Source organism: Anaerotalea alkaliphila (assembly GCF_010179735.1).
Lineage (GTDB): Bacteria > Bacillota > Clostridia > Lachnospirales > Vallitaleaceae > Anaerotalea > Anaerotalea alkaliphila.
Map to the genome: position 1 here is coordinate 1 of NZ_JAAEEH010000006.1, position 57,671 is coordinate 57,671.

General features: G+C 59.2%; 49 protein-coding genes (1 of these 49 running past the window's edge). 45 read left to right on the forward strand and 4 right to left on the reverse strand.

The window, feature by feature from the left end:
- Positions 1 to 189 precede the first annotated feature (189 nt).
- From GXN74_RS03340 to rsmH, 9 genes are all read left to right on the forward strand, one after another.
- Entirely contained in the window at positions 190 to 858 is a 669-nt protein-coding gene (locus GXN74_RS03340) for a rubredoxin (RefSeq protein ID WP_162369508.1), read from the forward strand.
- A gap of 518 nt (positions 859 to 1,376) precedes the next feature.
- Positions 1,377 to 1,874: a ferritin family protein gene (locus tag GXN74_RS14830; RefSeq protein ID WP_162369590.1), complete on the forward strand. Its 498-nt coding sequence runs from the start codon at positions 1,377 to 1,379 to the stop codon at positions 1,872 to 1,874.
- 186 nt (positions 1,875 to 2,060) lie between these two features.
- Positions 2,061 to 2,540, forward strand: a complete 480-nt coding sequence (locus GXN74_RS03355) for a DUF2975 domain-containing protein (RefSeq protein ID WP_162369509.1) — start codon at positions 2,061 to 2,063, stop codon at positions 2,538 to 2,540.
- 10 nt (positions 2,541 to 2,550) lie between these two features.
- Positions 2,551 to 2,757, forward strand: a complete 207-nt coding sequence (locus tag GXN74_RS03360) for a helix-turn-helix domain-containing protein (protein WP_162369510.1) — start codon at positions 2,551 to 2,553, stop codon at positions 2,755 to 2,757.
- Between the two features lie 109 nt (positions 2,758 to 2,866).
- The gene (locus GXN74_RS03365) at positions 2,867 to 4,735 is read left to right on the forward strand and encodes a hypothetical protein (RefSeq protein WP_162369511.1); all 1,869 of its coding nucleotides are present in this window, start codon (positions 2,867 to 2,869) and stop codon (positions 4,733 to 4,735) included.
- Positions 4,736 to 4,750: 15 nt separating this feature from the next.
- The gene (locus tag GXN74_RS03370) at positions 4,751 to 8,164 is read left to right on the forward strand and encodes a hypothetical protein (protein ID WP_162369512.1); all 3,414 of its coding nucleotides are present in this window, start codon (positions 4,751 to 4,753) and stop codon (positions 8,162 to 8,164) included.
- Positions 8,165 to 8,192: 28 nt separating this feature from the next.
- Positions 8,193 to 9,215 (forward strand): zinc ribbon domain-containing protein, encoded by a 1,023-nt coding sequence (locus tag GXN74_RS03375; protein ID WP_162369513.1) that lies wholly within the window; start codon positions 8,193 to 8,195, stop codon positions 9,213 to 9,215.
- A gap of 149 nt (positions 9,216 to 9,364) precedes the next feature.
- Positions 9,365 to 11,314 carry an LTA synthase family protein gene (locus GXN74_RS03380; RefSeq protein WP_162369514.1) on the forward strand — a complete coding sequence of 650 codons (1,950 nt, stop codon included), beginning with the start codon at positions 9,365 to 9,367 and terminating at the stop codon, positions 11,312 to 11,314.
- A 35-nt stretch (positions 11,315 to 11,349) separates the two neighbouring features.
- Complete coding sequence (gene rsmH, locus GXN74_RS03385) at positions 11,350 to 12,399, forward strand: 16S rRNA (cytosine(1402)-N(4))-methyltransferase RsmH (protein ID WP_162369515.1); 1,050 nt, start codon at positions 11,350 to 11,352, stop codon at positions 12,397 to 12,399.
- Between the two features lie 145 nt (positions 12,400 to 12,544).
- Here rsmH and katG read toward each other — a convergent pair whose 3' ends face one another.
- Positions 12,545 to 14,740: a catalase/peroxidase HPI gene (gene katG, locus GXN74_RS03390; protein ID WP_162369516.1), complete on the reverse strand. Its 2,196-nt coding sequence runs from the start codon at positions 14,738 to 14,740 to the stop codon at positions 12,545 to 12,547.
- A gap of 226 nt (positions 14,741 to 14,966) precedes the next feature.
- On the opposite strand from katG, the gene GXN74_RS03395 reads away from it, so the two are divergent.
- The 13 genes from GXN74_RS03395 to GXN74_RS03450 all read left to right on the forward strand — a co-directional run bounded on the left by GXN74_RS03395 (position 14,967) and on the right by GXN74_RS03450 (position 34,236).
- Entirely contained in the window at positions 14,967 to 16,445 is a 1,479-nt protein-coding gene (locus tag GXN74_RS03395) for a TIGR02677 family protein (protein WP_162369517.1), read from the forward strand.
- Between the two features lie 3 nt (positions 16,446 to 16,448).
- On the forward strand, positions 16,449 to 17,600 hold the full coding sequence (locus GXN74_RS03400) for a TIGR02678 family protein (RefSeq protein WP_162369518.1): 1,152 nt from the start codon (positions 16,449 to 16,451) through the stop codon (positions 17,598 to 17,600).
- Positions 17,597 to 21,715: a TIGR02680 family protein gene (locus tag GXN74_RS03405; RefSeq protein WP_162369519.1), complete on the forward strand. Its 4,119-nt coding sequence runs from the start codon at positions 17,597 to 17,599 to the stop codon at positions 21,713 to 21,715. Before GXN74_RS03400 ends, GXN74_RS03405 begins: the two co-directional genes overlap by 4 nt.
- A complete protein-coding gene (locus GXN74_RS03410; RefSeq protein ID WP_162369520.1) occupies positions 21,699 to 22,952 on the forward strand; it encodes a TIGR02679 domain-containing protein in 1,254 nt (417 codons plus the stop codon). Before GXN74_RS03405 ends, GXN74_RS03410 begins: the two co-directional genes overlap by 17 nt.
- 15 nt (positions 22,953 to 22,967) lie before the next feature.
- Positions 22,968 to 25,247, forward strand: a complete 2,280-nt coding sequence (locus tag GXN74_RS03415; protein WP_162369521.1) for an ATP-binding cassette domain-containing protein — start codon at positions 22,968 to 22,970, stop codon at positions 25,245 to 25,247.
- 68 nt (positions 25,248 to 25,315) lie between these two features.
- On the forward strand, positions 25,316 to 25,450 hold the full coding sequence (locus GXN74_RS14685) for a hypothetical protein (protein WP_281355202.1): 135 nt from the start codon (positions 25,316 to 25,318) through the stop codon (positions 25,448 to 25,450).
- A gap of 102 nt (positions 25,451 to 25,552) precedes the next feature.
- A complete protein-coding gene (gene rbsK, locus GXN74_RS03420) occupies positions 25,553 to 26,443 on the forward strand; it encodes a ribokinase (RefSeq protein WP_162369522.1) in 891 nt (296 codons plus the stop codon).
- A gap of 3 nt (positions 26,444 to 26,446) precedes the next feature.
- Entirely contained in the window at positions 26,447 to 27,676 is a 1,230-nt protein-coding gene (locus GXN74_RS03425; RefSeq protein WP_162369523.1) for an NAD(P)-binding domain-containing protein, read from the forward strand.
- A gap of 377 nt (positions 27,677 to 28,053) precedes the next feature.
- Positions 28,054 to 29,079 carry a TAXI family TRAP transporter solute-binding subunit gene (locus GXN74_RS03430; protein WP_162369524.1) on the forward strand — a complete coding sequence of 342 codons (1,026 nt, stop codon included), beginning with the start codon at positions 28,054 to 28,056 and terminating at the stop codon, positions 29,077 to 29,079.
- Complete coding sequence (locus tag GXN74_RS03435; RefSeq protein WP_162369525.1) at positions 29,076 to 30,956, forward strand: TRAP transporter permease; 1,881 nt, start codon at positions 29,076 to 29,078, stop codon at positions 30,954 to 30,956. The genes GXN74_RS03430 and GXN74_RS03435 overlap by 4 nt, the downstream gene beginning before the upstream one ends.
- 108 nt (positions 30,957 to 31,064) lie before the next feature.
- Positions 31,065 to 32,015 (forward strand): dihydrodipicolinate synthase family protein, encoded by a 951-nt coding sequence (locus tag GXN74_RS03440; RefSeq protein WP_162369526.1) that lies wholly within the window; start codon positions 31,065 to 31,067, stop codon positions 32,013 to 32,015.
- Between the two features lie 77 nt (positions 32,016 to 32,092).
- The gene (locus tag GXN74_RS03445) at positions 32,093 to 33,043 is read left to right on the forward strand and encodes a dihydrodipicolinate synthase family protein (protein WP_162369527.1); all 951 of its coding nucleotides are present in this window, start codon (positions 32,093 to 32,095) and stop codon (positions 33,041 to 33,043) included.
- A 194-nt stretch (positions 33,044 to 33,237) separates the two neighbouring features.
- Positions 33,238 to 34,236 (forward strand): LacI family DNA-binding transcriptional regulator, encoded by a 999-nt coding sequence (locus GXN74_RS03450; protein ID WP_162369528.1) that lies wholly within the window; start codon positions 33,238 to 33,240, stop codon positions 34,234 to 34,236.
- 8 nt (positions 34,237 to 34,244) lie between these two features.
- On the opposite strand, the gene GXN74_RS03455 is transcribed toward GXN74_RS03450, so the two are convergent.
- Genes GXN74_RS03455 through modA form a run of 3 tightly spaced genes read right to left on the reverse strand, consistent with a single transcriptional unit; the run spans position 34,245 to position 36,815 of the window.
- Positions 34,245 to 35,315, reverse strand: a complete 1,071-nt coding sequence (locus tag GXN74_RS03455) for a sulfate/molybdate ABC transporter ATP-binding protein (RefSeq protein WP_162369529.1) — start codon at positions 35,313 to 35,315, stop codon at positions 34,245 to 34,247.
- A 6-nt stretch (positions 35,316 to 35,321) separates the two neighbouring features.
- A complete protein-coding gene (gene modB / locus GXN74_RS03460; protein ID WP_162369530.1) occupies positions 35,322 to 35,993 on the reverse strand; it encodes a molybdate ABC transporter permease subunit in 672 nt (223 codons plus the stop codon).
- A gap of 3 nt (positions 35,994 to 35,996) precedes the next feature.
- Positions 35,997 to 36,815, reverse strand: coding sequence for a molybdate ABC transporter substrate-binding protein (gene modA, locus GXN74_RS03465; RefSeq protein WP_162369531.1), 819 nt, complete (start codon positions 36,813 to 36,815; stop codon positions 35,997 to 35,999).
- A gap of 211 nt (positions 36,816 to 37,026) precedes the next feature.
- Between modA and GXN74_RS03470 the strand changes: the two genes are divergently transcribed.
- The 23 genes from GXN74_RS03470 to GXN74_RS03580 all read left to right on the forward strand — a co-directional run.
- Entirely contained in the window at positions 37,027 to 38,019 is a 993-nt protein-coding gene (locus GXN74_RS03470; protein ID WP_162369532.1) for a helix-turn-helix transcriptional regulator, read from the forward strand.
- A 45-nt stretch (positions 38,020 to 38,064) separates the two neighbouring features.
- The gene (locus tag GXN74_RS03475; protein ID WP_162369533.1) at positions 38,065 to 38,502 is read left to right on the forward strand and encodes a flavodoxin domain-containing protein; all 438 of its coding nucleotides are present in this window, start codon (positions 38,065 to 38,067) and stop codon (positions 38,500 to 38,502) included.
- Positions 38,499 to 39,029, forward strand: a complete 531-nt coding sequence (locus GXN74_RS03480) for a TetR-like C-terminal domain-containing protein (protein WP_162369534.1) — start codon at positions 38,499 to 38,501, stop codon at positions 39,027 to 39,029. The genes GXN74_RS03475 and GXN74_RS03480 overlap by 4 nt, the downstream gene beginning before the upstream one ends.
- Before the next feature lie 96 nt (positions 39,030 to 39,125).
- On the forward strand, positions 39,126 to 40,358 hold the full coding sequence (gene tyrS / locus GXN74_RS03485) for a tyrosine--tRNA ligase (RefSeq protein ID WP_162369535.1): 1,233 nt from the start codon (positions 39,126 to 39,128) through the stop codon (positions 40,356 to 40,358).
- Between the two features lie 201 nt (positions 40,359 to 40,559).
- Positions 40,560 to 41,447 (forward strand): fructose bisphosphate aldolase, encoded by an 888-nt coding sequence (locus tag GXN74_RS03490; RefSeq protein WP_162369536.1) that lies wholly within the window; start codon positions 40,560 to 40,562, stop codon positions 41,445 to 41,447.
- Between the two features lie 81 nt (positions 41,448 to 41,528).
- Entirely contained in the window at positions 41,529 to 42,380 is an 852-nt protein-coding gene (locus tag GXN74_RS03495; protein ID WP_162369537.1) for a class I SAM-dependent methyltransferase, read from the forward strand.
- Positions 42,377 to 43,240, forward strand: a complete 864-nt coding sequence (locus GXN74_RS03500; RefSeq protein ID WP_162369538.1) for a helix-turn-helix domain-containing protein — start codon at positions 42,377 to 42,379, stop codon at positions 43,238 to 43,240. The genes GXN74_RS03495 and GXN74_RS03500 overlap by 4 nt, the downstream gene beginning before the upstream one ends.
- 273 nt (positions 43,241 to 43,513) lie before the next feature.
- Positions 43,514 to 44,434 carry a sugar phosphate isomerase/epimerase family protein gene (locus GXN74_RS03505; RefSeq protein WP_246208574.1) on the forward strand — a complete coding sequence of 307 codons (921 nt, stop codon included), beginning with the start codon at positions 43,514 to 43,516 and terminating at the stop codon, positions 44,432 to 44,434.
- An 18-nt stretch (positions 44,435 to 44,452) separates the two neighbouring features.
- Positions 44,453 to 45,616: a Gfo/Idh/MocA family protein gene (locus GXN74_RS03510; RefSeq protein ID WP_162369540.1), complete on the forward strand. Its 1,164-nt coding sequence runs from the start codon at positions 44,453 to 44,455 to the stop codon at positions 45,614 to 45,616.
- A gap of 39 nt (positions 45,617 to 45,655) precedes the next feature.
- A complete protein-coding gene (locus tag GXN74_RS03515) occupies positions 45,656 to 46,639 on the forward strand; it encodes a substrate-binding domain-containing protein (protein ID WP_162369541.1) in 984 nt (327 codons plus the stop codon).
- 67 nt (positions 46,640 to 46,706) lie between these two features.
- Positions 46,707 to 48,221, forward strand: a complete 1,515-nt coding sequence (locus GXN74_RS03520) for a sugar ABC transporter ATP-binding protein (protein ID WP_162369542.1) — start codon at positions 46,707 to 46,709, stop codon at positions 48,219 to 48,221.
- 32 nt (positions 48,222 to 48,253) lie between these two features.
- A complete protein-coding gene (locus GXN74_RS03525; RefSeq protein WP_162369543.1) occupies positions 48,254 to 49,234 on the forward strand; it encodes an ABC transporter permease in 981 nt (326 codons plus the stop codon).
- 217 nt (positions 49,235 to 49,451) lie between these two features.
- Positions 49,452 to 50,426 carry a glycine betaine ABC transporter substrate-binding protein gene (locus tag GXN74_RS03530; protein WP_162369544.1) on the forward strand — a complete coding sequence of 325 codons (975 nt, stop codon included), beginning with the start codon at positions 49,452 to 49,454 and terminating at the stop codon, positions 50,424 to 50,426.
- Positions 50,426 to 51,595: an ABC transporter permease gene (locus GXN74_RS03535; RefSeq protein WP_162369545.1), complete on the forward strand. Its 1,170-nt coding sequence runs from the start codon at positions 50,426 to 50,428 to the stop codon at positions 51,593 to 51,595. The genes GXN74_RS03530 and GXN74_RS03535 overlap by 1 nt, the downstream gene beginning before the upstream one ends.
- Positions 51,570 to 52,529 (forward strand): ABC transporter ATP-binding protein, encoded by a 960-nt coding sequence (locus tag GXN74_RS03540; protein ID WP_162369546.1) that lies wholly within the window; start codon positions 51,570 to 51,572, stop codon positions 52,527 to 52,529. The genes GXN74_RS03535 and GXN74_RS03540 overlap by 26 nt, the downstream gene beginning before the upstream one ends.
- Positions 52,526 to 53,248 (forward strand): ABC transporter permease, encoded by a 723-nt coding sequence (locus GXN74_RS03545; RefSeq protein ID WP_162369547.1) that lies wholly within the window; start codon positions 52,526 to 52,528, stop codon positions 53,246 to 53,248. Before GXN74_RS03540 ends, GXN74_RS03545 begins: the two co-directional genes overlap by 4 nt.
- Before the next feature lie 165 nt (positions 53,249 to 53,413).
- Complete coding sequence (locus GXN74_RS03550) at positions 53,414 to 53,785, forward strand: VOC family protein (RefSeq protein ID WP_162369548.1); 372 nt, start codon at positions 53,414 to 53,416, stop codon at positions 53,783 to 53,785.
- Positions 53,786 to 53,800: 15 nt separating this feature from the next.
- Complete coding sequence (locus tag GXN74_RS03555; RefSeq protein ID WP_162369549.1) at positions 53,801 to 54,022, forward strand: sulfurtransferase TusA family protein; 222 nt, start codon at positions 53,801 to 53,803, stop codon at positions 54,020 to 54,022.
- Positions 54,023 to 54,037: 15 nt separating this feature from the next.
- Positions 54,038 to 54,457, forward strand: a complete 420-nt coding sequence (locus GXN74_RS03560; protein WP_162369550.1) for a DsrE/DsrF/DrsH-like family protein — start codon at positions 54,038 to 54,040, stop codon at positions 54,455 to 54,457.
- 12 nt (positions 54,458 to 54,469) lie between these two features.
- Positions 54,470 to 55,663 carry a cysteine desulfurase family protein gene (locus tag GXN74_RS03565; protein ID WP_162369551.1) on the forward strand — a complete coding sequence of 398 codons (1,194 nt, stop codon included), beginning with the start codon at positions 54,470 to 54,472 and terminating at the stop codon, positions 55,661 to 55,663.
- Positions 55,647 to 56,282: an iron-sulfur cluster assembly scaffold protein gene (locus GXN74_RS14835; RefSeq protein ID WP_162369552.1), complete on the forward strand. Its 636-nt coding sequence runs from the start codon at positions 55,647 to 55,649 to the stop codon at positions 56,280 to 56,282. The genes GXN74_RS03565 and GXN74_RS14835 overlap by 17 nt, the downstream gene beginning before the upstream one ends.
- A 35-nt stretch (positions 56,283 to 56,317) precedes the next feature.
- A complete protein-coding gene (locus tag GXN74_RS03575) occupies positions 56,318 to 57,190 on the forward strand; it encodes a GGDEF domain-containing protein (protein WP_162369553.1) in 873 nt (290 codons plus the stop codon).
- 5 nt (positions 57,191 to 57,195) lie between these two features.
- Positions 57,196 to 57,671 carry the start of a DUF4153 domain-containing protein gene (locus tag GXN74_RS03580; RefSeq protein WP_162369554.1) on the forward strand. Its footprint extends 1,381 nt past the window's final position, so only the first 476 of its 1,857 coding nucleotides appear in the window; its start codon is at positions 57,196 to 57,198; the stop codon falls past the right edge of the window.

Below are 57,671 nucleotides of genomic sequence, written 5' to 3' on the forward strand. Positions count from 1 at the left end.
ATAACACATATTCAAAAGCAGCTACTACTTTTTTGTTCTAAATCAAAAAAACATGGCTACGGGAAAGACTAAAGGCTTGAAAAACGATGTGCCTTGCCTAGCCATCGCGCCAGCGATTTGGTACAATCAAAGGGAAACAACCTCGAAGTCGAGGGGTGACATCCAAAAGGACCGGAGGGAGGGTTTGCTTTGGCAAAATACACATGCACCGTTTGCGGTTATGTCTATGACGAAGCACTGGGCGATCCAGGCAACGGGATCGCACCGGGGACGAAATGGGAAGATGTTCCACAGGACTGGACCTGCCCGTTATGCGGAGCGGTGAAAGCCGATTTTGAAGGGGAGGAAGCCGCTGTCAAGCCTGTGGCACAGGAAGCGGCTGCCGCAGAAAGTGATGCCGGCGGCAGTGGGGAATTGTCCTATGGGGAAATCAGCGCATTGTTTTCCAACCTTTCAAAAGGCTGCGTGAAGCAGTACCGTGTGGAAGAGGCGGAATTGTTCGACCAATTGGCGGAATTCTACAAGGCGAAAAGCGGTGTTGCGAGTGAAGGCCAATTGAAGCTGATCGGCGCCCTTGTGGACCAGGACCTGGCGTCAGGCTATGGGCAGGCGAACCGGATTGCGGCGGATGCGGAGGACCGGGGAGCGCTTAGGGCGCTTGCGTGGGGGGAAAAGGTCACAAGGATCCTGAACTCCATCCTTGGCCGGTATGAGAAACAGCAGGACGCATTGCTGGAGAACACGCGCATCCATGTTTGCGACATCTGCGGATTCGTGTACATCGGGGATGACCTTCCCGACATCTGTCCTGTCTGCAAGGTTCCGAACAAAAAAATCACCGAGGTCATAAGGGGGTAGGGAGAATGCATGCGGTTAGAAACATAAGCCTTTGTACGAAAGATTGCCTTTGCCTGTACGTTTGCCCCACAGGGGCGACGGATACGGAGACGGGTCAGATCGACGCGGAGAAATGCCTGGACGGATGCCGCCTATGTGTGGATGCCTGCCCGTCCCATGCGATTTCCCTGGTCCCAGAGAAATTCCCGGCCCAGCAGGAAAAGACGGATGCCGTCAGGCAAGCGCTGCTGTCCTTGGCGGAGAGCAAAGTGAAGCAGGAAAAAATCGCCGCCGACATCGGGAAAAACACGGACAATCCGATCCTGCGCCAGCTTGCCAAGGCGTTGGCCCTGTCCAACAGGCTCATGGCGGAGGACCTGATCCGGGAATCGGGCTACATGCTTCCCCAGAGCAGGAACGTCCAGGATTTTCTCCAAACATTGCTGGCTGCGAATCAACCGGCAGGCTTTCCCAAGGAAGCTGCGGAAAGGTTGCTGGAGATCCTCAATAATAAAGATAAGAACAAGGAGGACAAAAAGATGAGTGGAAAGAACACGACATTGGACAACCTGATGGAAGCCTTCGCCGGCGAATCCCAAGCAAACAGGAAATACCTGGCCTATTCCAAGAAGGCTGAAAAGGACGGAAACCTGAATGCAGCCAAGCTCTTCAAGGCCGCTTCCGACGCCGAAACCCTGCATGCCCTGAAGCATTTCGAGGTCGCGGGAAAGATCGCCACCACAGCGGACAACCTGAAGGATGCAGTCGCGGGGGAGACCCACGAGTACAAGGAGATGTACCCGGATTTCGTGAAGTTGGCGGAAGAGGAAGGGAACAAGGCGGCACTCCTGTCCTTCACCTACGCCATGAAGGCGGAGGAAGTCCACGCGAGGCTTTACCAGGAGGCGCTGGATAACCTGGACCAGACGGAAGGGGTATTCTACTATCTGTGCCCCATATGCGGAAACATCGAAAAATTCCGTCCGGAGAAATGCAGCATCTGCGGCGTCCCGGGATCCAAGTTCATCGAATATTGATCCGAGGGGGGGCGCACCCCCCTCGTTTGTCGAATGCGCATTTGGGGACAGTCCCCAAATGCGCATTCGTTTTTTTGGCAGCTTTTCCTGCGAAAACCAAAACAATAAATATTTGTTGAATAACAATAAATTCCGTGCTAGAATCATGTTGAGAAATATGTTTGAAAAAAATGTGAGGTGCGGCCTATGAAACGAGAAACCATTTTTCTGAAGTTTGTTGTTGTTCTGATGGGACTCCCTGTCCTTGCCCTGTGCATATTCGTTTTGCCGGGAATCGCCGGATGGTTTGCGGAGTTGAATCCGGAATTGTCCTTTTTGCGGTATCCCTTTTTGACAGGGCTGTATGCAACGGCAATCGTATTCTTCGTTGCATTGCACCAGACGTTCCAGCTTCTGAGGCATATCGACAAGGGCCAGGCGTTCTCGGAGTTGTCCGTAAAGGCCTTGAAGACCATCAAATGCTGTGCGCTCACCATCAGCGCCTTTTATGTGTTGTTCATGCCGCTCATTTACCTCATGGCGGAGGTTGACGACGCACCGGGGATGATCCTGATCGGGATGGTCATCATTTTCGGATGCCTGGTGATTGCGGTCTTTGCGGCGATCCTGCAAAGGCTGCTGAAAAACGCCATAGATATCAAATCAGAAAACGACCTGACGGTTTGAGGGGGATGACATGGCGATAATCATCAATGTAGATGTGATGCTGGCAAGAAGGAAAATGAGCGTGACAGAACTTTCCGAAAGGGTCGGGATAACCATGGCCAACCTTTCCATATTGAAGAATGGAAAGGCAAAGGCGATCCGGTTTTCGACGCTGGAGGGGATCTGCAAGGCTTTGGAATGTCAGCCGGGCGACATTCTGGAATACCGGGGTGATTGAGAAGGTCAAATTCAATGCGCATTTGGGGACAGACCCCAAGTGCGCATTTTCTCTTGTGCAACCGGCGCGCATCGGTTAATATGGAAGCAACAATGCAGAGGGGGTATTCATGATGTTTCTATTCCAAAAGGTCAATGCAATAATATTTTTCGCCAGGGTCCTGATTCTGGCCCTGGCGGTTTCAAGCATGACGGGATGCGACAAGGCGGAGCGGAAGATGCTGCCGGAGGGGCCGGTCCAGGCCCAGGACGTGCCGGTGGACCTGGAGGCCGTCAAGGCGGACCTGCTGGAGGAGTATGTGTTCTACACCGGCGTGGCGACGGTGATGGAGGACCAGAGCTGGGTCGCCAAGTATCAGGACGGCACCCACGGGGAGGGGGACGCCCTGTTCACGTCGGTGGACTACCTGGTGCATGATCCCCGGACAGGCAATTGCCATCTTCTGGCCAGGGACCTGACCTACAGCAGCCAGCATGCAATCACAGTCAACGACATGCATGGGGCCTACATCTCGACGGCGCATGTGAACGCCGCCGGCGAGCTGAGCGAATATTACGGCACAGGACTGCTCACGACCAGGGAGGTGGCGGACGCCGACCCTTCGGGGACGCCGTCCTACCAGCTAGACTTTTCGGCGAACCCCGTGCGGATCGACGGCGGGGAGCAGCTTGTGCTCACCCTGCCCCCCACCCGGAACAGGCAGTGGGTGGCCTACACCTCCACGGCGGACACCGTGCGCCTGGGGGTCGAACGGGTCCTGCCCCCGGACGGGGCGCCGAACGCAAGCATAGGACAGATGCCTGGCCTGGACAATCTGTCCGACACCAAGACCTACGGCAACCGGGAGTCAAGGGCTTATGAAGCCACGAGCCGGATCTGGAACGTGAAGGGCACCTTCTCCTACACCTACCGGAAAATAGGCCATGGGGAGGCCATGGACGCAATCGATCGGATCAGGGAGGAGAACCTGGACAGGGAGCTCTACGAGGCGCTGGCCCAGGACCTGCCCCGGCCCTGGCGGGAAACGGCCGTCGTGGGGGACCATCTCCAGGGGCTAGCGGACGCCTCCGTCCAGGCGGGTTCCATCCTGGACGGGGTGGATTCCGCCTCCGGCTCCGGCCCTTCCAGCCCCAAGCGGGCCGTGGAGCTCACGGCACTGAATCCGGAATTCCAGGAGGCGCTGGACCGGATGAAGGTGGAGCTGGAGGGCGTACAGGGGGACCAGGGGGCCCTCAGGAGCCTGGAAGGCGCTGTCCTGGAGACATCTGGTGCAGACGGTGCCGGACCCCGGCAGAAGAAGATGGGGGAGAGCTATACGGGGACCGAACTCCTGCTGGCGAAAATCTTCGGGGAATATGAGGGGCTCCACCAGCGCATGGAGAAAAACCTGCAGGGGCTGCGGGAGCTTCTGCCCAAGGGGGACGCCCTGGAGGCCCGGGAAGTGGAGGTGCTCGTGGAAGGATGCAGGGCCCTTTTCCAGGAGATGGAGCTCCTGAACCGGAAGGTGGAGGCGCTGCTGGAGGACCTGAACGCCACCCTCGCCGACCTGGAGGACCCCTATGGGGACCTGGAGGAAATGTACGCCCGCTGGCCGGAAATCGCGGATGCGGCCGCATCCGCAGACGTATCCGTGGACGTGGAGGAAGGCACCGTTTTGCCGGAGGGATACCCTTCCCAGTTGGTGCCGGTCATCGGTAACGCGGTGGTCGCCGTCACCGAACGGGTGCCCGGGGAAGGGGGCGCGCCGGATGGCTACATGGTCACGCTGAAATCAGGGCAACCGGTCCAGGAGGTGCTTGCGTACTACCAGGAGGCGCTAAAGGGGCTGGAGGACCTGGAGACGGTGCAGGTGCCGGGGACGGACATGGTGGTGCTGTCGGGGACCGAAGGGTCCTACCTGGTTTCCGTCATGGTCACGGCCAACACGCTGGGAGGCCCGGAGGCCACGATGGTGCAGATCATGGTTTCGGCGGAATAGGGGAGGAGAGAGCGTATGGAAGCCTATCGATGGAAAAAGAAGAATCTGCTTCTCCTCCTTGTGTTGCCGCTTCTTCTGGCGGTCCTGACGGGAACCGTCCAGGGGGAGACCCGGCGCATCGTCCTGGACCCGCCGCCCACCTTGGTGGGGGGGATGGAGATCATCGAGTGCCCCACCTGCGGCACCATACTGGGTACCCAGGAACACTTCTGGACCGTAAGCGGAGACGGTTCCAACCCCCACACCCCGGACGGGTACACCTACACCTACGACTACACCCTACGAAGCGAAGAGCCCTGCCCCAAGTGTGCGGCAACGGCGGCGGTTGCGGGTGGGGCCTGGGTGCTGCAGGAGACGGAAACCTTTTGGAAGCGGGACGGGGAAGGGTGGATCGAACGTCCGGAGGGGGACGTCCTGGAGACCGCCTATAATGGGGGGACCCATGGCACCGGCTACAGGGACACCCACCGGGTTTCTTATGAAAACAACCGGCTTGCCGTGGAAGGCCACTACATCGTGCTGACGGCGCCGGGGCGGCTGGGGGAACGGCAGGTGCTTGTCTACGACGCTTCCTTGAGCGTTTCGGCAGAGAATGCGCCTTCTTCCATCGCGCCGGGGGAACGGGTGGAAATCCAGGCAAGCGGAAGCCGGACCAGCCGGATTTTGGAGTCCGAGGAGGGCTATACGGACGGGGAGCCGGCAGGTAAGGTCACCATGTACTTCTCCAACGAGTCCAAGGGGAATTACATTGGCAGCCTGTTCGCCCCCTTGAACGAGCAGGTAGCGGACAATTACGACCATTCCATTCTGATCGGCAAGACAATTCCGGAGAATTCCGCCACATTCAGCGCAACGGCACCGGAATACAGGCCGGAGCTCAATGACCTGTACCTGACCGTACTGCAGGAAGTCCTGCCCTCCTACGGCTGGGTCCAGGTCTACAAGGAATACCATTACGTCTGGTCCCAGGACGGGATTGCGGCCATCCCGCCCGCCGCCCGGGATCCCCTGGATCCTGTGGAACAGGTCGAGGACAGGGGGCCATCGGACGTGTCGGGAGAGGACGTCACCGACATAAAGACCGCAGCGGTGGTGGGGGTTGCCGCCGCCGTTGCCGCCCTGGCGGGAGCCGGCGCTTCCCTGGGGGGAGGGGAGGCCGCCCCGAAAGAGGACCCCAGGCAAAAGAAGGGGGACTACCGGATGGTCGTCCACAAGACTTTCGGGGACACCATCGTCCATGGAAAAACGGACCAGTTCATTGCGGCGCGGATCGAAAGCAGGAACGGACAGACCGGAGCCTGGGCGTTCGACGCAGCCCGAACGGGCGCCCTGTCGGCGACGCTCACCCAGGCCCAGGGATTGGGGCTCTACCCACCTCCGTCGATCCCTCCCGCACCGGGAAAAGGGAATGTCATCATGCTTTCCAACGAGAGCCCGACGGAAACCCAGGCAACCATGACGTTCACCTTCGCCGCTCCCGACGGCGGTTTCTTCCAGCGGAAGATGACCTTCAAGCTGGAGGGGGCACCGGCCATTCAGCTGGAATCGGACAAGGTCTGGTTCCTGGAAGGGGATTACGCCCCCTTCGAGCTGAAATGCCGGCTGGTCGGGTACGACGCTTCAAAACACAACATCGTCCTGGATGGGATGGACCGGGACATCCGTCTGGAAATGGCCAAGGACGCCCAAGGGGAGGATGTGGTCAGGATAACCCCCGCATCTGGGGTGTTCGACCACTGGGACAAGCAGGCTTTCGTCTATCCCTACCCATGCTCCATCGCCTACGAGGACAAGACGACCTTCGAAAAGACAGCAAAAGCGGACTTTGTGGTGAACCTCTGCCATGAGGGCATCGGCCTGGCGACCAAGCATGTGGAAAAGGTGACGAAAATCGACGAGCTTCCGGAAAAACTGGAGCTTTATGCGTTCACAGAAGCGGAATCCTTCCGCCGCACGGAAAAGATGGTGCGCCTGCCCCTGACGGTCGCCAGATGGGACGATAAGGGAAGAAGGTTGGAGTACGACACGGATGCGGCAGGAACCCTGCAGCTGGAGTACACGGTGGACCTGCATTCCGACCAGCTGAAAACCACGGCTGCGCAAATGGAAGCCATCCGCGCAATGAAGGATGCCCGATTGAGGACCACCCCGGTCCATGAAAGGGACCTGCAATATCATGCAGAGATGAAACCAGCTGTCTTCGGTACGATCACCACCGGGGAAACCGAGCCGGGGATGGCGCCCTTCCCCATCTTGCTGACCATATCCCTGCCAGGAGGCAGGTATCCGGCCCTGGTGTTGAAAGGCAGCTTCAATCCCGTTTGCGACTGGGAGAAGATCGTGCGCTGGTTCTTCGACTACCCGTCCGGAACCTTTGCCGCCACCCAGATGAAGGTGGGGGATCCGGAGGTGTATGTGGAGGGCCTGCAGTTCATCGAAAACCGGGTGTTCTCCTTCAAGAATGTCCCCTTTGGGACGACCACCGACCAGAACCACTACGAAGACGGGGTCATCGCATCCACCACCCACAAGCGGGTCCGTTCCGTAGTGCTTCGGGACAGCGACATACCGACCGGAATCGGGGATTACATGAAGGCGCAAAGCCTGGTGCACGAACTGACCCATGCGGTGGAGCACAAGAAGATGGGGAGTGCCTGGACCATGGTGGCGGGAAAGGCGGGACATGAGCGCCACGCCTATTTCCTGCAGTATGCGTCCGACGCAATGCGTGAATTGGCCTTGGCGGAGCGGGGCGTGGATGTGGAGGACAATGTGAGCACGGCCATCGCAAGCATGCATAGGGTGTACAACACCCCCAACAATACGGAGGAACCGAGAAAACTATCCTGGTTTGGCTCCCGGATCCCCACCCAGCACGAACTCTTCCAGACGTATGTGGAGGAATGGCTGCAGATGGGGAGCGGGATGGCTGCCGGCAGGGTGGGGGAAGTCCTTTCCAGAATGTACTATCCGGGAGCGTTGAAGAACAGCACCAGGAATTATCCTGCCGCCTTTGAAGTGCAAACCGGTCCGCTGAAGGGAAGCAAATTCCTCCTGTCCTGGGGCAATGGAAGTCTTGGTAAATTTACTGTCCTGCACAAGGACTACCAGTTCAACGTAATCCGTCCCCTGCGCTGGACGGGAGGACTTTCCCTGCAGGCGACGCTGGAAGTCGTCGACAAGCTTACCCTGGGGGGCATGGGGACGGGATCGGCCAAGCGGGGACGGGATACGTTCAAGGTGACCCTCACGGCGGCGGAAACCCTGGCAGCGGACCGCCCGGAGTATCCCGTGGTTTCCGGATTCAGCGCACAATGGAAGCTGGAGGGAGGAAACGACGAACACAGCATTGCAGCGCCTGCCGTGCGCAACGGTCAAATGACCACGGCACTGGTCAAAACGGATAACGATACTCTTAAATTCGATTGATACCACAGGGATGGGATTGGAGGCTGTCATGAACAAAGCGTGTAACTCCTGCAGCGCACAACTATCCGCAAATGTCAAGTTTTGCAGGAAATGCGGCAAGCCGGTGGCGGAGGAGCGTAAGTGCATCCATTGCGGCAGGGCGGTTTCGGAAACGGCCAAATTCTGCAGAGGATGCGGGAAACCGGCCGCAGGCATGATTGGGAGGACGAGCAGGGCACCTGGAGGAAACGGTTTTCCCGACCGGGCGACCGCCAGGGAAGGGGAATTGATTTTCGAAATCGATATGCCGGATACCCCCGTACCGGACACAACTGAAGCAGCGGTGATGGAGGCGCACGGTCCCATCAGGATTCTAGCGGGCGGGTTGGCAACGGCAATAAAAGGGATTGGAATGGCGGGTAAAAACAAAAAGGCCCTGTCCTTTGCGTTGGGTTCCGCATCGGTCTGGCTTGTCCTCAGCCTGCTGGCTGCTGTGGGGGTCCCTGTCCCTTCCTGGCTGCGCTTCCTCACCTTCGCCGATGGTGGGACCACCGGCGGCGCACCGGGAATGCTGGGCGGGATCGTAGGGAAAGGAATGTTCGTATCTCTGGTTGCGGGGCTGGCGACAGGAGCCAGGTCGCGGGCAAGGGTAAAGAAGGAAAAGGATAGGGCGGGGCAGTCGGCCGCAGCCAACGGGCTGGGGCTGACCCTTGCCGGCATGGGGCTCGCATGGATGCTCTACAATTGGATGAGCGGGGACAATTCCCCCCAGAACAGCATCATAGGGATTGTTGCGGCGGGAACGGCCCTCCGGTCGTCGAGCCAAAGCGGATTCATCCGCCGGCTTCTATTTTCCGTGACGGGGTGGCTGTCCCGGACCAAACTGCCGACGGATCTGCAGGCCGGCCGGTTGACGGCGGGCGTTGCTGCGGGCTTTGCGCTGGGGGTGCCCATGTCCGTAGTGGAAATCCCTTGGATCGGCTACTTTGCGGGCTTGCTCATCCTCCTGACCGGAGCGGCGCTCAGTTTGAAATCGGTTGACAATGCTCACTTGGGGTCTGACCCCAAGTGAGCATTTTTTCTCTACAATCCTGGAGAAAAATGTGCTATAATTATTTTTGTCTCATTATTAACAAGCCGGTCTCGAGATAGCAGCTTCAGGTGCGCCCGTTGCGGAGCAAAACCACGTGGATGGCCGGGATATCCTGTGCGAGGTAAGATATGTTTCAGAAGAAAATTCATTCCCTACCGATGATGCCCCTGCTGGCGCTGGCCCTGACGTTCCTGCTGGAGGTCTTCGGGCGCCATTCCGTAGGGAAGGCCCTGGGGTATGCCTTTTCGAATCCCCTGATGTTCCTGTACAACATGATGATTGTGCTGCTGACCCTTTCCATATCCACGCTTTTCAGGAGGCGGCGATTCATGCTGCTGCTCATCGCAGCCATTTGGTTCCTCCTGGGATGCGCCAATTTCATGGTGCTGAGCTTTCGGATCACACCTTTGGGGGCCATCGACTTCCAGCTGCTGAAATCCGTCATCGGGATTGTGGGAATCTACATCAGCTTCTACCAGGCGGTTCTGATCCTGCTGGCGTTCTGCCTCCTGGTGGTGGGCGTGGTCTATTCCTGGAGGCGGCTGCCACCCAGCAGGGTACGTTGCAAATCCGCCATCCTCACCATCGGCGCAACCGCAGGTTCCCTGCTCCTGGTCTCCAACCTTTCCGTGCAGGCGGAGGCCCTTTCCCAGAACTTCGACAACATCACCGATGCCTATAGCGAGAACGGGTTCGCCTACAGCTTCTCCTCCGGCCTTGTGGACCGGGGAATCAAAAAGCCGGAGGATTACTCGCAGGAGCGCATGGCGGAGGTTGCTGCCTCCCTGGAGGGTTCTCCATCCCTTTCCCAGGGAAGGCGTCCGAACCTGGTCATGGTCCAATTGGAGTCGTTCTTCGATGTGAACCGCCTGGAAAACCTGGACTTTTCCCAAAACCCGCTCCCTCATTTCACCAGGCTCAGGGAGACGTTCTCGACCGGCCTTCTGGAGGTTCCCTCCATCGGATCCGGGACCGCCAATACGGAGTTCGAGGTGCTGACGGGCATGAACCTGGAATATTTCGGCTCCGGGGAATATCCGTACAAGACGGTGCTGCAGGAGGCCGCTTGCGAGAGCCTCGGCTATCACCTCAGGAAAAACGGCTATGCCGCCCATGCAATCCACAACAATACGGCCACCTTCTACGACCGGAACCTGGTCTATTCAAATCTTGGATTCGAACGTTTCAGTCCCATCGAATACATGAATGACGTCCGCTACAACCCCACGGGTTGGGCCAAGGACGAGGTGCTGACAGGAGAAATCCGCAAGGCGCTGGCCTCCGGCGGTTCCAGGGACTTCATCTATGCCGTTTCCGTCCAACCCCATGGGAAGTATCCGGAGGCTCCATTGGACGAAAACCAGAGGATTTTCGTGGAGGGGCTGGAGGAGGACGCCGCCAAGGCCTCCTTCGAATACTATGCCAACCAGATATTCGAGACGGACGCCTTTGTGGGGGAGCTGTTGCGGGAACTGTCCGCCTTTGGGGAACCCACGGTCGTCGTGCTCTTCGGGGACCATCTGCCGGCCCTGGCTGTGGAGGAGGAGGACCTTCGGGAAGGGGGGCGCTTCCAGACAGAGTATGTCATCTGGAGCAACTTCCCCCTGGAGAAGCAGGACAAGGATCTGACCGCCTACCAGCTAGGGGCGGAGGTCATGGAGCGGATGGGGTTGGACGAGGGCATCCTGACAAAGCTACACCAGAACCGCTTTTGGGCGGACGATTACCAGGAAATGATGGTCCTCCTCCAGTATGACATGCTCTATGGAGAGCAGGCCGTTTATGCGAGGAAGGGCAGCGCCGGTCCTCCGGAAGGGTCCGTCCTCGGGATGGGGATCTCTCCCATCGTCATCACCGGAATCCAACAGTCGGGGGAATCCGTACAGGTTTCGGGCTTGGGGTTCACTCCCTGGAGTGTCGTCCATTTGGACGGAAAGGCCAAGGAGACCCGTTTCCTGGACGACGGCGCGCTTTTGGTGGAGGACCTGGTCCTGGAAAAAGGGAGCCGGCTGCATGTGGCGCAGGTGGCTCGGAGCAAGGAGGTCCTGAGCCGGACCGCCGGGTTCATCGTGCAATGAGAAAGTTCATCGTACAGTAGAAAAGGAGGCAGGGAATGGACCATCAAGAGCAGAAACACAAGCGGCGCGTCCGCTACAAGGGCACGCACCCCAAGGCCTTCAATGAAAAGTACAAGGAGCTGCAGCCGGAGAAGTATGCGGACGCCGTGGATAGGGTCATGCAGAAGGGCGGCACCCCTGCAGGCATGCACCGTTCCATCTGCGTGAAGGAAATATTGGAGTTCCTGCAGGTCAAGCCGGGACAGACCGGACTGGACGCAACCCTGGGGTATGGGGGCCACACGCTGGAGATTCTGAAATGCCTGGATTCGAAGGGGCACCTGTATGCCCTTGACGTGGACCCGATCGAATTGCCGCGCACCAGGGAGCGTCTGGCGAACCTGGGATATGGCCCCGAAATCCTTACGATCAGACAGATGAATTTTTCCGACATCGACAAGATCGCTTTGGAATCGGGCCCCTTGGATTTCGTGCTGGCGGATCTGGGCGTCTCCTCCATGCAGATCGACAATCCGGAAAGGGGGTTCACCTTCAAAAGCGAAGGCCCCCTGGACCTGCGATTGAACCCGGAAAAAGGAATGTCCGCTGCGGAACGCCTGAAGACCATTTCCCAGGAGGAGCTGGAGGGCATGTTGTTTGAGAATTCGGATGAGCCCCATGCCGCGGAAATCGCCCGGGCCATCGTTTCCGCTATCAGAAGAGGCGGAGCCATAGAAACCACGAAGCAGCTTCGGGAAATCATCAAAGGGACGCTGCAGTCTCTTCCCGAAAAGACCCGGGACCTGGAAGTGAAAAAATCCTGCCAGCGCTGCTTCCAGGCGTTGCGGATCGACGTGAACAACGAATTTGAAGTGCTATATGAATTCCTGGAGAAGCTTCCCGGCGTCCTTGCCGAGGGTGGACGCGTGGCCATCCTTTCCTTCCATTCAGGGGAAGACCGTCTCGTGAAGAAGTCCTTCAAGCGCTTCCTTCGGGAAGGGGTCTACCAGGAGATCGCTCCTGATGCGATCCGGCCCTCAGCGGAAGAGTGCAACGCCAACAGCCGTGCCCGTTCCGCAAAGTTGCGCTGGGCGGTAAGGGCGTGACGTATGATGCGCACTTGGGGACTGTCCCCAAGTGCGCATCATGTCTCCCTATGATTTCTATAACCAGAATATAACGGAACAAAGGGGCAGCAACCGCTGCCCCTTTGTTCCGTTATTGCGTGTCGGCTTTCATCCGATCCAGGTTTCAACCAAGGTCGAAACGGTCCGCGTTCATCACCTTGTTCCAAGCGGATACGAAGTCCTGCAGGAACTTGTCCTGGGCATCCTCGCAGGCATAGACCTCGGCGATGGCCCGGAGCTGGGAGTTCGATCCGAAGACCAGGTCGACCCGGGTGCCGGTCCATTTGCGTTCGCCGGTGGCCCGGTCGCAACCCTCGAACACGGTCCTGTCTTCGTCGACCGGCTTCCATTCCGTGCCCATGTCCAGCAGGTTCACGAAGAAGTCGTTGGTGAGCGCTTCCGGCCGCTTGGTGAAGACGCCGTGGGGGGAACCGCCGTAGTTGGTGTTCAGGACCCGCATGCCGCCCAGCAAGACCGTCATTTCGGGAGCTGTCAAGGTCAGGAGCTGCGCCTTGTCAACCAGGAGCTCCTCCGCGCATACGGAGAATTTGGCCTTCTGGTAGTTGCGGAACCCGTCCGCCTTCGGCTCGAGAACCGAGAAGGAGGGGGCATCGGTCTGCTCCTGGGTCGCGTCCGTGCGTCCGGGGAGGAATGGAACGGAAATGCTTTGGCCGGCGTTCGCGGCCGCCTGCTCGATGCCCGCGCAACCCCCAAGGACAATCAGGTCGGCCAGAGAAACCCTCTTTTTGCCGGACTGGGAATCGTTGAATTCCTCCTGGACCTTCTCCAGGACCTGCAGCACTGCGGCCAGCTGGGCAGGCTGGTTGGCTTCCCAGTCCTTCTGGGGGGAAAGGCGGATGCGCGCACCATTGGTACCGCCCCGCTTGTCGGAGCCGCGGAAGGTGGAGGCTGACGCCCAGGCGGTGGAAACCAGCTGGGAGACGGACAGGCCGGAAGCCTTGATTTTCGCCTTGAGGTCTGCGATGTCCTGCCCGTCGACCAGTTCATGGTCCACCGCCGGCACGGGATCCTGCCAGATCAGGTCCTCCGCTGGAACCTCCGGTCCCAGATAGCGGGAACGCGGCCCCATGTCCCGGTGGGTAAGTTTGAACCATGCCCGGGCGAAGGCATCCGCAAACTCTTCGGGATTGTCGCGGTACCGTTTCGCGATCGGTCCGTAAATCGGATCCATCCTTAAGGAAAGGTCCGCAGTGGTCATCATGGGCGCATGCCGCTTGGAGGGGTCGTGGGCATCCTCCACCGTGTCGGCTGCGGCCGGGTCGCTTGGAATCCACTGGAAGGCGCCGGCAGGACTCTTGATCAGATTCCAGTCGTATTTGAACAGCGTTTCCAGGTAGCCCATGTCCCATTTGGTCGGTCTGGGCTTCCAGGCGCCCTCCAGGCCGCTGCCGATGGCGTCTCCGCCCTTGCCGCTACGGAAGCTGCTCTTCCATCCCAGGCCCTGTTCCTCCAGGTCGGCGGCTTCGGGGGCGGGACCCACATGGGTTGCGGGGCCGGCGCCGTGGCATTTGCCGAAGGTGTGGCCGCCGGCTACCAGGGCGACGGTCTCCTCATCGTTCATGGCCATCCGTCCGAAGGTCTCCCGGACGTCCCGGCCGGAAGCGACCGCATCCGGCATCCCGTTCGGTCCTTCCGGGTTCACGTAGATCAGGCCCATCTGCACGGCGGCCAGGGGGTTCTCCAGATTCCGGTCCCCGGTGTAGCGGTTGTCCCCAAGCCATTCTTCTTCGGAACCCCAGTAGACATCCTCCTGGGGCTCCCAGACGTCTTCCCGGCCCCCGCCGAAACCGAAGGTCTTGAAGCCCATGGACTCCAGGGCGCAGTTGCCGGCCAGGATCATGAGGTCGGCCCAGGAGATCTTCCTGCCGTATTTCTTCTTGATCGGCCACAGCAGACGGCGGGCCTTGTCCAGGTTCACATTGTCCGGCCAGCTGTTCAGCGGCGGAAAGCGCTGGGTTCCGTCGCTGGCCCCGCCCCGGCCGTCGCCCATGCGGTAGGTCCCTGCGCTGTGCCAGGCCATCCGGATGAAAAGGGGGCCATAGTGGCCGTAGTCGGCGGGCCACCAGTCCTGGGAGTCGGTCATGAGGGCGACCAGGTCCTTCTTCAAGGCTTCCAGGTCCAGCTTCTTGAATTCCTCGGCATAGTTGAAGCTGGCGCCCATGGGATTGCTCAGGTTCGGGTTCTGGTGAAGGATTTTGAGGTTCAGCTGGTTCGGCCACCAGTCCCTGATCGAAGTTCCGCCGCCGGAGATGGATTTTTTTGAATGGCCAGTTACCGGACATTTCATTTCTTCCTGCATCGAATTCCCTCCTTGCCCGCAACGCAATTGAAAATTGCAACAATTACAATTCAATTATACCGCTTGCGGGAAGAATGCACAACAGGCAAAGAGATGTCTGAAGATTCTAAAATGCGCACTTGGGGTCAGACCCCAAGTGCGCATTTTTTCCAAGCTACTGGATTCAGAGTGTTTTTTCAGTTATACTGGTTCGTAAGGAAACAATCGACCATCCAAGGAGGCCCCCATGCAATCGAAGTGGCTGAAGCCCATTCCCGAAACGAAATACCTGTCCGTGGAGAACGCCTGGCGCTACCGGGCCATCATGCGGACCTTCTACATCAACGACCTGCGGTACCGCCACTGGCTGGACAAGGAGACGGTCTTCAACAGCCTGAAGGGGGAGGAGCGCTTTTCGGAGTACACCCTGGAGATGTGCGCCCAGGACCTGGAGGCCCTGCACCAATGGGGGAACCTGAGTGCGGTGCAGGACACCTCCAAGGTGGGCACCTACCAGCAGTTCGTCAACAAGCAGTTCCGTTACCAGATGACCGAATACGCCATCGAAATCGAACGCATGACGGTGCGGCTGGAGAACCTGTTCATCGAAGGAGGCTCCCTGGAGCCCACGCTGATGGAACGGCTGAAGGAGCAGCTGCAACGGATTCCGGAACAGCTGCATGCGGAACCCGGTGCGGTGGGCGGATGGTGGAGCGCCCTGACCAACGACTTCCAGCGGCTGAACCAAAGCTACCAGGACTATATCCGGGACTGGTCCGGAGCCAAGGCGGAGGAGCTGATGAAGACCAAGCATTTCCTGGTCTACAAGGAGAAGCTGGTGGAGTACCTGCGGCATTTCATCAAGGCCCTGCAGCAGCACGGCCACGAGATCGAGGGCATCCTGAAGAAGGTGCCCATAGGGGACAAGCGGGCACTGTTCGAAAGGATCACGGACTACGAGAGCGACGTTCCCCGGGTGGACATGGAGACGCTGAAGCGGGAAGACCTGTACCGGAACGTGGAGGGGAAGTACCAAAGCATCGAAAGCTTCTTCATGGGAAGCGCGGCGGGGCAGGCCAGCGAGCTGGAAACCATCCTGGCCATGACCAACGAGATCATCCGGCGGATCACCCGCTACGCGGCCACCATCCTGGAGCAGTCCAGCCAGTACTCCAGCAGGAAGGAGGAGTACAGGACCGTGGCTGCCCTTTTTTCCGGAATGGGCTCCGTCGACGACGCCCACAGGCTGGCCGCCCAGGTCTTCGGCATTGCCGGCTACAAGCATTTCGCGGGGGACTACACCCGTGGGACGGAGAGCATCCAATCCTCCATCTATGAGGAGCCTCCGGTGGAGGAGGTCCTGACCCCCCGGATCCGCACCTACCGGGAAAAGGTGGAGAAGACCGCCATCGCGGACCATTCCCGGGAGAAGGCGGCCATGCGGGAACGGGTGCTGAAGGAGCGGGAGACGGAACGGGAGATCCTCATGCGCCACCTGGAGAGCGGGCGGATCGAGATGGACGGAATCGGCAAGGTTTCCGCCAGCGTGCGCAGGAGCCTGCTGCGCTGGCTGACCCGGGCCATCGCGGAAAAAGGGGGCGTGGCAGTGACAGAGCACGGGCAGAAGTACCGCCTGCTCAACCCCCGGGAACAAAGACGCTGCGTGCTGGAATCCGAGGACGGGTCCCTGGAGATGCCCGCCTACATACTGCAATTCGAGGAGTGAGCCATGCAAGAGATTAGAGAACTGCTGAACCGGCGCTGGGTCCTGAAACGGAAGGATCCGGAGCTGTATTTCCGGCTGAAGGACGCCTATGGGGCGTACCAGTCCTTCTTCAAGGACAAGCTGGGATACGCCCTGATCCTGAACCCCATCCTGGTGAAGGCGGAGAAGATTCCTGGAAGGCCCAGCCCCTGGATGGGCATCGGCGCCTTCGACACCCCCCTGGCCTACGTGTTCCTGTGCTGGCTCCTGATGTTCCTGGAGGAGATGGAGCCGGAGGAGCAGTTCGTGCTGGCCCAGGTGACGGACCATCTGAAATCCCAACCCATCGGCGCCGAGCCGGTGGACTGGACCGTCTACTCCAACCGCAAGACCCTGATCAAGGTGCTCCACTTCCTGCAGGAGGAGGAGATGATCCTGGTGAGCGACGGGGACGACAGCCAGTTTGCGGGATCCGAAGAGGCGGTGGAGGTGCTCTACGAGAACACGGGGGCGTCCAAGTATTTCATGCGGCGCTTCCCCTTCGACATCACCGGGGTGAAGGACCCCAAAGCCTTCGAGACCCTGGACTGGCAGAGCGAGGAAGGGGACCGGGGACTGGTGCGGCGGCACCGGGTCTACCGGCGGCTGGTGATGGAGCCGGTGGTCTACCAGGAAGGGCCGGAGGACCAGGACTACCTCTACATCAAGAACCAGCGGGGACTCATCGCCGGCGACCTGGAGAAGGCCGTCCAGGCGGAACTGCATGTCCACCGGAACGGGGCCCTGGTCCTGTTCCCTGACCAGAACAGCCTGACGGACACCCTGCCCAACCGCAAGAACATCTCCGACATCACCCTCCAGACCTGCCGGGAGGTCCGGCGGAAGGTGGAGGAAGGGGAGTGGGAAAGGGACCGGACGGACGTGGTCGTGCTCTCCAAGGTCCAGTGGCGCGCCTTCCTGGGGCAGGTAAGGGAAACCTATGGGGAGGGCTGGAGCAAGGGTTATAGGGAACTGGGCGAAAGCCAGCTGGTGGCCGAGCTGACCCGGTACATGGAGGAGTTCGGGCTGCTGCAGGTGGACGAGACACACAAGGAAATCCGGCTGCTCCCGGGAGCGGCGAAGCTTTCGGGGGACTACCCGAAGGACTACTGGCAGAGGGGAAAGGACAGGACATGACGGAACAATGGACCGCCAGCAGGGCGGGAGTCATCAATTTCTGGTACTACGACGAGGAGACCTTCCATTTCGAGGAAGGGAGGCTGCTGCTCCGGGGCGCCAACGGCTCCGGGAAGTCGGTCACCATGCAGAGCCTGGTGCCCCTGCTTTTCGACGGGAACAAGAGCCCGGAGCGGCTGGACCCTTTCGGGTCCAAGGCGAGGAAGATGGAAAGCTATCTGCTGAGCGACGGGCTGGACCTGGAGGAAAGGACAGGCTACCTTTTCCTGGAGTTCGGCAAGCCGGAAGCGGGCCGCTACATCACCATCGGGATGGGGATGCGGGCGAGGAAGAACATGCCCATGCAGACCTGGTACTTCATCCTCCGGGACAACCGGAGGATCGGCAAGGGGCATGACCTTTCCCTGTACAAGGACATCGGGGACAGGATCCCCCTGACCCAAAGGGAGTTGGAGAACCGCATCGGCAGCGGGGGGCATGTGTACACCCGCCAAAGCGACTACAAGGCGGCGGTGAACGAATGCCTTTTCGGCTATGCCGACCTGGCGGATTTCGACGAGCTCATCGCCTTGCTCATCCAAATCCGGTCCCCCAAGCTCAGCAAGGAGTTCAAGCCGACGACCATGTACGAGATCATGCAGAACTCCCTGGTGACCCTTTCCGACGAGGACCTGCGCCCCATGTCCGAGGCCATCGAGAACATGGACGAGATCAAGCTGAAGATCGATGCGCTCCAGGCCTCCAAGCGGTCCCTGGGAAGGATCCAGGGGGCCTACGACCGGTACAACCAGTACATGCTGGCGGTGAAGGCGAGGCGTTTCCTGGGGCATCTGGAAGCGGAACGGAGGGTGGAAGGAAATGGGCGCCGCCTCCAGGAGGAGGAGAAGGGGCATCAGGCACGGCTCCAGGCCCTGGAAGGGGAGCTCCAGCAAAACGCCCGGGAAACGGAACAGCGCAAGGCCCAGGAGGAGAGCCTGCGGGAGCACGACCTCACCCGGTTGGCCGAAGAGGCGGAAACCCACAAGGAGAGGATCAGGGACCTGGAGCAGGTCGCCGGGGAGAAGACCGTACAGCTGGAGGCGCAGGTGGAGAAGGAGAAGTCCTTCGGGCATGCGCTTCGGGAGAAGCAGGGCCAGCTGGAGTCCTGGGAAGGGGAGATCGCGGGGCTGCTGGACGCCCTTGCGGGGACAACGGAGGCCACCCAGTTCGACGAGCACGCCTTTTTTGCGGACGAGTATGGCAAGGCCGGGGAGGCCTGCGACTTCACACACCACCGGAAGCAGGTCCAGCGGCATGAGGACCGGATCCGGGAAGGGCATCAGGCGCTGCTGGAGCAGGACCGGCTGGGCAAGGCCTATGAGGCCGCCCTCCTCAAGGTGGATGCGGCGACCCGGAAGAAGGAGGCGCAGGCCCGTCTCCTGCAGGAGACCGAGCGGCAGTTCAACCAGGTGAAGGAGGAGTTCGCGGAGAAGGCGTTCGCCTGGAAGGAGAAGGCCGATGTGCTGCATCTGGAGCGGGAAGTGCTGCAGCAGGTCACCGAACGGGTCTACGGCTATGGGGAGCGGTACCGTTTCGACGAGGCCCTGGAACCCTTAAGGACCGCCTACGAGGACCGGCGGGACCAGGTGACGGTCCAAAGGAACAAGCTGCAGAGCAAGGTGGAGCTGCTGGAGGAGTCCATCCGGGAGGCGGAGGCGGAGCGCGGGGCCATCCAGGGGCGGAAGGAGCCGGAGCCCGTCCGGACGGAGGCCGTCCTGGCCAACCGGAACCGGCTCCAAGAAAAGGGGATTCCCCATGTGCCGCTTTACAAGGCCATCGATTTCGCCGGTGATTTGGAGGAAGGGCTTCGGGGGACCCTGGAGGAGGCCCTGGAGGACATGGGGGTCCTGGATGCGCTCATCGTGCCCCCGGAACACCGGGTGGCCGTGGAGTCCATGGATCCGGGCATGGCGGACAAGTACCTGTTCGCCTCCCCCGAGTTCCTGAGCCACAACCTCAGCGACTACCTGCGGGGGGACCCGGAGGAGGCCGCCGTAAGCCGTGGGGAGGTCCAGGACGTGCTCATGAGCATCCTCCTGGACGACGCCCCGGACCGCTGGTTCGTCCGGGAGGACGGGCGCTACGGGATGGGAATCCTGCAGGGGAAGGCCAGCGGCCGGTCCGACTCCCGCTTCATCGGCGCGGCGTCCAGAAAGCGCTACAGGCTGCGGCTCATCGCAGAGGTGCAGGCCCGCATCGACGCCCTCCGGGAGGCGGCGGCGGGAGCCAGGGAGGAGGCGGCCGGTCTGGAGGAGAAGCTAGAGGCCATGCGCAAGGCCTGGCTGGCTTTTCCGGGACCCCAGGACCTGGAGGTGGCCCACAAGGAATGGAGCGGAGCGGCCCACATGCTGTCCCTGTTCCTGAAGGAGGAGGCCCATTACCAGGGGGAATCGGAAAAGGTCTACGGCCTGCTGAAGGAGGCCCGCACCCTGGTCATCGAACGGACCCAGGGACTTTACCTGGCCAAAACCGTGGAGGCCTTCGAAGCGGCCCGGGAGGGGATGGGGGAGTATGTCCGCCTCTTCGGGGAACTGGTCCGCATGGACCAGTCCAGATGGTTCACCTTGGAGAACATGGAAAGGATCCGGGAGCGGCTGGAGGACTGCCTGGCCCGGGAGGAAGACCTGCGGCGCGACCTGCTGCGCCAGGAACGGAGCCTTGGGGACCACCGGGGCCGCCTGGGGGCCATCGAGGAGCAGCTCAAGGTTTCCGGGTTCGAGGAGGTCAAGGCCGCCTTCCTGGCTTGCCGGAAAAGGCTGGAGGAGCTGCCCGAAGAGTACAGGCGCCTGGTGGAGGAACGGGCCCGGCTGGAAGCGGATTGCGGGCGCATCGGCCGGGAGCTGGAGATGCTGCAGGTGCAGAAGGACGCATCAAGGCGGCTGCGGCGGCTCTATGAAGCGGCCCTGGCAGGGGAATGGGCCCTGGGCCATGTGCTGGAACCAGGGGACGTCAAGGACACGGAAGGCATGGCTGGGCTGGCCATGCAGGTCCTGGCCCTGCACGGGGGGATCCTGGAGGAGAACAGGACCGTGGTGGAGCTGAGGGAGGCGGTCAACGAGCGCTTCCTGCGGGAGCTGGGGGAGCTTGCGGAATACCATCTGAAGGGGACCTATCTCTTCGGGGAGCTCTGCGGGGAGGATGTGGGCGAGGACGACAAGATCCACATCATCCGCATGGACCTGGGGGCGAAGGTGCAGGGGAAGCCCATGAAATTCAACGAGCTCTCCCTGTGGATCGACGGCCAGATCAAGGAGCAGGGCTCCCTGCTGAGCGAGCAGGACAGGGCGCTGTTCGAGGAGATCCTCATCAACTCCGTGAGCCGGAAGATCAGCGCCAAGATCTTCCACAGCGAGCGGTGGGTGGAGAAGATCGACGAGCTCATGGGCGGCATGGACACCTCCAGCGGCCTTTCCTTCCATCTCCGCTGGGTCACGAAGGCGGCGGAATCGGAGGACCAGCTGGGCACGAAGGAGCTGGTGGAGATCCTGAAGGGGGACCAGTCCCTTCTGGGGCGGGAGCAGAAGGACCGCCTGATCGCCCATTTCCAATCCAAGATCGCGGAGTCCAAATCCCGGGCGGAGGAGGGGGCTGACGCCAGGAGTTTCCTGGCCATCATGAAGGAGGTCCTGGACTACCGGAAGTGGTTCCAGTTCCAGCTGTCCTACACGAAAAAGGGCGAACGCAGGAAGGAGCTGACCAACAACGCCTTCTTCACCTTCAGCGGCGGGGAGAAGGCCATGGCCATGTACGTTCCGCTGTTCTCGGCGGTGTATGCCAAGTACAGCGGCGGCGGCGCGGACTGTCCGAAGATGATCTCCCTGGACGAGGCCTTTGCGGGGGTGGACGAGAAGAACATCCAGGACATGTTCCGGTTGCTGGTGAAGGAGCTGAAGCTGAGCTTCATCGCCAACTCCCAGGTGCTCTTCGGCGACTATGAAACGGTGCCGGCCCTGGGCATCTACGAGCTGATCCGGCCGGAAAACGTGACCTTCGTGACGTCGATCAGGTACAGGTGGAACGGGAAGGTGCGGATGCTGGTGGACGAAGGGGTGGGAACGGATGAAGCAGGTGAATAGGGACTGTGCCAGGTATCTGAAGGAGAGGCCGGAAGCGGCCCGCATCCTGGAGGGTTTGCGCCAGCGGTACGAGGCCTTGGGCGGCGTCCGGGGAAGCTTCGTGCTGCGCGACCCTTCCGAAGCGGAGCGGCTGTTCCTGCGTGGTCTCTTCAAGAAGGATTATGCAGGACAGAGGAGCATCAGCATCCCCCTGGCCAAATTCGAGGGGGCTTTCGGGGGCACCCGGTATGACGGTGTGGACCTGGAAGGGGTCCTGGCGTCCTATTTCCAGACGCCGATGGTCTGGCAGAAGACCCTCGCCGAGCAGAAGGCCCGGGAGAGGGAGGAGTTCTTCGGCGGCCTGGTCCGGTCCCTGACCCTGGAGGAGCTGGGCTTGTGGCTGGAGGAGGTGCTGGCAAGCCCCCAAAGCGGCGCCTACAAGTTCCTCCTGGGGCTTTACACGGAATCGGCGGATTCCCTTGGGGCCCTGCTGGGGGCGCTGGAGAGGCTGCTGGCGGTCTGCGGGTCCCATGCGGAGGGGCTGTCCCTTCCGGTGGCGGCTGCGATGGCCACCAGGGACCCCCACCGGCTGGATCCGGGGACGCCCTTGCGGCGGGTCCTGCTCTATCATCTCAGCCACCGGGAAGGGGTCCCCTATCCGGAATCGGCGGAGGAGACCGACGGCCTCCTGCAGACGGCCAATCTGCTGATGGACTCCAGCACCCGGACCGTGCTGACCTATGGGCTGGAAGGCTGGGATTCCGGCGGGGAGGCGCTGGGCTGGCTGGCATTCCACCGGCGCCGGGAGCCCCTGGTGCTCACCGGGGCGAACCTGGGGAAGGCGGAAAGCCTGACGGCAGTGGCGCCCCGGGTCCACTGCTTCGAGAATCCGGCGGCCTTTTACGCCCGCATCCTGAGGCATCCCGCAGGGGCGGCCATCTGCACCGGCGGGCAGGTGAACGGTCTGGTGTACCGGCTGATGGACGCCCTCCACCAGGGAGGCGTCCTGTTCGACTACAGCGGCGACTTCGATCCGGAAGGGCTGCTGATTGCGGACAAGCTCAAGCTGCGGTATCCGACGCTGGAGCTGACCGCCTTCACCGGGGAGAATTACCTCCGGTCCCTGTCGGACAATCCCCTGTCCAAACGGCGGCTCAAGCAGCTGGATCTGCTCCGGGACTCCCGGCTGGTGGCGGTGGGGGAGCTGGTCAGGACCCATGGGAAGGCGGGGTACCAGGAGTATTTGATCGATGCGTGACGATAGGAGGTCGGCATGAGACATGATAGGATCATCATCAACAATGCGAGGACACATAACCTGAAGAGCATCTCCCTGGAAATCCCCAAAAACAAACTGGTCGTTTTTACAGGGGTATCCGGTTCCGGAAAATCATCCCTGGTGTTTGATACGATCTACACGGAGGCCCAGCGGCAGCTTGTGGAAACCTTCTCTTCCTTCGCCCGCGCGCGCATGCCAAAACTCTCCCGGCCGGATGTGGATGGCATACAAAACCTTTCCACCGCCATCGTCATCGACCAGAAACGAATGGGAACCACGCTGAGAAGCACTGTCGGAACGGCAACGGAACTATACACCTATCTGCGGCTCCTTTTTTCGAGGTGCGGGGATGCCTTCATCGGCCCGTCCTTCGTATTCGGATTCAACCATCCCTCCGGCATGTGTCCGGACTGCAACGGCCTTGGCGTGCGGATCAAGGTTGACGTGGACCAGCTGCTGGATAGGGACAAGACGATCCGAGAGGGCGCCATCACCCACCCGGACCACAAGGTCGGGGGATGGAACTGGCGTGAGATGGTAGGGATCAACCTGTTCGACGTCGACAAGAAGCTCAAGGAGTACACGGAAGAGGAACTGCAGGACCTGCTATACGCGGAGGCGGTTCCCATCACCAAACCCCATGGTGCCGGGACCTACGCCAAGCACTTTGAAGGCATCGCCCGCAGGCTTGAGCGGACCTATCTGGACAAGGCGCCGGCGGAACGCTCCATCACCCAAAAGGACGCCTATCAGAAGTATTTCCGATACTCCGCGTGCGACTCTTGCGGAGGGTCAAGGATCAACGAGAAGGCAAGGGGTGTCCGGGTGAACGGGAAGACGATTCCAGAGCTGGTCCAGATGGAGCTCGTCGCGCTGGATGGGTTCCTGGAAGCCGTTGGGGGCGATGTCGCCCGGCCCATCGTGGCGAAGATGAGGCAGATCCTTTCCCATCTCATTGAAATCGGTGTCGGCTACCTGTCGCTGAACAGGCCGGTCGCAACCCTGTCGGGGGGAGAAAGCCAACGGGTCAAGATGGCTAGGCAACTGGACTGCGACCTTGTGGAGCTGATGTATATCCTGGACGAACCCTCCGTGGGCCTCCATCCGAGAGATACGGACCGGCTGGTCGGCATGCTGAACAGACTGAAGGAAAAGGGCAACAGCCTGCTTGTCGTTGAGCACGATCCGGACATCATCGGAGCCGCCGACTACGTGGTCGACATCGGTCCGGGAGCAGGTGCCGACGGGGGCGGGATCGTCTACGCCGGCCCTGTGGAAGGGCTGCTGCATTCCGGAGGACCGACCAGCGAATATCTGAAGAAGCGAAGCGGCATCCAAGGGACGAGGAAACCCTGGAACGATTGCATTGAAATCAGCAACGCGACGCTGCACAACCTCAAGAGCGTTTCCACAAAAATACCGAAGGGTGTGCTGACATGCATCACAGGGGTTGCCGGTTCGGGGAAAAGCAGCCTGATCAACGAGGTTTTTCTGGGAGAAAACAAGGAAGCGGTCGTCATCGACCAGTCCCCCTTGGGAAAAAACGTGCGGTCGAATCCGGCCACCTATCTGGGGGTTTTCGACTTGATCCGGAAGGAATTCGGCCAGGGCACCGATGCGCCCCCGTCCCTATTCAGTTTCAATTCAAAGGGAGCATGTCCCAAGTGCAGCGGATTGGGCACAATCAGCTATGAGATGCACTTCATGGATGACGTGAAGGTCACATGCGAGGAATGCCAGGGGAAAAGATATACCGAAGAGGTCCTTTCCCTGCAATACAGGGGGAAGAGCATCCATGATGTCCTGACCACAAGCATCCAGGACTTGCGGACGTTCTTCGAGAATCCGGGAATCACCCGTAAATTGAACATCCTGTGCGATGTGGGCCTGGGTTACCTTGCCTTGGGCCAACCGTTGAGCACCCTGTCGGGTGGGGAGGCGCAGCGGGTCAAACTGGCTTCTGAACTGCACAAGAGGGGCAAAATATATGTCATGGACGAACCGACGACCGGACTGCACATGGCGGACATTGAACGGCTCCTCTCGATCATGAAGCGCCTTGTGGATGAGGACAACACGGTCGTTGTCATCGAGCACAATCTGGACATCATCAAGCATGCGGACTGGATCATAGATTTGGGACCGGAGGGCGGATCCGAAGGCGGTGAAATCCTGTTTGAGGGTACCCCGCAAGACCTTCTGTCTTGCGAGAGAAGCCATACCGGCAAATATCTGAACATGCTGCAGGCGCTTGCCACACAGCTCCGGCTGTGATAAAATTATCCTGATCCGGTGCACGCAAAGATGCGCGGAATCACACCAAATAGATAAGGAGAAAACGAATGAAAAAGAGGATCCTCTCCATTCTGGCAATTGCCGCAATTCTGGCAATCCTGCCGACAATGGACTCCAAGCTCGTCATCGATGTACCCTCCGCGGGACTTGTCATCGATGTGCCCTCCGCAGGGGTTAGATAGCCTGCTGCAATGCTGAAAAGGCCGCTGGACAACCGGTGGCTTTTTTTGTTGCAAAAAACCGTCGACTGGGGTATGGTGAAAATGTATGGGGAGGGGAAGCTTATGAAGGTATCGGTTGTTGGGAGCATCAATATGGACATGACTGTCGTTGCGGAAAGGATCCCTTTGAAGGGGGAGACGGTGCACGGCAGTGAAATCCATCATATTCCAGGGGGAAAAGGGGCCAATCAGGCCGTCGCCATGGCGAAACTGGGCGCACAGGTCGAGATGTTCGGCTGCGTAGGGGACGATGAAACGGGGAAGAATCTGTTGGAGAATTTGAAATCGGTGGGTGTGGAAACATCCCATATCATGGTCGTGGAGAACATTCCGACTGGAATCGCGTTCATAACCGTCGGGGAGGACGACAACGCCATCGTGGTGGTTCCGGGAGCCAACGGCATGGTGGACAAGGCTTATGTGGACCGGATCAGGGGGCCTTTGCTGGAATCGGACATCGTGCTGCTGCAGCAGGAGATTCCCATGGAAACCGTGGAGTATGTGGTCGACCTATGCGCAAGACACCAGGTCAAGGTCGTGCTGAATCCGGCGCCTGCGGTTCCGTTGAAAAAGGAGACCATAGAGAAGGCAACCTACCTGACCCCGAATGAGCACGAAGCCGCCATCCTGTTCGGCACGGAATTGTCCACGGAAGAGCTGCTGAAACGGTATCCGGGCAAACTCCTCATCACCCAGGGGTCCAAGGGTGTCAGCGCCTGCCTGGAGGATGGGACCGTGGTGCTGGTTCCGGCCAGAAAAGCCCATGTGGTGGACACGACAGGGGCGGGGGATACGCTCAACGGCGCGTTTACGCTGCGGATCGCAATGGGTGCGGATCTGAAGTCCGCTTTGGAATACGCCAATGTGGCAGCCAGCCTGTCGACGGAGCGGTTCGGCGCCCAGGGGGGCATGCCCACGGACGGGGAAGTAAGGAAAGCGATGGAGGGAAGGTAGAAGATGAAGACTGTGCATACGGCAATTGTCGGCGGTGGCCAGGCGGGACTGGCGACCAGCTATTTCCTTAAACAGCGGAACATCGATCATGTGATCCTGGAGCAGGCGGCACAGGCCGGCAACGCCTGGCGCAATTTCCGCTGGGACTCGTTCACGCTCTTGACCCCAAACTGGAGCATCAGGATGCCCGGCGCTTTCTACGACGGGGATGCCCCGGATGGCTTCATGCAGCGGGATGAGCTTGTGGCGTACTTCGAAAATTACATCACCGCGTACGGCCTCCCGATCCGCCATGGAATTCGTGTCACCGGAATCAGTGCCCGGCCGGATGGAGAAGGGTACACCGTACAGACGGACCAGGAACCGCTCATCGCAAAAAACGTAGTGGTCGCGACAGGCCTGTTTCAAGGCCCGAAAATCACCCCGTTTGGGGAAAAAATCTCTTCGAGGGTCCTGCAAATCCACGCCACGCAGTATCGGAATCCAAAGCAGCTGCCGTCTGGAGCCGTCCTGGTCATCGGTTCTGCGCAATCCGGCGCACAAATCGCAGAGGAGCTTTACAAGGATGGCCGCAAGGTGTTTCTTGCCGTAGGGGGCGCCGGGCGGGTCCCGCGCCGCTACCGCGGCAAGGATATCGTGTTCTGGCTGAATGAAATCGGATTCTTCGACCGCACAGTCGACATGCTGGACTCCCCGAAGAGCAGGTTTGCGGCCAACCCGCATCTCTCCGGCACAAAAGGTGGCCATGCAATCAATCTCCACCAATTTGTTCGGGATGGCGTCCAGCTGCTTGGGCATGCCATCGATGGCGACAAGGAAAGGGTCTTGTTTGCGGGGGACCTGAAGGAGAGCCTGGCAAAGACAGACCGGATTGAGGCCGATGTCATCAAGGCGATTGATGCCCATATCCTGCGTCAAGGATTGGACGTGCCACCAGAGACACTGCCGGAATTGCGGGATGGCTATGCTGTGGCGGAACTCAGGGAACTGGACCTGGTGAAAGAAAACATCGGTTCCATCATCTGGGCGCAGGGTTTTTCCTTTGATTACTCCATGGTGAAGCTGCCGGTTTTGGACGAAGCTGGATTTCCAATCCAGAAAAGGGGGGTCACGGAATTCGCCGGACTGTATTTTGTCGGAATGCCTTACCTTTACAAGCAAAAATCCGGATTGCTTATGGGGGTCGGCGAAGATGCCGGCCATATTGCGTCACACATCGCATCCTGGGGATGAACGTCAACTTGCATTGAAAATTTTGGTATGCTGTTTGCAATACTGAAAAGGTCGCTGGACAACCGGCGGCTTTTTTGCTTTCAATGCAACTCGGTTCCCTCTGTCCAGAGATTTTGCCTATAGACCTGGCAGTTCTTCCTCTGGGATTGTGTATTGTTTATCGTTAAAGAATCACAGGGCCTGGCAATAATAACCTAAATTCTGCAATAAATTGCGGATGGCCTGTGTAATATTGACATCTGACTTTCAGGGTGCTATATTGATGTCAAGTAACTACAATCGATTGCACATAGAACATCGATTGCAGAAAATTTGAAAAGGAGGCAAAGGGAAGTTTGCGTCGGTACCATGAAACTTGCTTAAAAGGGGTGTGAATTATGAGAAAAGTATTGGTGTTGCTGTCATTGCTGTTGTCTCTTGGCGTTTTGGCTGCATGCGGATCGAAGGATACCGGCGGGAGCGTTTCGCCCGATGGAGGCCAGACGGAAGGAATAGGGAAAGAAACAGAGAAAGAAGCCTATCCGAAGTTCCTGACAATCGGTACCGCGGGCACAGGCGGCGCTTACTATCCCATCGGCATCGCAATGTCCCAGATCATTGGAGACGTATTGGGAATAAACACGAATGCCCAGGTGACAGGAGGAGCGACCGAAAACAATACGCTGATTGAAAACAAGAGCGTAGACCTGGCCATTACACAGTCCTCCCTGGCATATGCGGCCATCCAAGGGACGGCGCCCTATGAAACCGCCGCTCCTTCCGTAAGGGCAATCGCCAACGGATTGTCGAAAGGGGTTTTCCATGTGGTGACACTGAGGTCCACGGGCATCGAGACCATAGGGGACCTCAAGGGGAAACGGGTTGTTTTGGGACCTGCCGGTGGCGCGGGGATTTCCATGGCCCTGGAAGTCTTTGCCGAGTACGGGATCGGGGCGAACGATTTCAATCCCAGTTATGTCACCTATTCGGACGGGATAACCGCCCTGACGGACGGAACGGTCGATGCGGTGGTCGTACAGTCGGCGGCGCCTGCATCCGCAATCCAGGAACTGAAGGCGACACGCGAAAAAGACATGCTGCTTCTTTCGATTGAAGATGACGTGAGACAAAGCCTGTTGGAGAAATACCCTTATTACAGTGAAGTCGTCCTGGCGGAAGATATCTATGGGACAGGCGGAGAAATCAAGACAATCTTCGTTTCGAACATGATCGTGTGCAGCGCAGACCTTTCGGAAGGTCTGGTTTATGAGATTACAAAAGCCTTTTTCGAGAATGTGGACAAAATCAAGGAATCCCATCCGGCCGCCCTGGGATTGTCGGTGGAGGAAGCGGTAAAAGGATCTCCAATCGATTTTCATCCAGGAGCAATCAAATACTTTAAAGAAGTAGGTGTGATGGATTGATAAAACAATTTGCAAAAGCGGTCCCTGAATACTATACGAAAGTGTCTCTGGTCGCATGCTCGGCGCTGTTCCTGTACTTTGCGGCGTTCGGGTCCACCTCGCTGATTATCCAAAGGTCCCTGCTGCTTACACTCCTGGTCCCGACCGTGTTCATCACCATCCCGCTGACCTTCCGGGGAAAGACGAACGGTTGGACGAAAGCGGTGGACCTGGCCCTGGCAATCAGCCTGATTGCGGCAGGCATCTACATCATCATGGTCTGGGATGCCCGGATAATGAAGACGGGCGCCGTGCCCGCAACGGATGTGGTGATGGGTACGATCATGATCATCCTGGTCCTCATCGCAGCCCAGCGGACCACGGGCAAAATCCTGAGCATCATTTCGGCGGTATTCCTGCTTTATGCGTACTTCGGACCCTACATGCCAGGTTTTCTGGTCCACCGGGGAGAAACCTGGACAAGAATCGTCACATTCATGTATGTGTCCACGGAAGGGATTTTCGGAACGCCGGTGGGGATCGCCGCCACCTACATCATGGTTTTCATCGTGTTCGGTGCGTTCCTGGAGAAGTTCGGAGCGGGGCAATGGTTTGTGGACTTCGCGTTTTCCGTCACCGGCAAGTATCGGGGAGGACCGGCAAAAACGGCTGTGCTGGCCAGTGGACTGATGGGGATGATCTCCGGGAGTCCGGCGGCCAATGTGGTCACTACAGGTTCCTTTACGATACCGCTCATGAAAAAGACGGGATACAAGGATTATGAAGCGGCTGCGGTGGAAGCGGTCGCCTCCACAGGCGGCATGTTCGCCCCTCCAATCATGGGGGCCGGCGCATTCATCATGGCCCAGTACCTGGGACTGCCTTATGCGACGATCGCAAAGGCCGCCATCATGCCCGCGTTGTTGTACTATTTCTCCATCATGCTTTCGGTGGACAGCATCGCCATCATGTCCGGCATCAAGGGGTTGAAGAAAGAAGAGCTTCCTCCCATAAGCTCGGTATTAGGAAAACGGTTGTTGAACGCCATCCCCATCCTCGTCCTGGTCCTCTTGATTGCAAGCGGCCTCAGCCCGGCTAAGGCATCCGTATATTGTGTAGGTTCCATCCTCCTGGTGGCCTTCGCCCAACCGGAGTACCGTCCGACAATCAAGAAGGTCCTGCAGGCGTTGTACGAGGGAGGTTCCGGAGGTGTTGCAATCGCAGCCACTTGCGCTTGCGCGGGTCTGATTGTGGGGGTGCTGTCGATGACGGGAATTGGTGCGAAACTGTCCTATCAGCTGATCAGCATCACAGGAGGCAACATCTACATCGGGGCGATTCTGGTTGCCATCGTGGCCATCATACTGGGTTGCGGGATGCCCCCCACCGCGGTCTACATCATCCTTGCGGCTGTTCTGGCGCCTCCGCTGGCGGATATGGGAGCCACTCCCCTGGCGGCACACATGTTCGTGTTCATCTTCTCCTGTCTGGGAGCGATAACCCCTCCCGTAGCGCTTACTGCCTATACGGCGGCGGCCATCGCGAAAGCCGACCCCAACAAGACGGGGTTCAGGGCATTCCGGTTTGGTATTGTGGCATATATCGTTCCCTTCATCTTCATCACTTCACCGGCCCTGCTGCTGCATGAGACCAGCTCGATTCTTGCGACCACAGTCGCCTGCATCACAGCCGTGCTGGGAATCCTTTCGCTGGTGGCTGCCCTGGAGGGATGTCTGATCGTCCGGATCAACCGGCTTCAGCGTGTTTTGCTCCTGGTGGCCGGATTCGTCCTGATGATGCCGGGTGGCTATACGGACCTGGTTGGAATCGTAATCATGGCGGTCGCCATACTGATTGGAGCCGCAGTCAACAAGAAGGTCAAGGTCGTCCAATTGTAAGGCCGGCCGGCAGAGATGGCACTGTTCGTAACCGGCCGCATGGACAATGCGGTGGGTTCCATATAGAAACCAAAAAGACACAGACCAGTAGGAAAAGGAGAACAACCGATGAGAAAAAAGGCAATCAACTGGAAAACGATTTTCCCGGCAATTTCAATCCCCCTGAACGAGGACTACAGCATCAACGAAGGTGAGCTGCGGAAATACGTGAAGTGGCTGGCGGAGTTCGACGAGATCGGCGGCCTGGTCTGCAACGGCCATACGGGGGAAATCACCTCCCTGACGAGAGCGGAGCGGAAGCGGGTGGTGGAGATCGTTGCGGACGAGGTTGGAGAACAGGTGATGATCATCTCCGGAATCAACTGCGAGAACACCGCGGAATCCATCGAGATGGCCAGGGAAGCCAAGGAAGCGGGCGCGGACGGCATCCTGCTGATGCCCCCCCACATGTGGCTGCGCTTCGGGATGCATCCGGACGCTCCGTTCAAGTATGTCAACGACGTGGCTGAAGGCGCGGACATCGACATCATCATCCACCTGTACCCTGCGTACACGAAGGCCTTCTATCCGGTGGAGACCCTGGTGAAGATGGCGAACGAGATCGAGCATGTGAAGGCGATCAAGATGGGAACCCGTGTGACCCCCCTCTACGAACATGACATCCGTGTGCTCCGTGAAAAGGCGCCGGAGGTGTCCCTGATCACATGCCACGACGAAACGCTGCTGACCTCCATGTTCCCCGGAATGGACGGCGCACTGATCGGATTCGCAGGCTGCATCCCCGAGCTGATCACGGAAGCATGGAAGGCCATGAAGGCGGGAGACTTCAAGGAAATCAGGAGATACGACGACCTGATCTATCCCATCTCCTTCGCCATCTACGGCGGCGGACAGCCCTCCGGGGAAGCCCATGCCAGGATGAAGGAAGCGCTCATGCAGCGGGGACTCTTCTCCTCGGCGCTGATGCGGCTGCCCGTCCTGCCCCTGGATGACGAGGAAAAGGAACTGATCCGGGATGGCCTCAAGAACAGCACCGCAGGCAAGGTGGAGCTGAAGTAAGCGGACACCCCGTATTTTCAGGATAAAACTACAAACGATTGCACATTGCGCAAACCTATAGAAAAGGAGAACAACCGATGAGAAAAAAAGTGATCAACTGGAAAACGATTTTCCCGGCAATTTCAATTCCCCTGAACGAGGACTACAGCATCAATGAAGGAGAGCTGCGGAAATACGTGAAGTGGCTGGCGGAGTTCGACGAGATCGGCGGCCTGGTCTGCAACGGACATACGGGGGAAATCACCTCCCTGACGAGAGCGGAGCGGAAGCAGGTGGTGGAGATCGTTGCGGACGAGGTTGGAGACCAGGTGATGATCATCTCCGGAATCAATTGCGAGAACACCGCGGAATCCATCGAGATGGCAAGGGAAGCCAAGGAAGCGGGCGCGGACGGCATTCTGCTGATGCCCCCCCACATGTGGCTGCGCTTCGGGATGCATCCGGACGCTCCGTTCAAGTATGTCAACGACGTGGCTGAAGGCGCGGACATCGACATCATCATCCACCTGTACCCTGCGTACACGAAGGCCTTCTATCCGGTGGAGACCCTGGTGAAGATGGCGAACGAGATCGAGCATGTGAAGGCGATCAAGATGGGAACCCGTGTGACCCCCCTCTACGAACATGACATCCGTGTGCTCCGTGAAAAGGCGCCGGAGGTGTCCCTGATCACATGCCACGACGAAACGCTGCTGACCTCCATGTTCCCCGGAATGGACGGCGCACTGATCGGATTCGCAGGCTGCATCCCCGAGCTGATCACGGAAGCATGGAAGGCCATGAAGGCGGGAGACTTCAAGGAAATCAGGAGATACGACGACCTGATCTATCCCATCTCCTTCGCCATCTACGGCGGCGGACAGCCCTCCGGGGAAGCCCATGCCAGGATGAAGGAAGCGCTCATGCAGCGGGGACTCTTCTCCTCGGCGCTGATGCGGCTGCCCGTCCTTCCGCTGGACGACGAGGAAAAGGAACTGATTCGGGAAGGGCTCAAGAACAGCACCGCGGGCAAGGTGGAGCTGAAGTAAACGGAAGGCCAGCAGGGAAAGGAGAACGGCATGTGTGTCAAAGCGCATGCCGTTTTGCTGTATTGAACAGGTTCCAGGTGCGGGAACGGCGCGGGAGATTGACAACAGGACGCCCCGGTGCTATATTGATGTCAAAGGGATACAAACGATTGCACAACACCGCAAACGTTTGTGTTGAAAGGAGTTGAGGGAAGATGGCTACTTTGAAGGATGTCGCAAGACTTGCCAATGTGGATGTCAGCACGGTCTCTAGGGCATTGAACAATGTCTCCTATGTCCATCCGGACACAAAGGAGAAAATATTGGATGCGGTCCAACAATTGAGTTACCGTCCCAACTTGCTGGCAAAAGGATTGAGACAGGGGAAAAGCCATACGGTCGGTGTCGTCATTCCCAGCATCAACTTGAGCGTGTTCGGGGAAATCGTGCAGGGGATTGAGATTGAGGCGCGCAGATTCGGCTATGGGGTGATGATCTGCAATACGGAGGACAGTCCGGAATCGGAAGAGGAATGCATCCAGCGATTGAGGAACGGTTTTGTCGACGGGATTGTGATTGCGTCAACCGGCAAGCATAAACGCCTGATTAGGGATGTCAAATGCAATGGGATTCCAGTCGTGCAGCTGGTCAGGAAGCAGGACGAAACCATCAGCAGCATTGTAGCGGATTACTTCAAGTCAGGCTATGAAGGCACGAAGTACCTGATCGGCAAGGGGTGCAAACAGGTTGGTCTGATCAACGGCCCGATGGAAATAGTCCCATACAAGGAAAGGTATCGGGGCTACCGCAAGGCCATCAAGGAGTTCGGGTATGAAGAACATGTGGTCGAGTCCAACGTCCCCAAGGGGGACTATTTCAAAGGGGGCTACCAGGGGGTGGCCAGACTGCTGGAGGACTGCAAGGAGATCGATGGGGTTCTCACATCGGTGGACATGCAAGGGATCGGCGTGATCAGGGCGCTGAAGGAGAGAGGGATACCGGTTCCAGGCAAAATAAAGGTTATGAGTCTCACCGGCCATTCGATTGGAGGCATGCTTGAGACTGCGATGACCTCCATGGAAATACCGGCCGTTGAAATGGGGAGGGGAGTCACGCAAATGGTGATCGAGGAGATTGAAGCGGACCCCCAGCACAAGCCGGCGCTCCAGCATGTCGTCCTGAAGGTTTCCCTGGTTGAAAGGGAAACCACATAGTACAGCCCTCAAACCTCCGGTTCCATGAGGAAAACCCGTTTCATCGGGATGTGCAGCCGCAGCCTGCCGCGGTCCGTTCCGGTCAGGTGGGGGCAGGAAGCCTTTGCGATCTCCAACTGGAACAGCAGGCCGCGGCAATCCACCTGGAGCGTCGTAGAGAATACTCCCTCCACCTTTTCGACGACTTCACATTCGAAAACATTTTCCTTATGGGACACTCCGGAATGCAGCCGAAGGTGGTGGGCCCGGATGCCCGCAACCATATGCCTGGAGACAGGCGTATGGTTTTTTTGCGCCTTGAAGACAAGCTGGCCCGCTTCAAGGAGGACGTGGCCTTCGTGTTCCTCCAGGACGCGCACGTCAAAGAGGTTCTTGCAGCCGGTGATCCTGGCGGCCGTCAGGCTGACGGGGTTGCTGATGATGTCTTCTTTGGCCCCGATCTGGAGGTTCCGGCCCTGGTCCATGACCATGATCCGGTCGCAGATCCGGTAGGCCTCCTCGATGTTGTGGGTCACAAGCAGGACGATGCCGTCGAAATTCTCCTGGATGATCTGGATCAACTCCTTTTCCAGGAGGTGTTTGATGTGGGTGTCCAGAGCCGAGAAGGGTTCGTCCAGCAGAAGCAGGTCGGGCTCGGTGACCAGTGTCCTTGCCAGGGCGCACCGCTGCTGCTGTCCCCCGGAGAGCTGGAAGGGGTAGTGGTGCGCGTGGCCGGAGAGCTGCATCCGTTGGACCATGCTGGCGACTTTCGCCTTGTGCTGCGTCCTGTCCAGATGCCCGAGGCCGTAGGCGATGTTTTGGCTGACTGTCAGATGGGGAAAAAGCGCGTAGTTCTGGAACACGTAGCCGATGTTGCGCTTCCGGGACGGAACATCCAGGTTGGAGCCGGAAGAGAACAAGGGCTTGCCGTTGAGGAGGATGCTGCCGCTGTCGGGCTTCTGGAGGCCGGCGATGCACTTCAGGGTCATGCTCTTGCCGCAGCCGGAGGAGCCCAGGATGCCCAAAACCCCTTTTTCGGCGGTGAAGGAGGTTTGGAGCGTGAATTTACCGAAGGTTTTCCTGATGGATACTTCCAGCATGGTTGTTCACCCCTTTCTCATTTTCCTTTCCAGCAGGTTGATGGTGAACAGGACGGTGACGGCGATGCCGGTCATGATGAGGACCAGCAGGTTGGCCATGGCCTTGTCACCGGCCTGCAGCGCGTCGTAAATGGCGATGGGCATGGTCATCGTCTTGTCGGGGATGCTGCCGCTGACCATCAGGGTGGTGCCGAAGTCGCCTAGAGCCCGGACGAAGGACATGGTGGTTCCTGCAACGATCCCCCGCCATGCGATGGGCATGACAATGGTGACGAATATGTTGAATTCATTGCGGCCCAGCAGTCTGGCGGCGTTCAGGTAATCCTCGTTTATTTCGAGGAAAGCGGTTTTTGCGGCCTTGATCAGGTAGGGGATGGAGACGACGGTGGATGCGATGATGGCCCCCGTGGGGGTGAACACGATCCGCGCGCCCCAGGTGTCTTCCAGGAAGGCCCCCAGGGGGGATTGCCTTCCCAGCAGGACCAGCAGATAGTAGCCGAGGACGGTGGGAGGCAGCACGACGGGGAGATTGGTCAAGGTGTCGAGGAAATCGACGGCCTTCCCGCGCCCTCTGCTTAGGAACCAGGCGACGGGAAGGCCGAACAGGAAACCGACGAGTGTTGCGGTGGAGGCCACACGGAACGAAAGGTAGAGGGGAAAGAGGTTGAGGGTATCCATAGGCTACTCCCCTGGGGCCATGAAACCGTGCCGGCCCATCAATTCCTGGCCTTGGGGGCTGTTCACGTGTTCGGCAAATTTTCTGGCAAGTTCTTCGTTCCCCGTGTTCCCGACGACGGCCATTGCCTGCCTGAGGGGCTCGTGGGCATCCGCATCCACCAGATGGAAGTCCAGCGTTTCCCCGTCGTCGAGGGACAGGGAGATGAAAGCCGCATCCGCGTTCCCGGTGGTCAGGTAGGAGAGGGTCTCTGAAATGTTCTTTCCGTAAACCAACTTGGGTTCCAGGGTCTCCCACAGCCCCGCAGACTCCATTGCCTGCTTTGCGGCCAGACCGTAGGGTGCGTGTTCGGGATTTGCGATGGCGATGACCTTGATGCCCGGGTCCGTCAGGTCTTCCATGGTGGCCGCTTCAAAACCGCCAGCCTTCAATGTCGCTATGCCGAGGCGGCCCATGGCATAAACCTGGACCGTGTCGGACAGGAGGAGTCCTTTTTCGTCAAGGGCGGTGACATCGCTTTCGTTCGCTGCGGCAAACACGTCGAAGGGAGCGCCGTTCGTGACCTGTTCGGAAAGCGTCCCTGTGGAGCCGAAGGAAAAGGTGACGGTGCAGCCGTTGGCGGCTTCGAAGGCTTCGCCCATTTCCGTAAAGGCGTTCGTCAGGCTGGAGGCTGCGGCAATGGTCAGTTCGGCCTTTTCCTGCGCCGCGGTGCCTCCGGTTGACGCGGGAGCGTTTGCGGATGGAGCGCTTGCCTGTTGGGCGGCACATCCGGTGGAGCCGACGACGGCTGCGAGGAGCAATAGTGCGATCAGCTTCTTTTTCATAATGGAATCTCCTTTCGTCTAACAGTTGACATGGTGTAGATAAACGAAAATAAACCAAACGAAGTGTTAAATTGAGTTTTCGTAACGATAGGCACATTATAAGCATGAACCCGTTGAAAGTCAAGCGAAAGCGAACTGAAAGTTGCAAAACATGACGAAACGTGATATAATCCAAACCATCATAACAAATATGTTCTGAAAGGTTGATTCTATGGAAAACCAAAATGCCCTTACCGCGCAGGATGTCGCGGACCTACTGAAGATCGCGAAGAATACGGTGTATGAGCTGATCAAGCGGGGCGAAATCAATTCCTACAAGGTGGGCCGGAAGATCCGCTTCACGCTGGGTGACGTGGAGGATTACATCGCCCGGTCCAAGAACATCCAGCCCGGCGCGCAGGTCCCAAGTGGACAACGCAGCCTTGTCGAACGTCCCCAAGCACAGGAAGCCGACTGGGAGGCCAGACGGCAGCCGAAGTCGAACCAGGAGGCCCCTGCCGGGAATTTCGTCATCTGCGGCCAGGACATCATGTTGGATGTGCTGTCGAATTATGTCGAACACCATCCCTATGGAGGGCCCGCCCTCCGGTCCTACATCGGAAGCTACAACAGCCTTACCGCCTTGTATTTTGGAGACATCCAAGTCGCTTCCGCCCATCTGTGGGACGGGGATACGGGGCAATACAACGTCCCCTATGTGCGGCGGCTGCTTCCCGGAATCCGGGCCGTCATCATCCACCTCACCAACAGGATGCAGGGCTTCTACGTGGCCAAAGGCAACCCCAAGAACATCACCACATGGGCCGACCTGAAACGCCAGGACATCACCATGATCAACCGGGAAAAAGGGGCCGGGTCCAGGGTGCTGCTGGATGAACACCTGCGCTTGTTGGGGATCTATGGGAGTTCGATCAAGGGCTACAGCCGGGAGTCCCAATCGCATTTTACGGCCGCGAGCACGGTCGCTAGGGGAGGGGCGGATGTGGCGGTCGGCAGCGAGAAGGTCGCCCGCCAGGTGGACGGAATCGACTTCATACCCCTGCAGAAGGAGCGGTACGAACTGGTGGTCAGGAAAGAAGACATGGGCATGCCCCAGATCCAGGCGATGCTGGAGATCCTCCGCTCGGAAGCGTTCAGAATGGAATTCATGGGCATCGGTGGGTATGACATCAGTGAAATGGGAAACATCGTGGCGGAAACTTGATGGAGGCAGCAAACCAACGGTCCGACAGTTGGAGGTGTAGAAGGAATGAACTGTAGAGTGGCATATTTGTCCAAAACCGGACATTCAAGGAAAATCGCGGAGTCCATTGCAAGGGAATTGGGGATCCGGGCGGAGGACATCAGATCCAATCCCGTCATTGACGGCGCAGACCTCCTCTTTGTGGTGGGAGGGATCTACGGGGGAAAAGGCGACCCTAGGATGCTGGATTATCTGGAAAAGCTTGACGGAAGTAGGGTGAGGAAGGCGGCACTGGTCACCTCCTGCGCCAGCAGGAGAATGAAGCAGGAGGAGGCAAGGGAAGCGCTGGAAAGGAAGGGCATAGAGGTGGTTTTGGAGGAGTTCCTCTGCCGGGGCGCCTTCCTGTTCCTGGGGTTGGGGCATCCCAACAAGCAGGACCTGGACCGCGCGGCGGCATATGCGAGAACTTTGGTGGCCTCCGTGCAGCAGTCCTTCCCGGGATGAACAGCAAGGAGAAGCTGGCAGGAGCCCTGGAAGCGCTGCTGGCGTGCAAGAACCTGGACGATATTCCGGTCAGTGAAATCGTTGCCTGTGCATCGGTTTCTAGAAAAACCTTCTACCGGAATTTCAAGGACAAGTACGACCTTGCGGCCTGGTATTTCGCCCGGCTGTACGAGGGGAGCTTCGGAAGGATCAAGGAGGGGGTGGGATGGGAAGAGGCTTTGTTGAGCCATCTGGAAATCTATGAAGAAAAGCATCCCGTGCTGAAAAACGCGTATGAAAGCCGTGACGTCAACGGACTGCGTGCCTGCGACATCCTGCTGACGAAAAGGACCTTCGAGGAATATCTTGCCGGAAAGGGCGTGGACACGCAGACGGAAGACATGCGGTTCGCCATCGAAATCGCAGCCCGAGGCGGGACGGACTGCATCATCGAATGGCTTCTGGGGGGCATGAAGATGGACAAGGCACGGTTGGCTTCCCTGCTGAAGCGGACGTTGCCCGGGGACATCCTGCGCCATATCGGCTGACTGGATCAGGGACACACATCCGGCCTTTTGTGACTTGTGTTTGCTGTGGTGTCCGTTATAATTTCTCCTATAATTGATTCTTGGAGGAAGAGGAAAATGGAAATTTACGAGGAATTGAAGTCCAGGGGCCTGGTCGCCCAAGTCACGGACGAAGAGCAAATCAGGGAACTGGTCAACGGAGGGAAGGCGACATTTTACATCGGTTTCGATCCAACAGCGGATTCCCTCCATGTAGGCCACTTCATGGCGCTGTGTCTGATGAAGCGGCTGCAGATGGCTGGCAACAAGCCGGTCGTCCTCCTGGGGGGCGGCACCGGATACATCGGCGACCCGTCGGGCCGGACGGATTTGAGGAACATGATGACGCCGGAAACGATCCGGAACAATTGCAGGCGATTCAAAAGGCAGATGGAGCGGTTCATCGAATTCGGAGAGGACAAGGCCATCCTGGTGGACAATGCGGACTGGCTGCTGGACTTGAACCACATGGAATTCATACGGGAGATCGGCGCCTGTTTCTCCGTCAACAACATGTTGCGTGCGGAATGCTACAGGCATCGGATGGAAACCGGGTTGTCCTTCCTGGAGTTCAATTACATGGTCTTGCAGTCCTACGACTTCCTGCACCTGCACAAGCATTACGGCTGCAACATGCAGTTCGGAGGCGACGACCAGTGGTCCAACATGCTGGGCGGCCGGGAACTGATCCGTAGAAAACTGGGGGAAGATGCCTACGCCATGACGATCACCCTCCTGATGAATGCGGAAGGCAGCAAGATGGGGAAAACGGCAAGGGGGGCGGTCTGGTTGGACCCGGAGAAGACAACGCCCTTCGAATTCTTCCAGTACTGGAGGAATGTGGCGGACGCGGATGTGCTCAAATGCATCCGCATGCTGACTTTCCTGCCCCTTGAACGGATCGAGGAAATGGATGGATGGGAAGGCAGCCGGTTGAACGAGGCCAAGGAAATACTTGCCTATGCGTTGACGGAGCTGGTCCATGGGGAAGAGGAGGCCGGGAAGGCGAGAGCGGCGTCCCATGCGCTTTTTGCGGACGGCACCGACGATTCCCATATCCCAACGACCGAGATTCCGGAGGCACAGCTGAAGGATGGAGCAATCCATGTTGTTGACCTGCTGGTCCTGTGTGAACTGGCCCTGTCCAAGAGCGATGCCAGGCGGCTGGTCCGGCAAGGGGGCGTGTTCATCGGCGAGGAAAGGGTGGCGTCCATCGACAGCCGACTGGAAAGGGGACGGCTGGAAGATGGGGTCAAAATACGCAAGGGCAAGAAGAAATTCCACAAAGCGGTCCTGGCGTCCGGCCGTTGAAGGGCCAGCCGCCAACCCATGGCAAGGAAGGGGTGACGGCATGGAAAGGTTGACAAGGCGCGTGGAGGAAGGTGGCCCTATGCGGTGGAGGAGGCCGGGATAGGGTGAAGTCGGTTTGACATTCCTGTTTTTTGGGTATAAGATGAAGGTAAATCAGGATTATTTCCATCATGCGGATTGCCAAGAAAAGAGGTGCGTCACATGAACAAGAAACAAGTGGAAATCATGGGAACCGGTCCGGGATTCATCGCGGCCCTCGACCAAAGCGGCGGCAGCACGCCGAAAACCCTTGCGGGCTACGGGATACCCAAGGAGCAGTACGGCAGCGAGGACGAGATGTTCGAACTTGTGCATGCCATGCGGTCCAGGGTCATCACCAGCCCGGCCTTCACATCCGAGCATATCCTGGGGGCGATCCTGTTCGAGCAGACCATGGACCGTACGATCGAGGGGATGCCCACGGTGGACTACCTTTGGGAGAAAAAGGGGATCCTTTCCTTCCTCAAGGTGGACAAGGGCCTGGCCGACGAGGAGGAAGGGGTCAGGCTCATGAAGCCCATCACCGACCTGGACGACAAGCTGGACCGGGCGGTGAAGAACAGGGTCTTCGGAACCAAGATGCGCTCCGTCATCAACAAGGCGAATCCGGAAGGCATCCGGAAGATCGTGGACCAGCAGTTCGAATACGGAAAGCGGATCCTGGCAGCCGGCCTGATCCCCATCCTGGAGCCTGAAATCGACATCCACAGCGAGGACAAGGCGGAGTGCGAGCTGTTGATGAAGGCGGCGGTGTTGAAGCACCTGGATGCGCTGCCGGAAGGGGAGCGCGTCATGCTGAAGCTCACCTTGCCCGACCAGGCCGGGCTCTTCTCGGACCTGGTGGCCCATCCCCACGTGTTGCGCGTGGTCGCCCTGTCCGGCGGCTACAGCCGGGAGGAGGCTGTCAGGCTTCTGGCCCTGAATCCCGGGCTCATCGCCAGCTTCTCCCGGGCCTTGCTGGAAGGCTTGACGGTGCAGCAGTCGGACGAGGCGTTCCACAGGATGCTGGGCGGGTCGATCCAGGAGATCTATCAGGCATCGACCACATGACGATTCAAGGAGGCAATTTGCCGGCAGGGGCGCACCCCTGCCGGTTTTTTCGAAGAACAATCCCGAAGGGAGGAACGACCCATGAAACACACACTGATGGCGGCAGGCACCGCATTCCTGAAGGCGGTGGAAGCCATGTACGAAAAGGAGGAACGGATCTTCGACGACAGGTACTCCGTGCTGCTGCTGCCGCCAAGCTTCCGCTTCCTGATCAAGCTGATGGAATCGAAAAGGGTCCTGCGGTACATGGTCGGCGTCCGGGAACGCTCCACCCCCGGCGTGCTGGGAGGCATCCTTTGCCGCAACCGGTACATCGATGACGTCCTGGATGACGCGATTAGAGACGGTTTCAAGACGGTGGTCAATCTCGGCGCCGGCTATGACACCCGGGCGCTGCGGGTCCAGGGGATCCAGGACCTGAAGGTCTATGAGATCGACGCCCGGGAGGTCATCGATGAAAAAAGGCGCCGCATGCGGCAAGCGGGCATCAAGTTCCCGTCCAACCTGCGGTTCGTCCCTATCGATTTCGACCGGCAGAACCTCCGGGAGGAACTGGAAAAAGCAAGGTGCGACCCTTCGGACAAAACCCTCTTCATCATGGAAGGGGTCACACAGTACATCGCCAGGGAAGCCTTTGAAGACACCCTCCGCTTCGTCGGGGCAGCGGCTCCGGGGAGCCGCCTGGTGTTCACTTACGTGCTCCAGGACCTGTTCGACCATCCCGAGCGCCATCCGGAGAACAGGCTGATGATGCGTCAGTTCATGACCGGCTTCAGCCAAACCGGGATGGAAGCCTACCTGTCCGGCTTCGGCCTGGGTCTGAAGGAGGATGTGGGGGCGGAAGTATTCCGGGAACGCTATCTGAAGCCGAAGAACCGAGACCTCGGCCTCATGGAGATCGAGCGGGTGGCGGTGGCGGAGGTGGTATCATGATCCAATGCTTCAACAACCACCGCTTCACATCCCGGTTCGAGGGGGATGCCCCGCCCCGCCTGCTTTATTCCTGCAGGACGGAGGAGCGGCACAGGGGCATGCCCCGGGTGATGCACATGCACGAGGACCGGGCTGAACTGGTCTTCATCACCTCGGGCACCGGCATCCACCATATCGGGGGAAGGCAATTCGAAACCAAGAAGGGGGACCTGCTGCTCTACGATGCGGGGGTCGTCCATGACGAGACTGCCAACCCCAACGAGAGCCTCAACGTCTACGGAATCGCCGTAAGCGGCCTGCGGCTTCCTGGCCGCCCCCTGAACCACTTCACCTTCGAGAACACCACACCCGTCGTGGCCGTGGGGGACCGCTTCGAGGAGTTCGACCAGCTGCTTGGGATGATCCACAGCCATACCGTCTCCGACAACCGGGGGGATGCGGAGTTCGCCAACTACCTGCTCCGGGCGGCCATCGTACTGATCGACGACCTGCTGCACATCCAGGCGGCCGCCATGCAGACGGAACAGAAGGTGATGGTCGAGCGCATCCAGGCCTTCCTGGACAAGCACTACATGGAGGAGGTCACACTTGCCCAAATCGCGGAACACCTGAACATCAACCAGTATTACATGTCCCATCTCTTCAAGGAGGCCATGGGATTCTCCCCCATGCAGTACGTGATCCGACGGAGGATCGGGGAGGCCCAGAACCTGCTCATCAACACCGACGCATCCGTCACCAACATCGCCGTCACGGTGGGCTACAACAACTCCAACCACTTCCATGCGGCCTTCCAGAAGATGGTGGGCATGACACCGGCCAAGTACCGGAAATACTGGACAGACATCAACGCGGAATGACCTGCCATCCGAGAGGCGCCCTTTTTTACGGGCGTCTTTTTGCATGTCCAGAATGCTCTTTGGGCGTGGCCGGAACAAGACGGAGTTGGTCCATTTTGCTTTGGAAAGCAAGAATCCGTAGTTTTTGCTGTGCAGATGTTTGTGAAAACATGGGAAAAGCCGCAATAAATATGGCAACTAATGACAAAATCCTGGAGGTAAACGGAGGGGGGATAGCCTATAATTCAACGTGTAAGCAAACGACGACGAGTTGAAAGGGGAACGGCATTGAGCATGAAAATTTCTGGAGCGCCCTGCTGCTGGGGTGTGGACAATCCAAAGAATCCCTATCTGCCCCCCTGGGAGCGGGTGTTGAAAGAGGCCTCGGAGGCCGGCTACAGCGGCATGGAACTGGGACCCTACGGCTACATCCCCATGGAGCTGGAAAAGGTGGCGGGCGTGCTGGCGGAAAACAAACTGAACATCATCGCGGGAACCATCTTCGATGACCTGGTAAGCGAGGAGAACTTCCAAAACCTGATCGGGCAGACCCATGACATCTGCGGCATGGTGACCAAGCTTCCCCAACCGCCCCAGGAAGAGGGGCAGCGTTTCAAGACACCGTACCTGGTGGTGATCGACTGGGGGCATGACGGCCGGGATTATGCGGCGGGCCATCCGGACCGGGCACCCCGGCTGAACAAGGAGGCCTGGAACAGGATGATGGACCACATCAGGGCAATCGCCAAGCTGGCCTGGGAGACCTATGGCGTGCGCACCGTGGTGCACCCCCATGCGGGAGGCTACATCGAGTTCGCAGACGAGATCGACCAGGTGGCCAAGGACATCCCCCAGGAAGTCGCCGGGCTCTGCCTGGATACGGGGCACCTGTACTATTCCAAGATGGACCCCATCGAATGGCTGCTGAAATACAAGGACCGGATCGACTACCTGCACTTCAAGGACATCGACCGGAAGGTCTACGACGAGGTCATGAACGAAAAGATCCGTTTCTTCGATGCCTGCGCCAAAGGCGTGATGTGCCCCATCGGCAAGGGAGTCCTTCCCTACGAGGACATCCATAGGACGCTGCAGGAGATGGGTTACGCCGGTTACATAACGGTGGAGCAGGAGCGGGATCCAAGGAACGTGGAAACCAGCCTGCGGGACGTGAAGGCAAGCCGGGATTATCTGGCGAGCGTGGGATTCGATTGATCACTGGAGGAACAGACGATGATATATGGAGCAAGCAATTTTGAACAACCCATCCGCTGGGGCATGGTAGGCGGCGGTCTGGGAAGCCAGATCGGCTACATCCACCGCTCCGCAGCCCTGCGGGACTTCAACTTCAACTTGGTGGCGGGAGCCTTCGACATCGATGCCGAGCGGGGCAGGGACTTCGGCCTCCGGCTGCATGTGGCCCCCGAGCGCTGCTACAAGGACTACAAGGAAATGTTCGCCGCCGAGGCGGCCAGGGAGGACGGGATCCAGGCGGTTTCCATAGCGACCCCCAACTTCACCCACTTCGAGATCGCCAAAGCGGCCCTGGAGGCGGGACTGCATGTGGTCTGCGAAAAGCCCCTGTGCTTCACCACAGAGGAGGCGAAGGAGCTGGAGCGGACAGCCGCCGCGCAGAAGAAGATCGTGGGCGTGACCTACGGTTACGCGGGACACCAGCTGATCGACCAGGCCCGCCGGATGATCGCAAACGGAGAGCTGGGAGCGGTCCGCATCGTGAACATGCAGTTCGCCCACGGGTTCCACAATGTGGCGGTGGAAGCTAACACACCCAGCACCAAGTGGCGTGTGGACCCCAAATACGCCGGTCCCAGCTACGTGCTGGGGGACATCGGGACCCACCCCCTGTACCTGGCGGAAGTCATGCTTCCCGACCTGAAGGTCAAGCGGCTGATGTGCAGCCGGCAGAGCTTCGTCAAGAGCCGGGCGCCGCTGGAGGACAACGCCTACACCCTGATGGAGTACGACACCGGTGCGGTGGCCATGGTCTGGTCCTGTGCGGTGAACTGCGGTTCCATGCACGGCCAGAAAATCCGGGTGATCGGCGAGAAGGCCAGCCTGGAGTGGTGGGACGAACAGCCCAACCAGCTGCGTTTCGAAGTCCAGGGTGAACCCGTCAGGATCCTGGAGCGGGGCATGGGCTATCTGCATCCGGAAGCGCTGGCAGAAGACAGGATCGGCGGCGGCCATCCCGAAGGTCTTTTCGAGGCCTGGAGCAACCTCTACAACCGTTTCGCCCTGGCCATGACGGCGGCGGACGAGGGACAGGGAGTGGACTTCTGGTACCCCGACATCCATGCGGGCCTGGAAGGCGTCCGCTGGGTGGAGAACTGTGTACGGTCGGCCGACCAAGGCGCTGTCTGGGTCGACTACAAATAGAGACAGAAATAAAACCATAATATCAAGGAGGGCAAGTTGATGAAAAAAATCATTGCAATGTTGTTGGCGGTGTTGATGCTGGGAGTTACAGGATGTGGGTCTCCGGATCCTGGAACAGGCATGGAAACAGGTGGGGAAGCAGGCACGGGAACAGGCGGAAGCGACGACAAGCTCGTCATCGGCTACGCATCCAAGAACGTGAACGACACGTTCCAGACCTATCTGATCGATGCGGCCAACGCCTACGCACAGGAGAACAACATCGATCTCATCGTGGTCGACGCACAGAACGACGTGGTGAAGCAGCAGGACCAGGTCAACACATTCGTGACACAAGGTGTGGACGCATTGGTGGTGCTTCCCATCGACACAAGCGCTACGGCGCCCATGACAAAAGCGGCACAGGACGCCGGAATCCCTCTGGTCTACTGCAACACGAACCCCCATCCGGACGGGAACTTCCCGGAAGGCACCTACTATGTGGGATCCATCGAAAAGGAAGCCGGAACATTCCAGGCGGAGTACATCGGTGAACTCCTGGGCGGCGTCGGTAACGTAGCCATCCTGCAGGGATCCTTGACACATGAAGGTGCCCTGCAGCGTACGGAAGGTGTTGAAGAGACGCTGGCGTCCAAGTATCCGGACATAAAGGTGGTGGGCGCGCAAACGGCGGAATGGCAAAGGGACATGGCCATGAGCGTGACAGAAAACTGGATGACCGCAAACAACAACGATATCCAGGCCATCTTCGCAAACAACGATGAAATGGCTTTGGGAGCGGTGAATGTGGCCCAGGCGAGAGGAATGGACGTCAAAGTCATCGGAATCGACGGCACCACGGACGCATTGACAGCAATCAAGGCAGGAACCCTTGCCGGCAGCGTGTTCCAGGATGCGGAAGGACAGGCCCGCGGCGCCATGGAGAAGGCTATGAATGTGGCCCAGGGTGAAGAGGTGGAGGTCATCTCCTGGGTTCCCTTCATCCTGATCACTCCAGAGAATGTGGACGAATTCATTCAGTAAGCAGATGTAAAATGTTTGGCAATAGGGGGCAACCCTCTATTGCCAAAAGCATATAAGGAGAACCAAGATGGGACAATCAGAGTATCTGTTGGAAATGTTGGACATCACGAAAGAATTTCCGGGTGTCAAAGCCTTGAAGGGGGTGACACTGCAAATCAGACCCCATGAGATCCATGCCCTGGTGGGGGAAAATGGAGCAGGGAAATCTACGATCTCCAAGTGCCTGATGGGAATCTACACACCCACCTCGGGAAAAATCATTTTTGATGGGGAGGAGCGGACGAACTACACCATCAAGGAAGCGATGGCCTTCGGGGTTTCCATGATCCACCAGGAATTGAGTCCCGTCCGGGACCGTTCCATCATGTCGAACATGTTCCTGGGACGGGAACCCATGACCAAATATGGCACCATCGATTGGAAGAAGATGGTTGAAGAAGCCAAAAAGTGGTTGAAACAGGTGGAGTTGGAGGTGGATCCCAGGACGCGCATGGCGGACCTCTCCGTAGCACAGATGCAGATGGTGGAGATCGCCCGGGCAATCTCCACCAATGCGAAGCTTATCATCATGGACGAGCCCACATCCGCCCTTACGGAACGGGAGGTGGAGCAGCTGTTCAAGATCATGCGCAAACTCCGTTCAGAGGGGACGAGCATGGTCTATATTTCCCACAAGCTGGACGAGATCTATAAGATCACAGACCGGATTTCCGTATTCCGGGATGGAGAATACATCGGGACGGAAGACAGCGACAAGCTGCCCTTGGACCGGATGATCCAGATGATGGTGGGCCGGGAAGTCAAGGACATGTTCCCGAAAGTCCAGTGCAAGATCGGAGAGCCTTTCTTGGAGGTGGAGGATCTTAGCCACAGCAAATTCTTCAAGAACGTGAGCTTCGATGTGCGCCGGGGCGAGATCTTCGGCATCGCCGGATTGGTCGGCGCGGGCAGGACGGAGGTCATCGAGACGATCTTCGGCATCCTGGGCAAGTCCGGCGGCGTGGTGAAGCTGGCGGGCAAGGAAGTGAACATCAGGAACAGCCGGGACGCCATCAAGAGCGGCATGGCACTCCTGACGGAAGAACGCAGGCACAACGGCATCTTCCCGATCCTGGACATCCGCTTCAACACGACCGTTGCGAACCTGCAGGGCTACATCAACAAATTCGGACTGATCGACAAGAAGAAGATCAAGGAAGACACGGATGAATACATCCGGATGATCGGAGTGAAAACGCCTTCGGCTACCCAGCTGATCCAGTACCTGAGCGGAGGCAACCAGCAGAAGGTGCTGGTCGCCCGGTGGCTGTTGACCCAACCGGAAATCATTTTTCTGGACGAACCCACCAGGGGCATAGACGTGGGCGCCAAGTCCGAAATCCACAAGCTGATCGGGAAGTTGGCAAGCCAAGGGAAATGCGTGGTCATGATTTCTTCGGAGCTTCCGGAAATCATGGGCATGAGCGACCGCATCATGGTCATGCGGGAAGGCGAGGTCACCGGTATCCTGGACAATACCACGAATGTGAGCCAGGAAATGCTGATGGAGTATGCGTCCGGAGTGCGCAACGACTATCAGTAAATAACAGAACAGGGCATGGAGGTTTAGTTGTAATGGCGAATTCAAAACAAATCAAACAAACGATTTCAAAATATGGGATTGTATTTGCACTGATCGGAATGATCATCATCATCAGCATCATACGTCCCCAGTTCCTTTCCTACGGGAACATCCTGAACGTGATGACCCAGAGTTCCATCTACGGCATCATGGCCTTGGGGGTCACGCTGATCATCATCGCAAAAGGGATCGACCTTTCCCTTGGATCCATGGTCGCGTTCTCCGGCCTGGTGCTGGCAAGCCTGTCCCAGGTGGGGGGAGCCGCAGGGAAAATGTACCCGAACCTGCCGGAGCTGCCCCTGGTGCTGGCAATCCTGGCCACCCTTGCGGTGGGGGCTTTCATGGGAAGCATCAGCGGCTTCTTCGTGGCAAAGACCCATATCCCCGCATTCATCGCCACCTTGGGCATGACCACCATCGTCCGGGGAGCCGCACTCATCTATTCCGGCGGAAAGCCGATCACCAACCTGAAGCCTTCCCTGCTTGCGCTGGGAGGCAACATCGGCATAATTCCCGTACCCGTCATCATCTATGCGGTGATGATCCTCCTCACCTGGGTGCTGCTCAACTACACCCGCTTCGGTTCGGATGCCTTCGCCATCGGTGGGAACATCCATGCGGCGGAGGTTTCCGGTGTCAACATCGCCAAAGCCCAGATCCTGGTGTTTGCCTTCGGCGGCGTGATGTGCGCCGTGGCGGCTACGGTTTTTGCGGGCCGTGTGCAGAGCGTGCACCCGGGTGCGGCGGTCGGTTATGAGTTGACCGCGATTGCGGCCACCACCATCGGTGGAACCAGCCAGTCCGGTGGAATCGGGACCGTCTGGGGGGCCGTGGTCGGTGCGTTGGTCCTGGGCGTTCTCAGGAACGGCATGACCCTCATGGGAATCGACGCCTACTGGCAGCAGATCGCCGAAGGTGCGATCATCATCGGCGCCGTTGTCATCGACATGCGTAAGCACGCCGGCAAGAAATAGGTAGGGAACGACAAGGAAGAGCGGCCTTAGGCCGCTCTTCCTTGTCGTTCTTTTACCTGTTTCATCACGAAATCCGATGCAATGGCTGTCTGCCGACGGGGTTGGGATTGTAAAAATAGCGGAATTGTCTTATAATTCATCTTGAGACCACGGCGAAAGCCGACATAAAAAGCATTGCCGGAGCATTGCCACGGCGAATGAGGATGGAGGATTGTTTATGAAAAAAAGAATTGCATCAGCCCTGCTGCTTGCGCTTGCACTGCTGGCAGCCTGTGGGAAGCCCGCTGCGCCCCAGGGGGGGACGGAAACACAGGAACCTGCAGCCGGCGCCGAAGCAGCGGCACCGGTGGTGGTGGCCACCATGCTGGATTCGGAAGGGGGGATCCTGGGCAAGATGATGATCCAGATGCTGAACAGCAACGGCATAGAGACGGTGGACAAGGTCAACTTCGGGACACCCGACATCCTGCGCAGGGCCCTGGAGAACAAGGAGGTGGACCTGGTCCTGGACTACACGGGATCCGGGCAGTACTACCATCCCGAGGAGGCGGGGGACCCGTCCATCTGGAACGACCCCCAGCAAGGCTACGAACTGACGGCGCAGCTGGACCTGGAGAAGAACAACATCCTCTGGCTGACACCCGCTTCGGCCAACAACACGGAAATGATCGCCGTCAAGCGGAGCTTTTCGGAGGAGAACGGCATCCGGAGCATGGAAGAGCTTGCCGCATATATCAACGGAGGCAATCCCTTCAAGCTGATCTGCTCGGCCTCCTTCGCCGAGAACATGATGGGGCTCCTGGGCTATGAGGAGGCCTACGGCTTCAAGCTCCGGGACGACCAGCTGATCGTGCTCTCTTCAGGGAACACGGCGGAAATGCTGAAGGCCCTGTCCGAAGGCACCAACGACGTGAACGCCTCCCTGGTCTATGGGACGGACGGCGCATTGGACATCATGAACCTGGTGGTCCTGGAGGACCCCGAACAGGTGCCTCCGGTATACCTGCCGGCTCCGGTCCTCCGGGGAGAGGTCGCGGCGGCCTATCCGGAAATCGAATCGATCCTGAAGCCCGTATTCGAATCCCTGACGCTGGAGACCCTCCAGACGTTGAACGCCCAGGTTGCCTATGAAGGGAAGGATGCCGCCGCCGTAGCGGAAGAGTACCTGAAGGGCGAAGGGTTCCTGCAGTAATGGGTGCCCCGTCGCTCAAGGCGCGCCTGGGGTTCGCCCTGGTGGCCTGGGCGCTGGTCGGGCTGCCCATGGGCACCTTCAGGCCCAACCGTGTCGTCCGGGGCACCCCCCTTGGATGGGACCTTGTCCTGGGAGAATACGCATTCGTCTTGGGGGGGGGCCTGCTCCTGCTGATGGGGGCCTATGCTTTCCTGGGGGTACGGAAACGGTTCCGTGTCCTTGGGGCGGTGCCCTGGCTGTTGCCATTGGTTCCAGCCCTGTTGCTGGTCCGCCTCTCGGCGGCGGTCCCCCTGGGCATGGAGGCCGATCCGGCGGTGCTCCGGGTCTCCCTGGGGGCCGGCTTCTGGGTGTTCCTGGCGGGTGTGCTGCTGGTCCAGAGCGCAGGCAGACGGGGCGGTTGGGCCGCCGGTCTCACGGGGTGCGGCCTGCTGGTGGTGGCCGTCCTGGGCCAAGTTCCCCATCTGGCCCTCTATCGGGAGTTCATGAACGTGCGGGCAAATTTCGCCATGGAGCTGCGGCGGCATCTGGTCCTGGCCTTGGTTTCCGTCCTGGTGGCGGTGGTTCCGGGAATCGCCATCGGCTACTGGTGCTACCGGTACGAACGGGCAAAGGAGTGGCTTCTGGGAGCGGTGAACCTGTTCCAGGTGATCCCCACCCTCTCCCTGTTGGGCCTTGTCATGATCCCGTTGACGATCCTGGCAAGGAACGTGCCCCTGGCGGCGGAGCTGGGAATCAAGGGGATCGGTTTCGCACCGGCCTTCCTTGTCCTGACGCTCTACTGCCTGTTGCCGATCACGGCCAACGCCTATGCGGGGTTCGAGCAGGTGGAGGAGGCGGTCGTCGACAGCGCGGCGGCCATGGGCATGACTCCCCGGCAGATCTTCAGGAGCGTCCTGTTCCCGCTGGCGCTGCCGGTGATCTATTCCGGAATCAGGACGGCCGTGACACAGAACATCGGGAACACCATCCTGGCCGGCCTGATCGGGGGCGGCGGCATGGGGGCCTTGATTTTCCTGGGGTTGTCCCAGTCGGCATCGGACCTGGTGGTCCTGGGGACGATCCCCGTGGTCGCCATGGCGCTGGCCGCGGACGGGCTCCTGAAGCTGGGGGAAGGATATTGGACAAGAAAGGTGGGGGTCGTGGATGATCCAGTTGAAACAGGTCAGTAAGTCGTACGGCAGCCAAAGGGCGCTTGCGGGAATCGACCTGGAGATTCCCCAGGGGGAGTGTGCGGTCCTGATAGGACCTTCCGGCTGCGGCAAGTCCACCCTGCTGAAGACCATCAACCGTATGGTTGCGGTGGACGGGGGAGAGGTGGTCGTGGACGGGAAAAGGAACACGGACTACGCTCCGGAGGTCCTGCGCCGCCAGATCGGGTACTGCATCCAGGGGGTGGGCCTGTTTCCGCACTTCACCGTCCGGGAAAACATCGCAGTCGTACCGCGGCTCTTGGGATGGAAGGAAAGGGAAATCGACGGCCGCATCCGCCGGCTGCTGGATATGAGCGGGCTGCCCTCCTCCTACTTGGGAAAGAAGCCCGGCCAGCTATCCGGAGGGGAATCCCAAAGGGTGGGCGTGTGCAGGGCGCTGGCTGCCGACCCGCCGGTCCTGCTGATGGACGAGCCCTTCGGTGCGGTGGATCCCCTGACCAGGGAAAAGCTGCAGCTGGCCTTCAACCAGATCCAGGAGGAGCTGAAAAAGACGGTGGTCTTCGTCACCCATGATGTGGAGGAGGCCATCCTCCTGGCGGACCGGGTCGTGGTGATGAACCAGGGGAGGATCGTGAGCAACAAGGCGCCGGGCAAGTTCGCGGGCCTTCTGGAGGAGGGTTTCGTGAAGAGCTTCCTGGGGAACGAGTACCCCTTGCGGCTGCTGAAACGGTATTCGGCAAAGGCCCTGCATCTGGAGGACAAGCCCCCTTGGACCAATCCCCTCCAGGGCGGCGCGGGAGAATGCCTGACACAGGAGACGAATCTGAAGGAGGTCCTGTCGGAAATGATGCGCAGGAACGAGCAGGCCCTTCCCTTCCTGCTCCAGGACAACCGGGTGGTGCAGGTGGAGTACATGGACATCGTCCACCACCTGCACGCGGTGTCGAAATGAGGGGCGGGCTAAAGAGCCCCTGGCTGGTGCTGGGGCTGTATCTGGCCGCATTCCTCCTGTGGATCCTGTTTTTCGACCAGGCCGTGGCCCTGTTGGCCCCCTGGCTGCCGAAACGGGCGGCCGTCCAGTCCCGGACCACCCTGGCCATGCTCTCCTGGCAGCACCTGCTGCTGGTGGGCGTCTCGACCTCGGGAGCGGTCCTGACTTCCCTGCTGCTGGGGGGCGCGGTCCATCTGGCCCGGAACGGGGAGCTCAAGTCCATGGTCCTGGCGGCCGGATCCATCGGCGAAACAATTCCCAGCGCCGCGGTGATCGCCCTGGCGGTTCCCGCCCTAGGCTACGGGAACGTGCCCTGCATGCTGGCGCTGTACCTGTATGCGATCCTCCCTGTGGTCAGGAACACCATCGTCGGAATGGAGTCGGTTCCCCGGCCGGTCAGGGAAGCTGCGGAGGGTATGGGCATGACCCGCAGGCAGCAGCTGTGGAAGGTGGAGCTGCCCCTGGCAAGGCCGGTCATCCTGGCGGGGATCCGGACCGCCCTGGTGATCAACATATCGGCCGCCACCATCGGAGCCACGGTGGGGGCGGGAGGATTCGGGGTGCCCATCATCGCCGGAATCCGGGTCTACGATCCGGTCCTGGTGCTTAGGGGATCCGTTCCGGTGGTGCTCATGGCCCTGTTCGCGGACCGGCTGTTTAGGATGCGGGAGCGGGGTTAGAGGTGGATATTCTCCACCAAATGGGGTATACTATAGGTAGATGGCATATGGAGGAGAGGCCCTCGTTCGACGGGGATGGCGGGAGTTTGCCATCCCTGTTCGGACGGGGGCTTTCGCGCATGCGAACAGCAAGAACGAGCGCATCATTGCGAGGAGGGATGCGTCATGGGACTGGGAGCGTTTTCCATCAGTTTGTCGGTCAAAGACATCAAGGCGTCCAAGGAATTCTACGAAAAGCTCGGATTCACCGTTTTTGGGGGAGTGCTGGAGGACAACTGGCTGATCATGAAGAACGACGACTGCGTGGTCGGCCTGTTCCAAGGCATGTTCGAGAAGAACATGCTGACATTCAATCCGGGATGGAACAGCAATGCGGAAGAGACGGATCCGTTCAAGGATGTGCGCACGCTCCAGGAGGAGCTCCGGAAACAGGGGGTGGAATTCCTGCAGGAGGCCGACCCGGCGACGGAAGGCCCCGGCAGCTTCCTCATCCAGGACCCGGACGGCAACCCCATCCTTGTGGACCAGCACAGATAGGAAGGAGGCTCGACCATGGCGGAAATCAAAGTGGACGTGCGGGGGGAAACGTGCCCCGTACCATTGGTGGAAATGCGCAAGGCCTTGCGGAAGGCGGCCCTGGGGGATGTGCTCGAAATCATCGGCACCCATCCCGCATCGAAGAAGGAGATCCCTATGGCCGCCGACGCCCTGTCCGTAAAGGTGCTCGGCGTGGAGCAGGCCGGAGACGAGTGGGTCATCCGGCTGCAGAAGTGAAAGGGAGGTGCGGTCATGGGAGAAAAGGCGACCATCATCGTCCACAGCGGAGATATGGACAAGCTGTACAGTGCGCTGATCGTGGCCAACGGGGCCCTGGCCATGGGCATGGAGGCTTCGCTGTACTTCACGTTCTGGGGGTTGCTGCGACTGAAAAAAGGGGGACTGGAGAAGGGGCCATTGTCGAAGATGCATCTGCTGGGGCTTGGAAAGCGGATGATCAAGGGGCGTATGGACAAGACGAACGTGGCTTCCCTGGAAAGGCTTGTGGCGGACTTCAAGGAGCTCGGCGGCAAGATCATCGCCTGCGAGATGACAATGGAAATCATGGGAATCGCGCCCAAGGACCTGGACGAGGGGATCATCGACGCCTACGGCGCGGTGGGGACCTACATCCAGGAAGCCAGGGACTCCTCGATCACACTGTTCATATAGGGGGTGGAACACATGGCGGGAAAAGAGGTCTATCTGGACAATTCGGCGGCGACACGGTTGGACGAGCGGGTGCTGGAGGCCATGAAACCATGCTTCTTTGAAAACTATGCGGTGGCCACCTCGGAGTTCGGCTATTCCCAGGGCCTTGAGGCAAGGGAGCTCCTGGGGGAGGCCAGGGGAAGGATCGCAGCCTTTCTGGGGGCGGCGCCGGAAGAGTTCATCTTCACCTCTGGAAGCACGGAATCCAGCAACCTGGCCCTGAAGGGGGTTGCGAAGGCGCTGGGTGGGAAGAAGGGAAAACACATCATCGTCTCCCGGATCGAGGACTTTCCGGTGCTGCACAGTGCCCAGGCCCTGGAGAAGCAGGGCTTCGAGGTGGATTATCTGGAGGTGGACGGGCAGGGGTTCGTGCGGCTCGACCGGCTGAAGGAGCTGCTGCGGGAGGACACGATCCTGGTGTCCGTCCAGCACGGCAACCAGGAAATCGGAACGGTCCAGGACATCCAGGCGATTGGTGAGATTTGCAGGGAGAAGGGGGTCCTATTCCACACGGATGCCACCCACACCTTCACCAGGATTCCTCTGGACGTCCGGGACATCCACGTCGACCTGGTCACCGTGTCCGCCCACACCATCCACGGCCCCAAGGGAATAGGAGGGCTATACGTGCGCAAGGGAACCTCCATCGCCAAGGTGACAGACGGCGGGTACCAGGAGTTCGACCTGAGGCCTGGTATCGAGAACATTCCGGGAGCGGTGGGATTTGCGGAAGCCGTGGGGCTGGTATCGGAGGAGGAGAACGGGCGGCTGAAATCCCTGCGAAACGCGATCATCGGAGCGGTTTTCGAGCGGATTCCCCTGGTCACCTTGAACGGGGACGCGGAAAGCAGGCTGCCCCAGAACGCAAACATCACCTTCCACCTTGTGGAGGGGGAGTCCGTCACTTTGCACCTGGACATGTACGGGATTGCGGTAAGCACGGGATCCGCCTGCTTCAGCCGGTCCCTGGAAGCCAGCCATGTGATCATGGCCATCGGGGGGGACCACGAGAGAGCCCACGGGTCCATCCGCTTCACTTTCGGACGCTACAACACCATGGAGGAGGTGGACCGGGTTGTGGACGCCCTGGCCAGGATCATAACGGAGTTGAGAAAAATCAGCCCTCTGGGCAAGACAGGAGGTGTGCAGGATGGCATTTCCCTATAATGAAATCGTGCTGGACCATTTCAGGAATCCCCGCAACGTCGGCAGCATGGCGGATCCCGACGGCAAGGCGACGGAAGGAAGCCCTGCCTGCGGTGACATGGTCACCGTCTACATCAAGGTGGATGCCGGAACGAAGGTCGTCTCGGACATCAAGTTCGAATCCTATGGCTGCGCCTCCAACATCGCAACGGCCTCGATCATCACGGAGCTGGCCAAGGGGAAGACCCTGGAGGAGGCGAAGGGGATCACCTGGAAGGAGGCCGCCGACGCCCTGGGAGGGCTTCCGGCGATCAAGGCCCACTGCTCCGTGCTGGCGGTGGAGGGGCTGCGAAGCGCAATCCAGAACTACGAGGAGAAGCACGGCCTGACGGCCAGCCGGGAGGCCACCACGGAGGAGGTCGTGCGCAGGAAGCTGCGTCGGGTGATGAATCCCATGAAGGGCCTGGACATGGTGGCCACCAACCTGGTCAGAAAGATCGAGGTGAAGGACGGCGTTGTCCGGGTCCTGGTGGACTTGCCGGAAAACCACCAGTTTTCGGCCTCCATCAGGGAAGAGGCGAAGGAAAGGCTGGAGAACCTGTGGGATGTGGAAAAGGTGGTCATCGAATTCACGGAGTGACGGGTTCCATAGAGGATGGATTGGAGGGATGCGATATGATATTTGGAAAAAGCGAGGCGGTGGCGTGGGATGCGAATGACTGCCGCATTCTGATCGAGAACAGCATGGACATGATCTACAGGCTTTCGGAGGCAGGGGTGATCGACTTCATCTCACCGGCCTGCACCTCCCTCCTGGGCCATCTGCCTGAGGAGATGGAAGGAAGGCCCTTTGAATCCTTTGTGCATCCCCAGGACCTGGCGGTCTGGAGGACGGCCTTTGGAAGCCTGGAAGTGGAAAAGGTTCCGGTAGCGGGAGTCCTCTGCAGGCTCCTGCACAAGGACGGTTCCTGGAGCCACTTCACTTCCAACATTGTCCCCCTCATGGACAAGACCGGCCGGGTGACCGGAAGCGCGGGGGTCGCCCGGGACAGTACGGAGCAGGTCCAAAAAGAGAAAGAGCTGCTGCGCCTGAGTTTCCACGACCCGGTGACGGGACTCTACAACCGGCGGTTCTATGAGGAGGAGGTCCGGCGGCTGGACACCTTCAGGAACATGCCCATCACCCTGCTGATGGCGGACATCGACGGACTGAAGCGGGCCAACGACACCTACGGACACGCCATGGGGGACCGGCTGCTGGAGGCCTTTGCGGAAGTACTGCGGCAGGAGTGCCGGGAGGACGACATCATCGCCCGGATCGGCGGGGACGAGTTCGTGGTCCTGCTTCCACAGACGGGAGTGAAAGAGGCGGAAGCCATAGCCTCCAGGGTGGTGGAGACAACGGCGGGGACGGTGGTGGATGGGATTCCGCTGTCGGTGTCCATAGGATGGAAGACAAAGCTCCATGAGAACGAATCCATGGAGAGGATTTTCAAGGAGGCGGAGGACGCCATGTACCGTCAGAAGGCGGAAGTGAGAAGGAGATGAACAGCATGAACGTGATAACCCGGTCGATTTCCCAAGTGTTCAAAGGGGCGGCAAAGGCCTTCCAGACATTTCCCGCGTCCATCGCCAGTGCGCTGGCGTTCGCCATCGTGACCATGGTCAGGATCCAAATGGACTGGCCCCAGCAGGAGGCTTACAACTTCCTGTTCAACTGCCTGCACCTGGCATTCGCGCTGGGCGCCATTTTCAGCTTGGCGGCAGTCACGGCGGCCCAGAGCCGGCGCAACGAGCCCCGGGCGTTCCTGGCCGCCAACCTGTTGGGTGCCGCAGTGGTGGTGGCGACCTTCCTTCTGCTTATCCTGTTCGGCGGGACGGATACGGCCCTGGACGGGACCCGCTATGCCCGGGTGACGGGCCTTGCCGCATCCAGGGTGAGTGCCGCCATGTTCGTCAGTTTGCTGTCCTTCGTCATCCTGGCCGGACATCCCAAAGACCAGTCGGACTTTGCCAGCTCCTTCTTCAT

Excerpts from the sequence above, each read along its gene's own strand:
- GXN74_RS14830 (WP_162369590.1), top strand. The coding sequence starts at position 1,377 with ATGAGTGGAAAGAACACGACATTGGACAACCTGATGGAAGCCTTCGCC.
- GXN74_RS03355 (WP_162369509.1), top strand. The coding sequence starts at position 2,061 with ATGAAACGAGAAACCATTTTTCTGAAGTTTGTTGTTGTTCTGATGGGA.
- GXN74_RS03360 (WP_162369510.1), top strand. The coding sequence starts at position 2,551 with ATGGCGATAATCATCAATGTAGATGTGATGCTGGCAAGAAGGAAAATG.
- GXN74_RS03365 (WP_162369511.1), top strand. The coding sequence starts at position 2,867 with ATGATGTTTCTATTCCAAAAGGTCAATGCAATAATATTTTTCGCCAGG.
- GXN74_RS03370 (WP_162369512.1), top strand. The coding sequence starts at position 4,751 with ATGGAAGCCTATCGATGGAAAAAGAAGAATCTGCTTCTCCTCCTTGTG.
- GXN74_RS03375 (WP_162369513.1), top strand. The coding sequence starts at position 8,193 with ATGAACAAAGCGTGTAACTCCTGCAGCGCACAACTATCCGCAAATGTC.
- GXN74_RS03380 (WP_162369514.1), top strand. The coding sequence starts at position 9,365 with ATGTTTCAGAAGAAAATTCATTCCCTACCGATGATGCCCCTGCTGGCG.
- rsmH (WP_162369515.1), top strand. The coding sequence starts at position 11,350 with ATGGACCATCAAGAGCAGAAACACAAGCGGCGCGTCCGCTACAAGGGC.
- katG (WP_162369516.1), bottom strand. The coding sequence starts at position 14,740 with ATGCAGGAAGAAATGAAATGTCCGGTAACTGGCCATTCAAAAAAATCC.
- GXN74_RS03395 (WP_162369517.1), top strand. The coding sequence starts at position 14,967 with ATGCAATCGAAGTGGCTGAAGCCCATTCCCGAAACGAAATACCTGTCC.
- GXN74_RS03400 (WP_162369518.1), top strand. The coding sequence starts at position 16,449 with ATGCAAGAGATTAGAGAACTGCTGAACCGGCGCTGGGTCCTGAAACGG.
- GXN74_RS03405 (WP_162369519.1), top strand. The coding sequence starts at position 17,597 with ATGACGGAACAATGGACCGCCAGCAGGGCGGGAGTCATCAATTTCTGG.
- GXN74_RS03410 (WP_162369520.1), top strand. The coding sequence starts at position 21,699 with ATGAAGCAGGTGAATAGGGACTGTGCCAGGTATCTGAAGGAGAGGCCG.
- GXN74_RS03415 (WP_162369521.1), top strand. The coding sequence starts at position 22,968 with ATGAGACATGATAGGATCATCATCAACAATGCGAGGACACATAACCTG.
- GXN74_RS14685 (WP_281355202.1), top strand. The coding sequence starts at position 25,316 with ATGAAAAAGAGGATCCTCTCCATTCTGGCAATTGCCGCAATTCTGGCA.
- rbsK (WP_162369522.1), top strand. The coding sequence starts at position 25,553 with ATGAAGGTATCGGTTGTTGGGAGCATCAATATGGACATGACTGTCGTT.
- GXN74_RS03425 (WP_162369523.1), top strand. The coding sequence starts at position 26,447 with ATGAAGACTGTGCATACGGCAATTGTCGGCGGTGGCCAGGCGGGACTG.
- GXN74_RS03430 (WP_162369524.1), top strand. The coding sequence starts at position 28,054 with ATGAGAAAAGTATTGGTGTTGCTGTCATTGCTGTTGTCTCTTGGCGTT.
- GXN74_RS03440 (WP_162369526.1), top strand. The coding sequence starts at position 31,065 with ATGAGAAAAAAGGCAATCAACTGGAAAACGATTTTCCCGGCAATTTCA.
- GXN74_RS03445 (WP_162369527.1), top strand. The coding sequence starts at position 32,093 with ATGAGAAAAAAAGTGATCAACTGGAAAACGATTTTCCCGGCAATTTCA.
- GXN74_RS03450 (WP_162369528.1), top strand. The coding sequence starts at position 33,238 with ATGGCTACTTTGAAGGATGTCGCAAGACTTGCCAATGTGGATGTCAGC.
- GXN74_RS03455 (WP_162369529.1), bottom strand. The coding sequence starts at position 35,315 with ATGCTGGAAGTATCCATCAGGAAAACCTTCGGTAAATTCACGCTCCAA.
- modB (WP_162369530.1), bottom strand. The coding sequence starts at position 35,993 with ATGGATACCCTCAACCTCTTTCCCCTCTACCTTTCGTTCCGTGTGGCC.
- modA (WP_162369531.1), bottom strand. The coding sequence starts at position 36,815 with ATGAAAAAGAAGCTGATCGCACTATTGCTCCTCGCAGCCGTCGTCGGC.
- GXN74_RS03470 (WP_162369532.1), top strand. The coding sequence starts at position 37,027 with ATGGAAAACCAAAATGCCCTTACCGCGCAGGATGTCGCGGACCTACTG.
- GXN74_RS03475 (WP_162369533.1), top strand. The coding sequence starts at position 38,065 with ATGAACTGTAGAGTGGCATATTTGTCCAAAACCGGACATTCAAGGAAA.
- GXN74_RS03480 (WP_162369534.1), top strand. The coding sequence starts at position 38,499 with ATGAACAGCAAGGAGAAGCTGGCAGGAGCCCTGGAAGCGCTGCTGGCG.
- tyrS (WP_162369535.1), top strand. The coding sequence starts at position 39,126 with ATGGAAATTTACGAGGAATTGAAGTCCAGGGGCCTGGTCGCCCAAGTC.
- GXN74_RS03490 (WP_162369536.1), top strand. The coding sequence starts at position 40,560 with ATGAACAAGAAACAAGTGGAAATCATGGGAACCGGTCCGGGATTCATC.
- GXN74_RS03495 (WP_162369537.1), top strand. The coding sequence starts at position 41,529 with ATGAAACACACACTGATGGCGGCAGGCACCGCATTCCTGAAGGCGGTG.
- GXN74_RS03500 (WP_162369538.1), top strand. The coding sequence starts at position 42,377 with ATGATCCAATGCTTCAACAACCACCGCTTCACATCCCGGTTCGAGGGG.
- GXN74_RS03505 (WP_246208574.1), top strand. The coding sequence starts at position 43,514 with ATGAAAATTTCTGGAGCGCCCTGCTGCTGGGGTGTGGACAATCCAAAG.
- GXN74_RS03510 (WP_162369540.1), top strand. The coding sequence starts at position 44,453 with ATGATATATGGAGCAAGCAATTTTGAACAACCCATCCGCTGGGGCATG.
- GXN74_RS03515 (WP_162369541.1), top strand. The coding sequence starts at position 45,656 with ATGAAAAAAATCATTGCAATGTTGTTGGCGGTGTTGATGCTGGGAGTT.
- GXN74_RS03520 (WP_162369542.1), top strand. The coding sequence starts at position 46,707 with ATGGGACAATCAGAGTATCTGTTGGAAATGTTGGACATCACGAAAGAA.
- GXN74_RS03525 (WP_162369543.1), top strand. The coding sequence starts at position 48,254 with ATGGCGAATTCAAAACAAATCAAACAAACGATTTCAAAATATGGGATT.
- GXN74_RS03530 (WP_162369544.1), top strand. The coding sequence starts at position 49,452 with ATGAAAAAAAGAATTGCATCAGCCCTGCTGCTTGCGCTTGCACTGCTG.
- GXN74_RS03535 (WP_162369545.1), top strand. The coding sequence starts at position 50,426 with ATGGGTGCCCCGTCGCTCAAGGCGCGCCTGGGGTTCGCCCTGGTGGCC.
- GXN74_RS03540 (WP_162369546.1), top strand. The coding sequence starts at position 51,570 with ATGATCCAGTTGAAACAGGTCAGTAAGTCGTACGGCAGCCAAAGGGCG.
- GXN74_RS03545 (WP_162369547.1), top strand. The coding sequence starts at position 52,526 with ATGAGGGGCGGGCTAAAGAGCCCCTGGCTGGTGCTGGGGCTGTATCTG.
- GXN74_RS03550 (WP_162369548.1), top strand. The coding sequence starts at position 53,414 with ATGGGACTGGGAGCGTTTTCCATCAGTTTGTCGGTCAAAGACATCAAG.
- GXN74_RS03555 (WP_162369549.1), top strand. The coding sequence starts at position 53,801 with ATGGCGGAAATCAAAGTGGACGTGCGGGGGGAAACGTGCCCCGTACCA.
- GXN74_RS03560 (WP_162369550.1), top strand. The coding sequence starts at position 54,038 with ATGGGAGAAAAGGCGACCATCATCGTCCACAGCGGAGATATGGACAAG.
- GXN74_RS03565 (WP_162369551.1), top strand. The coding sequence starts at position 54,470 with ATGGCGGGAAAAGAGGTCTATCTGGACAATTCGGCGGCGACACGGTTG.
- GXN74_RS14835 (WP_162369552.1), top strand. The coding sequence starts at position 55,647 with ATGGCATTTCCCTATAATGAAATCGTGCTGGACCATTTCAGGAATCCC.
- GXN74_RS03575 (WP_162369553.1), top strand. The coding sequence starts at position 56,318 with ATGATATTTGGAAAAAGCGAGGCGGTGGCGTGGGATGCGAATGACTGC.